The sequence below is a fragment of the Gemmatimonadota bacterium genome, assembly GCA_016713785.1.
Taxonomy (GTDB): domain Bacteria; phylum Gemmatimonadota; class Gemmatimonadetes; order Gemmatimonadales; family GWC2-71-9; genus JADJOM01.
In genome coordinates this window covers 114393-170666 of sequence record JADJOM010000003.1, presented here as the reverse complement: position 1 = coordinate 170666, position 56274 = coordinate 114393, and the positions used below count along the sequence as shown (strand labels likewise).

53 protein-coding genes (1 of these 53 cut by a window edge) are annotated in these 56274 nt (G+C 71.4%); 19 read left to right on the top strand and 34 right to left on the bottom strand.

Features of this window, described 5'->3' with window-relative positions; all coding sequences use genetic code 11:
- Positions 1-1023: 1023 nt before the first annotated feature.
- Positions 1024-1947: a diguanylate cyclase gene (locus IPJ95_08385; GenBank protein MBK7923636.1), complete on the bottom strand. Its 924-nt coding sequence runs from the start codon at positions 1945-1947 to the stop codon at positions 1024-1026.
- Between the two features lie 161 nt (positions 1948-2108).
- Between IPJ95_08385 and IPJ95_08380 the strand changes: the two genes are divergently transcribed.
- Positions 2109-3845, top strand: coding sequence for a sulfurtransferase (locus IPJ95_08380; protein ID MBK7923635.1), 1737 nt, complete (start codon positions 2109-2111; stop codon positions 3843-3845).
- A gap of 71 nt (positions 3846-3916) precedes the next feature.
- Here IPJ95_08380 and IPJ95_08375 read toward each other — a convergent pair whose 3' ends face one another.
- Positions 3917-4375, bottom strand: coding sequence for a group 1 truncated hemoglobin (locus tag IPJ95_08375; protein ID MBK7923634.1), 459 nt, complete (start codon positions 4373-4375; stop codon positions 3917-3919).
- Positions 4376-4581: 206 nt separating this feature from the next.
- On the opposite strand from IPJ95_08375, the gene IPJ95_08370 reads away from it, so the two are divergent.
- A complete protein-coding gene (locus tag IPJ95_08370; GenBank protein ID MBK7923633.1) occupies positions 4582-6072 on the top strand; it encodes an aldehyde dehydrogenase in 1491 nt (496 codons plus the stop codon).
- A 52-nt stretch (positions 6073-6124) separates the two neighbouring features.
- Here IPJ95_08370 and IPJ95_08365 read toward each other — a convergent pair whose 3' ends face one another.
- Entirely contained in the window at positions 6125-7513 is a 1389-nt protein-coding gene (locus IPJ95_08365) for an aspartate aminotransferase family protein (GenBank protein ID MBK7923632.1), read from the bottom strand.
- 186 nt (positions 7514-7699) lie between these two features.
- Between IPJ95_08365 and IPJ95_08360 the strand changes: the two genes are divergently transcribed.
- From IPJ95_08360 to IPJ95_08345, 4 genes are read left to right on the top strand one after another with little or no spacing between them, the layout of a single operon-like run.
- Entirely contained in the window at positions 7700-8830 is a 1131-nt protein-coding gene (locus IPJ95_08360; protein MBK7923631.1) for an ABC transporter ATP-binding protein, read from the top strand.
- A gap of 30 nt (positions 8831-8860) precedes the next feature.
- A complete protein-coding gene (locus tag IPJ95_08355) occupies positions 8861-10030 on the top strand; it encodes a spermidine/putrescine ABC transporter substrate-binding protein (GenBank protein ID MBK7923630.1) in 1170 nt (389 codons plus the stop codon).
- A gap of 9 nt (positions 10031-10039) precedes the next feature.
- Entirely contained in the window at positions 10040-10885 is an 846-nt protein-coding gene (locus IPJ95_08350; GenBank protein MBK7923629.1) for an ABC transporter permease, read from the top strand.
- Positions 10885-11703: an ABC transporter permease gene (locus IPJ95_08345; GenBank protein ID MBK7923628.1), complete on the top strand. Its 819-nt coding sequence runs from the start codon at positions 10885-10887 to the stop codon at positions 11701-11703. Before IPJ95_08350 ends, IPJ95_08345 begins: the two co-directional genes overlap by 1 nt.
- A 95-nt stretch (positions 11704-11798) precedes the next feature.
- Here IPJ95_08345 and IPJ95_08340 read toward each other — a convergent pair whose 3' ends face one another.
- Both IPJ95_08340 and IPJ95_08335 read right to left on the bottom strand, forming a co-directional pair.
- A complete protein-coding gene (locus tag IPJ95_08340) occupies positions 11799-13952 on the bottom strand; it encodes a xanthine dehydrogenase family protein molybdopterin-binding subunit (GenBank protein ID MBK7923627.1) in 2154 nt (717 codons plus the stop codon).
- Between the two features lie 3 nt (positions 13953-13955).
- On the bottom strand, positions 13956-14405 hold the full coding sequence (locus IPJ95_08335) for a (2Fe-2S)-binding protein (GenBank protein MBK7923626.1): 450 nt from the start codon (positions 14403-14405) through the stop codon (positions 13956-13958).
- Positions 14406-14590: 185 nt separating this feature from the next.
- Here IPJ95_08335 and IPJ95_08330 point away from each other — a divergent pair, with 185 nt between their 5' ends.
- Positions 14591-15988 carry an amidohydrolase family protein gene (locus tag IPJ95_08330; protein MBK7923625.1) on the top strand — a complete coding sequence of 466 codons (1398 nt, stop codon included), beginning with the start codon at positions 14591-14593 and terminating at the stop codon, positions 15986-15988.
- Between the two features lie 28 nt (positions 15989-16016).
- On the opposite strand, the gene IPJ95_08325 is transcribed toward IPJ95_08330, so the two are convergent.
- The 12 genes from IPJ95_08325 to IPJ95_08270 form a co-directional block, all read right to left on the bottom strand.
- Positions 16017-16967 carry a sulfurtransferase gene (locus IPJ95_08325; GenBank protein MBK7923624.1) on the bottom strand — a complete coding sequence of 317 codons (951 nt, stop codon included), beginning with the start codon at positions 16965-16967 and terminating at the stop codon, positions 16017-16019.
- The gene (locus IPJ95_08320) at positions 16964-17878 is read right to left on the bottom strand and encodes an MBL fold metallo-hydrolase (GenBank protein ID MBK7923623.1); all 915 of its coding nucleotides are present in this window, start codon (positions 17876-17878) and stop codon (positions 16964-16966) included. The genes IPJ95_08325 and IPJ95_08320 overlap by 4 nt, the downstream gene beginning before the upstream one ends.
- 125 nt (positions 17879-18003) lie before the next feature.
- Positions 18004-18339 carry a thiosulfate oxidation carrier complex protein SoxZ gene (gene soxZ / locus IPJ95_08315; GenBank protein MBK7923622.1) on the bottom strand — a complete coding sequence of 112 codons (336 nt, stop codon included), beginning with the start codon at positions 18337-18339 and terminating at the stop codon, positions 18004-18006.
- A gap of 1 nt (position 18340) precedes the next feature.
- Positions 18341-18856: a thiosulfate oxidation carrier protein SoxY gene (locus IPJ95_08310; protein ID MBK7923621.1), complete on the bottom strand. Its 516-nt coding sequence runs from the start codon at positions 18854-18856 to the stop codon at positions 18341-18343.
- Between the two features lie 93 nt (positions 18857-18949).
- Positions 18950-19531: a TetR/AcrR family transcriptional regulator gene (locus IPJ95_08305; protein MBK7923620.1), complete on the bottom strand. Its 582-nt coding sequence runs from the start codon at positions 19529-19531 to the stop codon at positions 18950-18952.
- Positions 19532-19578: 47 nt separating this feature from the next.
- A complete protein-coding gene (locus IPJ95_08300) occupies positions 19579-20067 on the bottom strand; it encodes an arsenate reductase ArsC (GenBank protein MBK7923619.1) in 489 nt (162 codons plus the stop codon).
- Positions 20064-21152 carry an ACR3 family arsenite efflux transporter gene (gene arsB / locus IPJ95_08295; GenBank protein ID MBK7923618.1) on the bottom strand — a complete coding sequence of 363 codons (1089 nt, stop codon included), beginning with the start codon at positions 21150-21152 and terminating at the stop codon, positions 20064-20066. Before arsB ends, IPJ95_08300 begins: the two co-directional genes overlap by 4 nt.
- Positions 21149-21625 (bottom strand): GNAT family N-acetyltransferase, encoded by a 477-nt coding sequence (locus tag IPJ95_08290; protein MBK7923617.1) that lies wholly within the window; start codon positions 21623-21625, stop codon positions 21149-21151. The genes arsB and IPJ95_08290 overlap by 4 nt, the downstream gene beginning before the upstream one ends.
- Positions 21586-22452: an arsenite methyltransferase gene (locus IPJ95_08285; protein MBK7923616.1), complete on the bottom strand. Its 867-nt coding sequence runs from the start codon at positions 22450-22452 to the stop codon at positions 21586-21588. Before IPJ95_08285 ends, IPJ95_08290 begins: the two co-directional genes overlap by 40 nt.
- 41 nt (positions 22453-22493) lie before the next feature.
- Entirely contained in the window at positions 22494-22817 is a 324-nt protein-coding gene (locus IPJ95_08280; GenBank protein MBK7923615.1) for a winged helix-turn-helix transcriptional regulator, read from the bottom strand.
- Positions 22818-22843: 26 nt separating this feature from the next.
- Positions 22844-23533, bottom strand: a complete 690-nt coding sequence (locus IPJ95_08275) for a DUF2064 domain-containing protein (protein ID MBK7923614.1) — start codon at positions 23531-23533, stop codon at positions 22844-22846.
- The gene (locus IPJ95_08270) at positions 23515-24207 is read right to left on the bottom strand and encodes a glycosyltransferase family 2 protein (GenBank protein MBK7923613.1); all 693 of its coding nucleotides are present in this window, start codon (positions 24205-24207) and stop codon (positions 23515-23517) included. The genes IPJ95_08275 and IPJ95_08270 overlap by 19 nt, the downstream gene beginning before the upstream one ends.
- A 172-nt stretch (positions 24208-24379) precedes the next feature.
- Between IPJ95_08270 and IPJ95_08265 the strand changes: the two genes are divergently transcribed.
- Positions 24380-24970: a hypothetical protein gene (locus IPJ95_08265; GenBank protein MBK7923612.1), complete on the top strand. Its 591-nt coding sequence runs from the start codon at positions 24380-24382 to the stop codon at positions 24968-24970.
- Between the two features lie 4 nt (positions 24971-24974).
- On the opposite strand, the gene IPJ95_08260 is transcribed toward IPJ95_08265, so the two are convergent.
- A complete protein-coding gene (locus IPJ95_08260; GenBank protein ID MBK7923611.1) occupies positions 24975-25346 on the bottom strand; it encodes a hypothetical protein in 372 nt (123 codons plus the stop codon).
- A 17-nt stretch (positions 25347-25363) separates the two neighbouring features.
- Positions 25364-27139: a M6 family metalloprotease domain-containing protein gene (locus IPJ95_08255; GenBank protein MBK7923610.1), complete on the bottom strand. Its 1776-nt coding sequence runs from the start codon at positions 27137-27139 to the stop codon at positions 25364-25366.
- Positions 27140-27288: 149 nt separating this feature from the next.
- Here IPJ95_08255 and IPJ95_08250 point away from each other — a divergent pair, with 149 nt between their 5' ends.
- The 4 genes from IPJ95_08250 to IPJ95_08235 are packed head-to-tail and all read left to right on the top strand — an operon-like array spanning position 27289 to position 31443.
- Positions 27289-28470: a pyridoxal phosphate-dependent aminotransferase family protein gene (locus IPJ95_08250; protein ID MBK7923609.1), complete on the top strand. Its 1182-nt coding sequence runs from the start codon at positions 27289-27291 to the stop codon at positions 28468-28470.
- Positions 28467-29606 carry an N-acetyltransferase gene (locus tag IPJ95_08245; protein ID MBK7923608.1) on the top strand — a complete coding sequence of 380 codons (1140 nt, stop codon included), beginning with the start codon at positions 28467-28469 and terminating at the stop codon, positions 29604-29606. Before IPJ95_08250 ends, IPJ95_08245 begins: the two co-directional genes overlap by 4 nt.
- The gene (locus tag IPJ95_08240) at positions 29603-30574 is read left to right on the top strand and encodes an NAD(P)-dependent oxidoreductase (GenBank protein MBK7923607.1); all 972 of its coding nucleotides are present in this window, start codon (positions 29603-29605) and stop codon (positions 30572-30574) included. Before IPJ95_08245 ends, IPJ95_08240 begins: the two co-directional genes overlap by 4 nt.
- Positions 30571-31443, top strand: a complete 873-nt coding sequence (locus IPJ95_08235; GenBank protein MBK7923606.1) for a phosphatase PAP2 family protein — start codon at positions 30571-30573, stop codon at positions 31441-31443. Before IPJ95_08240 ends, IPJ95_08235 begins: the two co-directional genes overlap by 4 nt.
- A gap of 46 nt (positions 31444-31489) precedes the next feature.
- Here IPJ95_08235 and IPJ95_08230 read toward each other — a convergent pair whose 3' ends face one another.
- On the bottom strand, positions 31490-31957 hold the full coding sequence (locus IPJ95_08230; GenBank protein MBK7923605.1) for a cupredoxin domain-containing protein: 468 nt from the start codon (positions 31955-31957) through the stop codon (positions 31490-31492).
- Positions 31958-32066: 109 nt separating this feature from the next.
- Here IPJ95_08230 and IPJ95_08225 point away from each other — a divergent pair, with 109 nt between their 5' ends.
- From IPJ95_08225 to IPJ95_08215, 3 genes are all read left to right on the top strand, one after another.
- Positions 32067-32855, top strand: a complete 789-nt coding sequence (locus IPJ95_08225) for a hypothetical protein (protein ID MBK7923604.1) — start codon at positions 32067-32069, stop codon at positions 32853-32855.
- A 117-nt stretch (positions 32856-32972) separates the two neighbouring features.
- Positions 32973-33488 carry a sigma-70 family RNA polymerase sigma factor gene (locus IPJ95_08220; GenBank protein ID MBK7923603.1) on the top strand — a complete coding sequence of 172 codons (516 nt, stop codon included), beginning with the start codon at positions 32973-32975 and terminating at the stop codon, positions 33486-33488.
- Positions 33463-34464, top strand: coding sequence for a zf-HC2 domain-containing protein (locus IPJ95_08215; protein ID MBK7923602.1), 1002 nt, complete (start codon positions 33463-33465; stop codon positions 34462-34464). The genes IPJ95_08220 and IPJ95_08215 overlap by 26 nt, the downstream gene beginning before the upstream one ends.
- Positions 34465-34553: 89 nt before the next feature.
- Here the strand turns inward: IPJ95_08215 and IPJ95_08210 are convergent, their stop codons facing one another.
- The 13 genes from IPJ95_08210 to IPJ95_08150 form a co-directional block, all read right to left on the bottom strand.
- On the bottom strand, positions 34554-35825 hold the full coding sequence (locus IPJ95_08210) for a hypothetical protein (GenBank protein ID MBK7923601.1): 1272 nt from the start codon (positions 35823-35825) through the stop codon (positions 34554-34556).
- Positions 35825-36424 carry a cytochrome c gene (locus IPJ95_08205; protein MBK7923600.1) on the bottom strand — a complete coding sequence of 200 codons (600 nt, stop codon included), beginning with the start codon at positions 36422-36424 and terminating at the stop codon, positions 35825-35827. Before IPJ95_08205 ends, IPJ95_08210 begins: the two co-directional genes overlap by 1 nt.
- Positions 36414-36923 carry a DUF3341 domain-containing protein gene (locus IPJ95_08200; protein ID MBK7923599.1) on the bottom strand — a complete coding sequence of 170 codons (510 nt, stop codon included), beginning with the start codon at positions 36921-36923 and terminating at the stop codon, positions 36414-36416. Before IPJ95_08200 ends, IPJ95_08205 begins: the two co-directional genes overlap by 11 nt.
- Positions 36923-38269 carry a polysulfide reductase NrfD gene (gene nrfD, locus IPJ95_08195; protein ID MBK7923598.1) on the bottom strand — a complete coding sequence of 449 codons (1347 nt, stop codon included), beginning with the start codon at positions 38267-38269 and terminating at the stop codon, positions 36923-36925. Before nrfD ends, IPJ95_08200 begins: the two co-directional genes overlap by 1 nt.
- A 3-nt stretch (positions 38270-38272) precedes the next feature.
- Positions 38273-41272 (bottom strand): molybdopterin-dependent oxidoreductase, encoded by a 3000-nt coding sequence (locus IPJ95_08190; GenBank protein ID MBK7923597.1) that lies wholly within the window; start codon positions 41270-41272, stop codon positions 38273-38275.
- Between the two features lie 121 nt (positions 41273-41393).
- Positions 41394-41984, bottom strand: coding sequence for a cytochrome c3 family protein (locus IPJ95_08185; GenBank protein MBK7923596.1), 591 nt, complete (start codon positions 41982-41984; stop codon positions 41394-41396).
- A 186-nt stretch (positions 41985-42170) separates the two neighbouring features.
- The gene (locus tag IPJ95_08180) at positions 42171-42659 is read right to left on the bottom strand and encodes a hypothetical protein (protein MBK7923595.1); all 489 of its coding nucleotides are present in this window, start codon (positions 42657-42659) and stop codon (positions 42171-42173) included.
- A gap of 76 nt (positions 42660-42735) precedes the next feature.
- The gene (locus tag IPJ95_08175; GenBank protein MBK7923594.1) at positions 42736-43551 is read right to left on the bottom strand and encodes a hypothetical protein; all 816 of its coding nucleotides are present in this window, start codon (positions 43549-43551) and stop codon (positions 42736-42738) included.
- Between the two features lie 61 nt (positions 43552-43612).
- On the bottom strand, positions 43613-47521 hold the full coding sequence (locus tag IPJ95_08170) for a GAF domain-containing protein (protein MBK7923593.1): 3909 nt from the start codon (positions 47519-47521) through the stop codon (positions 43613-43615).
- A gap of 104 nt (positions 47522-47625) precedes the next feature.
- Positions 47626-48702 (bottom strand): type IV pilus twitching motility protein PilT, encoded by a 1077-nt coding sequence (locus tag IPJ95_08165; GenBank protein MBK7923592.1) that lies wholly within the window; start codon positions 48700-48702, stop codon positions 47626-47628.
- Positions 48703-49100: 398 nt separating this feature from the next.
- Complete coding sequence (locus tag IPJ95_08160) at positions 49101-49562, bottom strand: hypothetical protein (GenBank protein MBK7923591.1); 462 nt, start codon at positions 49560-49562, stop codon at positions 49101-49103.
- Positions 49562-50458 carry an NAD(P)-dependent oxidoreductase gene (locus IPJ95_08155; protein ID MBK7923590.1) on the bottom strand — a complete coding sequence of 299 codons (897 nt, stop codon included), beginning with the start codon at positions 50456-50458 and terminating at the stop codon, positions 49562-49564. Before IPJ95_08155 ends, IPJ95_08160 begins: the two co-directional genes overlap by 1 nt.
- A complete protein-coding gene (locus tag IPJ95_08150; GenBank protein ID MBK7923589.1) occupies positions 50455-50970 on the bottom strand; it encodes a ferritin in 516 nt (171 codons plus the stop codon). Before IPJ95_08150 ends, IPJ95_08155 begins: the two co-directional genes overlap by 4 nt.
- 155 nt (positions 50971-51125) lie before the next feature.
- On the opposite strand from IPJ95_08150, the gene dinB reads away from it, so the two are divergent.
- The gene (dinB, locus tag IPJ95_08145; GenBank protein ID MBK7923588.1) at positions 51126-52337 is read left to right on the top strand and encodes a DNA polymerase IV; all 1212 of its coding nucleotides are present in this window, start codon (positions 51126-51128) and stop codon (positions 52335-52337) included.
- Positions 52334-53035: a sel1 repeat family protein gene (locus tag IPJ95_08140; protein MBK7923587.1), complete on the top strand. Its 702-nt coding sequence runs from the start codon at positions 52334-52336 to the stop codon at positions 53033-53035. The genes dinB and IPJ95_08140 overlap by 4 nt, the downstream gene beginning before the upstream one ends.
- Here IPJ95_08140 and IPJ95_08135 read toward each other — a convergent pair whose 3' ends face one another.
- Positions 53036-54778 (bottom strand): protein kinase, encoded by a 1743-nt coding sequence (locus tag IPJ95_08135; protein ID MBK7923586.1) that lies wholly within the window; start codon positions 54776-54778, stop codon positions 53036-53038.
- A gap of 131 nt (positions 54779-54909) precedes the next feature.
- On the opposite strand from IPJ95_08135, the gene IPJ95_08130 reads away from it, so the two are divergent.
- The gene (locus IPJ95_08130) at positions 54910-55530 is read left to right on the top strand and encodes a DJ-1/PfpI family protein (protein ID MBK7923585.1); all 621 of its coding nucleotides are present in this window, start codon (positions 54910-54912) and stop codon (positions 55528-55530) included.
- A gap of 314 nt (positions 55531-55844) precedes the next feature.
- A protein-coding gene (locus tag IPJ95_08125; protein MBK7923584.1) for an ammonium transporter crosses the window boundary here: on the top strand, positions 55845-56274 show its 5' end (the start). Its footprint extends 1157 nt past the window's final position; 430 of the gene's 1587 nt are visible here — the first part of the coding sequence; its start codon is at positions 55845-55847; the stop codon falls past the right edge of the window.

The following is a 56274-nucleotide window of genomic DNA, read 5'->3' as shown; positions in this document are numbered from 1 at the left end:
CGGCATGCATCGCCCGGCCCTCGCCACGCGCTTCCCGCCATGCCCGGCCCACGCCCCGGCGCCCGGGCCCGCCTCCCCATCAGTCGCGACGCCCTTCCCTCCCTTCGCGGCGCCGGACACGCCCCTCCGCCCCCTCGGAATGACAGGCGGGGGGGAGCCCCTCGCGCGTGGCGCGCCGCAGGAATGACAGCCGGGGGTAGCCTGCCGGCGCTTCAGCGCCCGAGGCCGAGCCGCGGCTTCAGCCGTGAGCTCGCGGTCGCGGCGCTCCTCCGGAATGACGGGTGATCAGGCGAGCAGGCGATGGGACCAATCTTCCGCCGTCATCCTCCGCGCACGGATCGGCCAGCGCCCCCGCGATTCCGGCCCTCGCGCCAACGGGGCGAGACCACATCAAATGCATATTTTCCTCGCCTGAACCGCCCCGCACCGCGCCCGAACGACGCCAGCGCTCGCCCGAACGACGCCAGAACTCGCCCGAACGGGGCACGCCGGCGCGGCGCACTGTCCGTGCCGCGCACCCGCGCCCTCACCCAGCCCCGATCGGGGGCCGGCGACCTGACCATCGGCATGGCAGGCGCGCCCGCCCCGCCAGCGCGCCTCCATGCGGCACGAGAGCCCCTCCGAACGACCGCTGGACCCGCACAATCCGGCCCCGGGCCGCCGCGAACCACCCGAGCATCCCGCCCTCCGCCTGGGCCACACTCCACGACGGTTACGGCAGGGGTCGTATGCATTGATACGTCCGCTCATGCATGTGCGCGCCGCCCGTGCCGATTGTGTGGCGCTTGGTTCGCATTTGCCGGCCGCCGGACCAGGGAGTGGCAGTCCACCGATGGTCCAAGGACACGACGCAACGGAGTCATGCGGACAGGCTGCCGGCTGGGAATCCCTCGATGGCAGGGAGGACTGGACAAACAGGATTCTGCGCAGAACCACCGTCACCCACACGAGCGCGCCCCTCTTCCTGGCGACGGCCCACGGCGTCCGGCAGGCGGTGAGCGATGTCCACCAGTCCGGCGCGCGTCAGCGGCAGGTCGCGCGGTGTTCCCCCGAGGGGCGCCCCGACCGCTTCCCCTGGTACATCCGCTGGTCGGCGAGGCCGACGGGTGCCTCGGCGGAGCCTCCCTCGTCGGGGAAGAGCGCAATCCCCACCGAGGCCTCGATCCGGCATTCCCCACCGGGCAGCGGGATCGGCCGGGCGATCTCCTCACGGAGCTTCTCGGAGCAGTGGTCGGCCTGCCGCGGTACCCGGAGGCCCTGCAGCATGACGATGAACTCGTCTCCCCCCAGGCGGGCCACGAGGTCGGAGGTCCGGAGCCAGCCGCGGATCCGTTCAGCCACGGTGCGCAGCACAACATCGCCTGCGGCGTGGCCGCGCTCGTCGTTGATGGCCTTGAAGCCGTTGAGGTCGAGGAACAGCAGGGCGAGACGGCTCCTGGAGCGGTGGTGGACGTGCAGGGCGTGGCGCAGGTGCTCCAGGAAGAGCGCACGGTTGGGCAGGTCGGTCAGCGGGTCGTGGGTGGCGCGGTGCGCCAGCGCCTCCTCCGCGCGCTTGCGGTCGGTGATGTCGCCGAACATGGCGAAGTAGTGGGTTGTCTGGCCGCCGCCGTCCCGCAGGGCGACGATGCTGAGCCACTCCGGGTAGACCTCCCCGCTCTTGCGCCGGTTCCAGATCTCGCCCTGCCACGCGCCGTCCTCGGTCAGGCAGCGCCACATTTCCTCGTAGTAGGCGCGCGAATGGCGGCCCGACTGGAGGATGCGCGGGTTCTTGCCGAGCGCCTCCGCCAGGGTGTATCCGGTGACGTCGGTGAAGGCCTGGTTGACGTACAGGATGGTGCCGTCGACATCGGTGATGCTGATCCCCACCAAGGCGTTCGCCACGACGGCGGAGGCGAGGTACGGCAGGTCGGGCCCCGGGGCCCGGGGCTGCGCGACGGCGACGGTCATGTACCGAATATCGGTCAGGGCATGGCGGGAGTTGATGCGCCCAACTGGCCGCGCGGCGGCGAAATCCCGATGCGCAGTCTCCCCGATGAGGCAGGCGATCCCACCTGACAGCCCGGCGGGTGCCACCTACCTTTTCTTCTGCCCCCCACCGGATCGCGGACATGCCCTCAGCAGGCCTCGCCCTGGGACTCACCCTGACGCTTGCCTTCGGCGCGGCCCCGCTCGCGGAAGGGCCGAAGGACCCGCTGCTGGTCTCGGCCAGCTGGCTCCGGCAACACCTGCAGGACCGGAACCTGGTCCTGCTCCACATCGGCGACCGTGCCGGCTACGCGGCGGAACACCTCCCGGGTGCCCGTCACCTCGAAGGCCATCGCTTCTCCTGGCGCTCGCCGGACAGCCTCTTCCTCGAACTGCCCCCCGCCGCCTGGCTCGACAGTTCGCTCGCGACCCTGGGCATTTCGAACGACAGCCGGATCGTCCTGTATTTCGGGCGGGACTGGGTCAGCCCGACCACCCGCGCCTGGTTCACCTTTGACTACCTGGGGCTGGGCGGGCGCACCTCGATCCTGAACGGTGGCCTGCCGGCCTGGAAGGCCGCCGGTGGGATGGTGACGAGCGAGGAACCCCCGGTCGCGGCGCCCGGCCGGCTCCGCTCCGTGCCGTCTCCCTCGCACCTGGTCACGGCCGAGGCGCTCCGGGCCGAACTGGGTCGCCCGAACCTCCGGATCATCGATGCCCGCAACCGCCAGTTCTTCCTCGGCTTCGACCCCGGGTCCGGCAGCCGCCCCGGGCACCTCCCCGGCGCACGCAACCTGGTCTACGAAACGGTGGTGGACAGCGCGCGCCAGTTCCTCCCGGACAGCGCATTGGCGCGGCTGTTCCGGGACGCCGGCGTTGCCCCGGGCGACCGGATCGTGGTCTACTGCCATATCGGCCAGCAGGCCACGGCGGTGTACTTCGCCGCGCGGCTCCTGGGATATGATGTCCGCCTCTACGATGGGTCATTCCAGGACTGGAGCCGGCGAAGCGAGTACCCGCTGGACGTGGCGATCCCCGCGACCCGTGGCGGCCTGATCACCCCCGCGGCGCTGGCCGAGCAGCTGAAGACCGGCGGGATGACGGTGATCGATGCCCGGAGCGATCGGGCCGCCTATCTCACGGACCACATCCCCGGGGCGCGGTACCTTGATGCCGGGGCGCTCGGCGTCGCTCCGGGCGGAGTGCTGGCCGCCCCGCTGGGGCAGGAGGCGTACGCCGCGCTGTGGGGCCGGCTCGGGATCCGCCGGGATCGCCCCGTCGTGATCTATGGCCACGGACGGGGAACCCAGGATGACGCGACGGTGCCGGCATGGCTCCTCGCGGGGTTCCGGCACCCGGAGGTGTACGTCCTCGACGGCGGCTACGCCCGGTGGGTCGCGGATGGGGGGACGCGCGCCCCGAGCTCCCCGGAACCCGCCCCCGGCTCCTATGAGGCCCAGGCCTTCTTCCCGGACGACATCGGCGCCGAGGAGGCCCGGCACGGGATCGGGGATCCTGAGGTCGCGATCGTGGATGTCCGCCCGGCTGACGCGTACCAGGGCACCGCCGGGGCGGGCCTCCGCCGGGGACACATCCCTGGCGCCATCCATCACTTCTGGCGGGACGACCTCGAGCCGTCAGCGGTGGCCCTGACGTGGAAGCCGGTGGAGGCGCTGCGGCGGTCCTACCTCGCCCAGGGTATCACCCCGGAGAAGTTCGTGGTGGTTTACGGCGAATCGGTGGCCGAGGCGACCCATACGTGGTTCGCCCTCAAGGTCCTGCTCGGCTATCCGCAGGTGGGCGTGTACGCGCCTGGCTGGGCCGACTGGGCTGGGCGGACAGAACTTCCGATCGAGGCGGCGACCGGAGATACCCGGTAGCCGCGCGGGACCGGGGCACGGGTGGCGGAGTCTCCCCGTGCCTCGATCCCGCGTGGATCCCCTGACAGGCACTACCGACCGACGATGTCACCTCGCATCGGCCCCAGGGCGCCCAGCAGCTCCTCCTGCTCATGGTGCCCGACCTTGAACTTCTCCAGGGCGCCGACCAGGTCCTCCACCAGCGCGTTGAAGTGCTCGCCGGTGATGCCCATGCCTGCGTGGGCGGTCTTCATGTCCTTGCCGGTGTAGGTGCAGGGGCCGCCGGCGGCGGCGCAGATCTGGTCCACCAGCTTCCCCTTGAAGGCGGCGAGGCGGGCCGGATCGGCCGCGGCCGCGGCGAAGAAACCGTTGATCCGCTGGTCGGCCGCGACCCGGCCCACGAACTCGTCCACCACCGCGGTGATGGCGGGCTTGCCGCCCAGCCGGTCGTACAGCGACTTCTCCTTCATGGTGTGCTGGGCCGTGAGGTGCCCCGGGAGCGCCGCCGCCAGCGCGAGCGCGACCGTCCCTGCCAGGAAGAGCTTCCGCATGCCTGCCTCCGGATGATCGTGGGTGTGATCCAGCCGGCAGGTCTACGCCGCGCGCCCGCGATCGGATTGGTGGAAGGGCGACCGGGGCGCCCGGGTACTCGGTACGACCCTCGGCAGAGTTCCCTCTTCCCGCTTCCCCTTTCCCTCGCCCCCTTTCCCGATCTCCCCTGCCCGATATCTTCTCCGGCTCACCTACCGGACTCCCCATGAGCTCCCCCGCCCCGATCCTTGTCGATGGCCAGTGGTTCACCCCGCGCTCCAAGGTGCTGCGCCCGATCCTCAACCCCGCCACCCTGGAGCAGGTGGGCCTGACGGTGGACTGCACCGTCGAGGACACCGCGCTGGCGGTGGAGGCGGCGGCGCGGGCGCAGCCGGCGTGGTGGCGCATTCCCGGGGTAGAGAAGGCGCGGCTGCTCCGGGAGGCGGCCGGGGTGATCCGGGCACGGGAGCGGGAGCTGGCCTCGCTGATGAGCCGGGAGACGGGGAAGCCACTGATCGAGGCGGTCGACGAGGTCGACTGGGTGGCCGCGGCCTTCGAGTACTACGCGGAGGTGGGGCGGCGGAGCTTCGGGAACTCGATCCCGCCGGTGGCGCCGCACCAGGTGAACTTCACCATCAAGGAGCCGTTCGGGGTGGTGGCGGCGATCGTGCCGTTCAACTTCCCCCTGCTGCTGCTGGCCTGGAAGCTGGCGCCGGCGCTGGTGGCGGGGAACACGGTGGTGTGCAAGCCGCCGCACCAGAACCCGCTCTCCACCCTGGCGCTGGCGCGCTGCCTGGAGGGGCTGCCGGCGGGGGTGGTGAACGTGCTGACCGGCGGGCCGGCCACCGGCGAGGCGCTGGTGCGGCACCCGCGGGTGGACCTGGTGGCGTTCACCGGCTCGGTGGCGGCGGGGCGCGCGATCGCGGCGACCTGCGGGCAGGAGCTCAAGAAGGTGAACCTGGAGCTGGGCAGCGTGGACCCATTCATCGTCTTCGCCGACGCCGACCTCGACGTGGCGGTTCCGGGCGTGGCGTGGGCCCGCCTGCTCAACGCCGGCCAGGTCTGCACCTCGGCCAAGCGGGTGTACCTGCTCGCGCCCATTGCCCAGGAGTTCACCCGCCGGCTGCACGCGTACCTCGACACCGTGCGCCTGGGCGACCCGCTGGATCCCGCCACCGACGTGGGGCCGCTCATCTCGGAAGCGGCGCTGGCCACGGTGGAGCGGCAGATCGCGGCGGCGGTGGCGGAGGGGGCCACCCTCGCCCGGGGCGGCCGGCGGGTGGCGCCCGGCGGGCTCAAGGGGCACTTCCTCGAGCCCACCCTCCTGACCAACGTGCCCCATGGCAGCCTCCCCACCCGGGAGGAGATCTTCGGGCCGGTGCTCTCGCTCACGGTGGCCGCGACGCCCGATGAGGCCATCGCCATGGCCAACGACTCGCGCTACGGGCTGGGCGCCAACATCTACACCAATGACCTGCAGCTGGCCATGCGGGCGATGCACGAGATCAAGGCGGGGACCTTCTGGATCAACGACCCGCTGACCGACAACGACGCGGGGCCGTTCGGCGGGATGCGGTGGAGCGGCGTCGGGCGGGAGCTGGGCGAGGAGGGCCTCGACGCCTTCCGGGAGCCGAAGCACGTGCACCTGGACTACGTGATGGAGCGGAAGGGGTACTGGTTCCCCAACGCGGCGCGGCCGGTGCCGGCAGGGCACTGAACGGAAGGTCGGCGCGCCCGGCCGGGCGCGCCGCCCCCTCCCCCCGACCGCCCTACTTCCGCAGCTCCGCGCAGAACGCGCCGAAGACCTCGACGTACCGATCCACGTCGGCCTCGGTGTGCTGCACCGACAGGGTCCACTGCTCCTCATCGCCGGGGGTCATGAAGATCCCGCGGTTCAGCAGCCAGGGATACGAGGCGGCGAAGAGCTCGGGCCGGGTCTCGAGGAAGTCGCGGTAGGAGCGCATGGGGGTGGGGCGATAGGAGACGCACCCCTTGGCGCCAAGGTCCACGGTGTGCCCGGGGATCTCGTAGGTCCGGATCGCGGCGTCGCAGCCCGCGCTGAGGCGGGCGCCGAGCCGGGCGAAGTGCTGGTACGCCGCGGGGGTGAGGATCTCACGCAGGGTGACGAGCCCGACGTGCGAGACCAGCGGATTGCCGTTGTACGTCCCCATCTGGGAGACGCCCTGCTCGATCAGCCGCATGAGGTCCGCCCGGCCGCCGAAGGCCGCGGCGGGGAGGCCACCCGAGATGGCCTTGGCCAGGCAGACCAGGTCCGGCTGCACCCCGAACCGCTCGGTGGCGCCGCCGGCGGCGATGGTGAAGCCGGTCTTGATCTCGTCATAGATGAAGATCACGCCGTACCGGGTGCACAGCTCCCGCACCCGCTGCAGGTACCCGGGCTGGGGCACCACGATGCCGATGTTCATCATGGCGGGCTCCATGATGAGGCAGGCGATCTCGCCCGCCTTCTCGGCGAAGAGCCGCTCCAGGTGGTCGGGGTCGTTGAAGGGGACGACTTCCACGTAGCGGTGCGCGTCCTTGACCAGGCCGCGGGACACCGGCGCCTTGGCCGGCCGTTCGCGCCCGCCCATGACGTCGGCGTTGGGCACGATCGAGAACATCACGGCGTCGTGGTGGCCGTGGTAGGAGCCCTCGATCTTGCAGACCGAGTCCCGCCCCGTGGCGGCGCGCGCCACCCGGATGGCGTCCATGGTGGCCTCGGTACCCGAGTTGGCGAACCGGAGCATCTCCAGGTTGAAGCGGCGGCAGATTTCCTCGCCGAAGGCCACGCCCTCCTCGGTGGTCACCGCGAAGTGGGTGCCCCGGCTGGCGGCCTCGTGGATGGCCTCGACGATCCGCGGATGGGCGTGGCCGGCCACCATGGCGCCGAAGCCGCCGTGGAAGTCGAGATACTCGGTGCCATCCTGGTCCCAGATGTGGCTGCCCTTCCCCCGGGTGACGTACACGGGGTAGGGCGCGCCCTTCTGGAACGAGCTGACGACCCCGAACGGCAGGGTCCGGTAGGCCCGCTGGTACAGCGCGGCGGAGGCGGGGGTGTGCTCGAGGAGGCGACGGGTCTCCTCCTCGCCGACCTGCTGCGCGCGGGCGAGCAGACGGTCGAGGCCCGCCTGCCCGGTCGACGGAACAGTCGCGGTCATGGTGCACCTGCATTTGTGGGGTGGGGGTCGCTGGGTGCTATCGCCTGCTGCGGGAGTACGACGGCGGTTGCCGAGGCCTGCCCCAAGGTGAGGTCCGGCGCACGGGTTGTCAACTCCCCGTTTGGAGCGCAGATTGGGCCCTTCCAACCGTATGGCTCCCGGTCAGCACCCCCGAGGTCCGGCCGCATGGAATCAGTCATCAAGCTCGAGCATGTCCAGAAGCGCTTCGGCGACTACATCGCCGTCCATGAGGCGCACTTCGACATCGGCAAGGGCGAGTTCTTCTCGATGCTCGGTCCCTCGGGCTGCGGCAAGACCACGACGCTCCGGATGATCGCCGGCTTCGAGCAGCCCGACTCGGGGCAGATCCTGCTCGAGGGGCAGGACGTCTCGCGGGTCCCGCCCTACCGGCGCAACGTGAACACCGTCTTCCAGCACTACGCGCTCTTCCCGCACATGACCGTCCGCGACAACGTCGCGTTCGGCCCCCGCTGCAAGAAGCTCCCGGAGCCTGAGGTCCAGAAGCGGGTGACGGAGCTGCTCACGGTGACGCGGCTGGCGCAGTTCGCCGAGCGGAAGCCGGCGCAGCTCTCGGGCGGGCAACAGCAGCGGGTGGCGCTGGCCCGGGCGCTGGTGAACTACCCCAGCGCCCTGCTGCTGGACGAGCCGCTCGGCGCCCTGGACCTCAAGCTGCGGCAGGCCATGCAGATCGAGCTCAAGCGGATCCAGCGCGAGGTGGGCATCACGTTCATCTACGTGACCCACGACCAGGAGGAGGCCCTCACCATGTCGGACCGCATCGCGGTCATGAACGAGGGCCGGGTGGAGCAGATCGGGACCCCGGAGGAGATCTACCACTGGCCCACCACGGTATTCGTGGCCGGGTTCATCGGCGTGGCCAACCTGCTCCCCGCCAAGGTGGTGGGCCTGATGAACGACCAGGCGGTGGTGACGCTCGCCGGCGACCAGCGCGCCGAGGCGGCCGCCCCCGCCTGGGCGGCCAAGCCGGGGAGCGACTGCACGCTGATGGTCCGGCCGGAGCGGCTGCACCTCAGTGACAATGGCCACGGGGTCAGCGCCACCCTGACGGCCGCCGTCTTCCAGGGCCCGGTGGTGCGCTGTGTGCTCACGACCGCCGACGGGGTCGAGGTCATCGCCCACGTGGGCTCGGAGGGCCCCCGCCCCGTCCTCGAGACCGGCCGCAGCTACCGGCTGGCCTGGGAGGCCGCGGCGGCGCGGCTCCTCCCCCGCTCCCGTGCCAACATCCCGCTCGATCCCGACAACCGCACCACGCTCGACCTTGCCGGCAGCCGGTAGCACCGACCTCTCCACGCCCGGGGATTCACCATGACGAAGCGCGACACGTACAGCGAGCAGGAACTCACGGCGATGGTCCACCGCGCCCTCTCCCGGCGCCAGTTCCTGGGCCGGACGGCCCTGGCGGCGGGCGGCCTTACCCTGGGCAGCGCGTTCCTGAACGCGTGCCAGGGCAAGGACGCCGGCCAGGCCGCGGCGGCGGCCAAGACGGTGCGGATCTCCAACTGGCCGCTCTACATCGACCAGAAGACGGTGGCGGACTTCGAGGCGGCGACCGGGATCACGACGGTCTACACCGAGGACGTCAACGACAACAACGAGTTCTTCGCCAAGATCGACGAGCCGCTCAAGCGCGGGCAGAGCATCGACCGCGACATCATCGTGCTCACCGACTGGATGGCTGGCCGGCTGATCAAGCTGGGCTACACCCAGCCGATCCCGGCCGACAAGTTCCCCAACAAGGCCAACCTGGTGGACGGGCTCACCAACGTCGGCTTCGACCCGGGGCGCCTGCACAGCGTGCCGTGGATGTCGGGCATGGCGGGCATCGGGTACAACCCGAAGGTCACCGGCCGGGAGCTGTCCAGCGTGGCCGACCTGTTCGACCCGAAGTTCAAGGGCAAGATCACGATGCTGACCGAGATGCGGGACACCCTCGGCCTCGTGATGATGGGCGAGGGCAAGGACCCCGCGGCCTGCACCGTCGAGGACGCCCGGCTGGCCTGCGCCAAGATCAAGCAGTACCGGGAGAACGGCCACATCCGCGGGTTCACGGGCAACGACTACGCCGAGGACCTGGCGGCCGGGAACATCGCGGTGGCGGTGGCGTGGTCGGGCGACATCCAGGGCCTGGCCGCGGACAACCCGGACCTGCGGTGGATCGCGCCCACGGAAGGCGCGATGCTCTACTCCGACAACATGCTGATTCCCAAGACCTCCGACCGGCCGGAGCTGGCGGCGGCGTTCATGGACTACTGCTACACCCCGGCCCACTCGGCCCAGATCATCGCCGCCGCGCCGTACCTCTCGCCGGTCAAGGGCACGGCCGAGGAACTGGCCAAGATCGCGCCCGCCCTCGCCAGCAGCCCGCTGGTCAACGTCCCCGCCGACGTGACCGCCCGGCTCAAGGTCTTCAAGTGGCTGGACGATGCCGAGGACCAGGAGTTCAACCGGCTCTTCCAGGACGCGATCGGGGCATAGGCACTCCTCATGGCCGGCACCGCCGCCGGGGGCAATCGGCGCAACCCGATCGCCCCCTACCTGCTCGTGGCGCCAGGGATCCTCTGGCTCATCGCGTTCTACGTCATCCCCACGCTGACCCTCGCCCGGACGTCGGTCGGTCCGGAGGGGGCGGCGTGGTACGACGGTTACCAGCGCGCCTTCACCGACTACGGGGTGCACCTGGGACGGTCGTTCGGGTACGCCTTCGCGGCCACGGTGGTCTGCGTGCTGCTGGGCTACCCGCTGGCCTACGTGATCGCCTTCCGCTCGGGCCGGTACAAGAACTTCCTGCTCGGGCTCGTCATCCTGCCGTTCTTCACCACCTTCCTGGTGCGCACCTTTGCCTGGAAGACGATCCTCAACGACGGCGGGATCGTGGTGCAGACCCTGGCCACGCTGCACCTCCTCCCCGAGGAGGGACGGCTGCTCAACACCGTCTGGGCGGTGATCGGCGGGCTCAGCTACAACTTCCTGCCCTTCACCATCCTGCCGATCTACGTCAGCCTGGAGAAGATCGACCGGCGGCTGACCGAGGCCGCCAACGACCTCTACTGCAACGCCGGCCAGGCCTTCCGCAAGGTGGTGCTGCCCCTCTCCATGCCCGGGGTGCTGGCGGGGAGCATGCTGACGTTCATCCCCGCCACCGGCGACTTCATCAACGCCGAGCTGCTGGGCAGCCCCAACCAGAAGATGCTGGGCTCCGTGATCCAGGGGCAGTTCCTGCAGGTGCGTGACTACCCGCTGGCGGCGGCGCTCAGCTTCGTGCTGATGGTGATCATCACGATCATGGTGCTGGCGTATGCCCGGGCCCTTGGCACCGAGGACCTGGCCTGATGGCGCGCCGCGGACCGGTGGGCTCGCGCTGGACCGGGCGGCTGCTCGACCTCTACGCCGCCCTGGTGCTGCTGTACCTGTTCCTGCCGATCTTCGTGATCGTCTCGTACAGCTTCAACAAGCCGGACGGGAAGTTCAACTTCGTCTGGAAGTCGTTCTCCCTCGACGCCTGGCGCGACCCGTTCCTGTATCCCGCGCTGGTCGACGCGATGCAGCTCTCCCTCAAGGTGGCGGCGGCCTCGACCAGCGTGTCGCTGCTGTTCGGCTCGCTCATCGCGCTGGCGCTGTGCCGGTACACCTGGAAGGGCGCCGGGCCGATCAACCTCCTGCTGGTGCTGCCGCTGACCACCCCCGAGGTGGTGCTTGGCTCCTCGCTGCTGTCGCTGTTCCTGACCAGCAACGTGCAGACCGGCTTCTGGACGGTGGTCATCGCCCACATCATGTTCTCGGTGAGCTACGTGGCGCTCACGGTCAAGGCGCGGATCCGTGGCTTCGACTGGACCCTCGAGGAGGCCGCCATGGACCTCGGCGCCAGCCCGTTCCGCACCGTGATGAAGGTGACCCTGCCGCTGATCGCGCCCGGCATCGCCGCCGCCGGCATGCTCTCGTTCGCCCTCTCCCTGGACGACTTCATCATCACGCTGTTCAACGCCGGCAACCAGGTCACCTACCCGCTCTACGTGTACGGCGCCCGCCGCGCGGCCTTCCCGCCGCAGATCAACGTGCTGGCCACGAGCATCCTGCTGGGCAGCCTCATCCTGCTCGGCATCACGGTCCTGTGGCAGAACCGGACCATGAAAGAGGCGCTGACGAAGTAGGCGGTGGGGTGGTACGATGGACGCACACGACCCTCCGGGAAGATCCCCGGAGGGTCGGTGTGTTTGCCGCCCTACCGCCCTACCGCCCGACCGCTCTACGCCACCGGCAGCGTCCGCACCCGGGTGCCCGTGAGCTGGAACATGGCGTTCGCCACCGCCGGTGCGAGCGGCGGGGTGCCGGGCTCGCCGACCCCGCTCGGGGGCTCGGCCGACGGCACGATGTGCACCTCCACCTCCGGCATCTCCGGGAGGCGCAGCACCTTGTAGGTGTCGAAGTTGGCCTGCTCCACCACCCCGTCCTTGAGCGTCACGGCGCCGTGCAGCAGGGCCGAGAGCGCGTAGGCGATGCTGCTCTGCATCTGCATGGTGATCACGTCCGGATTGACCGCGACCCCGCAGTCCACCGCGCAGACCACCCGGTGGACCCGCGGCGCCCCGTTCTCGAGGGAGACCTCCGCCACCTCCGCGACGTAGCTGCCGAACGACTGGTGCACCGCCACCCCGCGGGCCCGGCCGGCCGGCAGCGGCGTGCCCCACCCCGCCTTCTCGGCGGCCAGGCGGAGCACCCCCAGGTGCCTGGGCGCGGCGCCGAGATGCGCCTCCCGGAACGCCACCGGGTCCTGGCCGGCGAGCACGGCGAGCTCGTCCATCATGGTCTCCATCACGAACGCGGTGTGGGTGTGACCCACCGACCGCCACCACTGGATCGGGACCCCGAGCGTGGTGGTGTGCAGCTCCACCTGGAAGTGGGGGATGCCATACCCCGTGTCCGTGATGCCTTCGACCGAGGTCGGGTCGATGCCCTTCTGGATAAAGCCCTCGAAGGCGCTGCCCTTCATGATGGACTGGCCCACTACGCGATGGTGCCAGGCCGCCGCGCGCCCGTCGGGGCCCAGCGCGGCCTTCACGGCGTGCACGTACATCGGCCGGTAGTAGCCAGCCCGGGTGTCGTCCTCCCGGGTCCAGACCATCTTGACCGGCGCGCGGCCCTCGATGGCCCGGGCGATCGTGACCGCTTCCACGACGTAGTCCGCCTGCGGGTTGGCCCGCCGCCCGAAGCTGCCGCCGGCGTACAGCATGTGAATGGTGACCTGTTCCGGCCTGAGCCCCGTCACCGCGGCGACCGCCATCTGGTCTGGGGTGTGGAACTGCTCGCCGTTCCAGATCTCGCATCCGTCGGCGGAGAGCCGCACCACGCAGTTGAGCGGCTCCATGCAGGCGTGGGCCAGGAAGGGCAGCTCATAGACGGCCGCCGCCTGCCGCTCGCCGCGCACCGCCGCCGCGCCCTGGCCGTCCTTCCGGGCGATGGTGCCCGGCTTCGCGGCCAGCGCGCGGTACTCCGCGAACAGCGCCGGCGTGCTGCCACGGAAGGCCTTGCTCTCGTCCCAGTCGATGACCAGCGCGTCACGCCCCTGGCGGGCCGCCCAGAAGCCGTCGGCGAGGACGGCGACGCCGGTGGGGATCTGCACCACCTCCCGCACCCCCGGGACCGCCTTCGCGGCCGAGGCATCGAAGCTCCGGACGGTGGCCCCGAACCGCGGCGGGTGCGCCACCACGGCCGTGAGCATGCCCGGGAGGGAGACATCCTGGGTGAACGGCGCCGAGCCGGTGACCTTGGCCCGCGCATCCACCCGCGGGGCACGCTTGCCGATCAGGCGGAAGCTGGCGGGGTCCTTGAGCGGCACCTGCTCCGGCACCGGGAGGGCCGCCGCCGCCCGGGCCACCTGGCCATAGCCCAAGCGCTTGCCGTTGGCGGGATTGGTGATGACGCCGCGCTCCGTGGTGAGCGTCGCGGCGTCCACCTTCCACTCGGCGGCGGCCGCCGCCACCAGCATGGCCCGCGCGGTGGCGCCGGCGGCACGCAGCTGCGGCCACGAATTGGCAATCGAGGTGCTGCCCCCCGTGCCCTGTACCCCGAAGGCGAGGTTGGCGTACTTCGCCGCGTCGGCGGGGGCACCCTCCACGCGCACCTTGTCCCAGTCGGCGTCCAGCTCCTCGGCCACGATGGTGGCGAGCCCGGTGTAAGTCCCCTGGCCCATCTCGACGTGCTTGGAGATCACCGTCACCCATCCCTGCTCGTCCACCCGGACGAAGGCGTTGGGCAGAAACACCGGCTCCCCCGGCCCCGCCGCCGCCGGCTCGCCGCCCGGCCCGCAGCCGTCGAGCGACACCGCAAGGGTCAGCCCCGCGCCGGCCACGGCGCTGACCCGGAGAAACTGGCGCCGGGACACCTGAGGCATGCTGATCATGGGTTACGCCTCCGCCGCGCGGTGGATCGCCGCGCGGATTCGCTGGTAGGTGCCGCAGCGGCAGATGTTGCCCGCCATGGCCGCATCGATGTCCGCGTCGGAGGGCTTCGGCGTCTGGCTGAGCAGCGCGGCCGCCTGCATGATCTGCCCCGACTGGCAGTAGCCGCACTGCGGCACCTGCTCCGCCACCCAGGCCTGCTGCAGCGGATGGCTGCCGTCGGCCGAGAGGCCCTCGATGGTGGTGATCTTCTTCCCGGCGGCGGCACTCACCGGGGTGGAGCAGCTGCGGATGGCCTGGCCGTCGAGGTGGACGGTACAGGCGCCACACTGCGCCATGCCGCAGCCGTATTTGGTACCGGTGAGGGCGAGCGTATCACGCAGCACCCAGAGCAGGGGCGTGTCGGGCGCCACATCCACCCGATGCGGCTTCCCGTTGACGAGCAGTTGGATCACGGCGCAGGGTCCCGGATGAGGGTCGGGGAGGAGGAGGGTGACGTTGCAGGATGGGCCCGACCGGCGGGCCGGTCAAGTCCGGCGGCTGGACTGTGACCCCGGGGCACGGGAAGGGGTGACCTTTCGGCGCCCCCGTCCTATTGTAGGGGAGGTCGTCCCCTCCGACCCCAACCTTGGACACGGCCATGGTCTCCTCCCGCATCGCCGGCCTGCTTGCCCTCGCCCTGCCACTCGCGGGAGCGCCGCTGGGAGCACAGGAGGCCGGGGTGGCCGCCATCGTCGGCGCCACGCTGTGGGACGGCACCGGCGCGCCGCCGGTGCCGGACGCGGTGGTGGTGGTGGCCGGTGGCACGGTGCGCTGCGCCGGGCCGCGCGCCGAATGCCCCGTCCCACCAGGCGCGCGGGTGCTCGACGCCGCCGGTGGCTACCTGCTCCCGGGCCTGATCGATACCCACGTGCACCTGCTGTTCCGGCCCCGCGGCGTGACCGACACCTCGATCCGCTCCGACCTGCACGACCTCCTGGCGCGCGGCGTCACCGCCGTCCGCGACATGGGCAACAACCCGGCCCGCCTGCTCGAGGCCGCGACCGCGGCCGGTCCCGCCCCGCGGGTGTTCCCCATGCAGCTCGTGGCCGGCATCCACTTCTTCTCGCCCGAGACCGAGCGCCGCCCCGATGGCAACGTGGTGCGCCACGCGCCCGCCTCCGGCGGCATGCGGCAGCTCGGATGGTACCCGATCATGTTCCCCCCCGCCGGCAACGCCGATGGTGTGGTGCGTTCCGCCGTGGAGGCCGGCGCGATCGGGCTCAAGCTCTACCAGGATCTCGACTCCGCCCAGGTGGCGCGGCTGGTGACCGCGGCCCACGCGCGTGGCCTGCCGGTGTGGGGCCACGGCTGGGTGCAGCCCGCGAATGTCCGCGAGCAGTCCCAGGCGGGGCAGGACGGCGTGGTGCACGCCGCCGGGCTCGCGGGCGAGCTCATCGCGCACGATACCCGTGACACGCTGCGGACCAGCACCTCGCTGCTCCAGGTCACCGCCGACTCGGCCCAGACCGCCGAGGCGGCCCGCCGCCCGGCGGTGCTCGCCACCCTCGACACCCTGGCGGTGCGCGGCACCTTCCTCGAGCCCACCCTCCACGCCACCCTGCTCTCCGCCGAGCGCGCGGGCCGGAGCCGGCGCCGGACCCAGGCGCTGCCCGACCGGTATGCCATCGCGGCCAGCGTCTTCGGCATGGAAGTCACCCGGCAGGCGGCCCTCCGCGGCGTGCGTCTGACCGCCGGCACCGACCACGTGGCCTACGGCCCCATGGGGGAGCGGGCACAGCTCGAGGTCGAGCTGCGGTTGTTCGTGGATTCCGTGGGAATGACGCCGGCCCGGGCGCTGCTCGCCGCCACGCGGGACGCGGCGCTGGCCATCGGTCCGGCGGCGGCCCAGCTGGGCACCATTCAAACGGGCAAGCTGGCCGACCTGGTGCTCCTCGCGGCCGATCCCCTGGCCGATATCCGCAACGTGGGCGCGGTGCGCTGGGTGATGCGTGGTGGGGTGCAGTACGATCCGGCAGAGCTGCGGGCAATGCCCTGACCCGCGGCCGACACGGCGGTGAGCGGGCCTAGCGGGCCACCGGCAGCTCGTCCCGCTCCGCCCACTGGGTCCACGAGCCGGTGAAGATCCGGACCCGCGGGTACCCGAGCAGGAAGCGGAGCGCAAAGAAGACGTGGCTCGCCTCGGTGCCGCTGTTGCAGTAGAGGATGATGTCGCGATCCGGGGTGATGCCCTGCGCCGCGTAGGCGGCCCGGAGCGCCGTCGTGTCCTTCCAGACCAGCGCCAGGTCCACCTTCTCGAGGTCGTCCTTCCAGGGGTGATTGATGGCGCCCGGGATGTGCCCCCGCCGCAGCTGCGCCCCAGCGGACCCGGCGAACTGCTCGGGCGGCCGCGCATCCACCAGCAGCGCTCCACCCCCCTGGCTAGCCGCGATCACCTCCGCCAGGCTCGCCACCGAGGGCCGGAACGCCCTGGCGCGGAACCCGTCCCGGCCGATGGCCGTGCGCGGATACCGCTGGGTCACCGGGCGGGCCTCGAGTTCCCACTTGGCGTAGCCGCCGTCGAGCACCGTCACCTCCCGCGCCCCCGCCGAGGCGAGCAGCCACGCCGTGAAGGTGGCATCGATGTCGAGCTGCTCCCCCGCGCTGTAGATCACGATCCTCCGCGTGGGCGTGGCCCCCAGGCGCCGGAACAGCTCGGCGTACTGGGCGCCCGACAGCAGCTGGAACGGCAGCTCATCGCGCTGGGCCCGGAGCGTCTCCACGTTGAGCCACACCGCCCCGGTCAGGTGGTTCTGCAGGTAGCTGGTCCAGGACTGGCGCACGTCGATGACGAGCACCGGCGTCCTGCGCGCCTGGCCTTCCGCCGGCTCGACTGCCACATCCGCCGCGAGGAGCCGCGCCAGTTCTGCCGTCCCGACCAGGCGGGGCGCCGGCGGCTGCTGCGCCAGGATTGGGTCACCGAGCGTCAGCGCGAGCAGCGCCGCCGTGACGCCGGATGCACGCCTCCACCGGTTCATTCGCTCTCCTCGAGTCCCAGGGCCTCCGCCTCGACCTCCCGGAAGATGCGGGCGGCGTTGCGGCGAATGCGTGATTCCAGCGCCACCGGGCGCCGCCCATTGGCCTGCGGGAAGCGTTCCAGCGCGCGCCGCATGGAGGTTCCCCGCTTCACCTCGGCGGCCATCGAGTCACGCACCGTCCGGAGGTAGCGACGGGTCGAGTCCGTGAGCGCCCGCGGGCTGGCCGGGATGCGGCCATGCCCGGGTACCAGCACCCGTGGCGCCAGCGAATCGATGAGGTCGAGGGCGGCGAGCAGGGCCCGCGCGCTGCCGTCGACCACCATGCTGACGCCGTCCTCGAGCAGGAGGTCCCCGACAAAGAGCACCCGCTCCCGCGGGAGCCACAGCATGAGGTCGCCCCGGGAGTGCGCGGGCCCGGGGTGGATCAGGATCATCTCCCTCCCCCCCAGCCGGAGCGTGTCGCGGCCGGTGACGGGCCGGTCCGGCGTGTTGGCGAACTCGAAGCCGAGCAGCTCCTGCAGCCCCACCACCCGGTCCCAGTCGGCCACCATCTGGTCTGGGCCGGCCTCGGCGGCCAGCACCCGGGTGTCCGGGTGGGCCACGATCGCGGCCCCCGCGCGCTTGAACTCGATCGCGCCGAACATCATGTCGGGGTGATGGGCGTACAGGACGAGGTAGCGCAACGGGCCCCGGGTCCGCGACCGCAGGGTGCGCAACACCGCCCGGGCCTGGGCGGGGCTGGCCAGCCCGCCCACGGCCACGACCCCGTCGCGCGTGTCCACGAACCCGGCGTTGGGTCGGCCCTCGGCCCCCTGCCCCGAATCACCAAGCACCGCGAAGACACCCGGGGCCAGGCGCCGGACCGGATAGCGGGTGCGCTCGGTCGTGGGCGAGAAGGCCCGGAAGGGCACGGAGTCCTGGGCCACGAGGGGGGCGGCAACGACAAGGGCGAAGGCGCATGTCCACGCCCCCGCCCCTCCCCGCCACCGAGCCGCCGGACGACCGAGCCGCCGAGCCAGCGGCGCCCCGGGCGCGCTCACGTGGTCGCGAACTTGATCTCGGCCTGCCCGCTGAAGGCGCTGCCCCGGCTGTCGCGACTGTCCACGGTCAGCAGGCCCTCGCGGTCGGCCTTGAGCTGGAAGGCCACCATCGGGTCCTTGCTGATGCCCGAGGTCCACTCGAAGCGCGCCACCTCGGCGTCGCCGTAGCGCACCCGCACCTCGCTGATGAACCAGGCGGGGATGATGTTGGCGTTCGCGTCCCGGAAGAAGCCCGTGTCCATCGGGTGCTGCATCACCACCTGCACCCGGATGACGTCGCCGCGCTGGATGCGCTCGGGCAGGACGACCCTGGTCTTGCCGGTCTCAGGCATGTCAGCCGCACCCGTTCAAAGTGGTTTCGACCTTGAGGTAGTCCGCCCACAGCTCGCCGCCGCTGGTCTCGACGATCGCCCGGATGACACTCGTGCGCTTCATCTTGATGCGGGTCTGGATGGCGACCGGCCCGACCAGCGGAGAGAGGTGGAAGGCGGTCACCAGCGGATCGGGGTTGTGGTCCACGATCAGGAACACGCTCTTCACGTGCTGCTCGGCGGTCATCGGCAGGTCGGACTCGATGATCACGGGGACGTAGCGCCCATCCTCGGCCATGGCCGGCATGTCGAGCGTCACGTGCCCGCGGGTGATCGGCCGGCCCTGGAAGCGCTCATCGAAGATGCGCTGCACGATCTCGTTGGGGATCGGCGGATCATCCGGTCCCGGCCGGCTCACCCGGACCGCGGCGGCGAGTTCACGGGACGCCCCCGTCAGCCCTTCGGCCGCCACGGCCAGCCCGATCAGGCCGCAGGCCTGCAGAAACATCCGCCGCTCCTGAATCACCTCATCAGCCATCACACCCTCCCGATGGAATCGTCCCGGAACCTGAGCCCGGGGGCGGGCGCCGTCAAGCGCAGCCCCCCCAGGCCACCGCCCGCCACTGCGCCACTACCCCTCGCTCGTGAGGGCACCGACCAGCCGGAGCGCCACCGACGCGAAATGCGCCACGTCGCGCCGGGAGCGGGCCAGCAGCATCGCGCCTTCAAGGCCGGCAAGCAGCGCGCTCGCCGCCGCCTCCGGCTTGCCATCGAACCGGAACTCGCCGGCGGAGCGCCCCTGGGCCAGCAGCCGGCCCAGCCACTGCTCCTGCTCCTCGAAGAACGCGAGCACCTCGGCACGGACCGGCTCGGGCAGCGTGGCGACATCGGAGGCCAGCATGCCGTACAGGCACATGTGGTCCCCCTCGCGCAGCGCCTCCTGGAAGAGCCGCACATAGCGCATCAGCCGCCGGGTGGCGTCGGGGAACTCCCGGTCGAGCTGCGCCAGGCGCGCCGCGAAGGCCTGACGGTACCGCGCCGCCACGGCGCGGGTCAGCTCCGCCTTGCTCGGGTAGTGGTAGTGGATGCTCGCCTTGCGGATGCTGAGCGCGTCCGCGATGTCGGCGTAGCTGAATGCCTCGTAGCCGCGCGTCTGGACCAGCTGCTCGGCGATATCGAGGATGCGGTCGGCGGTCGGAGCAGGCGCGGTCATGCGGTCAATCTACTAGTAGGTAGTCCTGCGTCAACCGGTCTCGCGGCTCACCGAGTGCCGATCCCCCGTACCTCGCGCTCCAGGGCCAGCCGCTCGAGCTTGGCGATCGGCAGGGCCAGGAGCAGGTCGATCCGTCGGCCGAGGGTCACCATCGTGTCCTGGAAGGCACGGCGCTTCACCTCTTCGGTTCCCTCGACCTCCGCGGGATCCGGCATGCCCCAGTGCGCCAGGATCGGGGTGCCCGGAAAGATCGGGCAGGCCTCCCTGGCGCGATCGCACACCGTGATCACGAAGTCCCACCGCTGGGTCTCGAGCCCGTCGAGGCCTTTCGGCACCTTGCCTTCCCACCGGATGCCCGCCTCCCCGAGGACCTGGACGGCGAAGGGGTTCACCCGGCCGGCGGGGCGTGACCCGGCGCTGACCACCTCGAACCGGCCGGCGCCCTTGTGGGCGAGCAGCGCCTCGGCGATCTGGCTGCGGGCGGAGTTGCCGGTACAGAGGATGAGCACGCGGAAGGGAGCGGGGGCGGAGGTCATGGCGTGGTCGGGGTGAGGGATGGGGCGGGCGCGTCGGGGAAGAAGCGACGGGCCCAGAGCGAGACGTACACGAGACCGACGAGGGCGGGCACCTCGATGAGCGGCCCGACCACCGCCGCGAGCGCCTCGGCGGAGCTGATGCCGAAGGTGCCGATGGCCACCGCGATCGCCAGTTCGAAGTTGTTGCCCGCCGCGGTGAAGGAAAGCGCCGCCGCCTCGGGGTACCCGAAGCGGAGCCAGCGGGAGAGCAGGAACCCGAGGCCGAACATGATCAGGAAGTAGATCAGGAGCGGCAGCGCGATCCGCAGCACGTCGAGCGGGCGGTCCAGGATGCGGTCGCCCTGCATCGCGAACATCAGGACGATCGTGTAGAGCAGGCCCAGGAGCGCGGTCGGGCCGATGCGCGGCAGGAAGGTCTCCTCGTACCAGGCGGCGCCCCGCCGGCGGACCAGGATGCGGCGGGTGAAGTAGCCGGCGAGCAATGGGATGCCGAGGAAGATGAGGACGCTCTTTGCGATCTCCAGCATGGACACGTCGAGCCCCGCGCCCGCCGCCCCGAGCCATCCCGGCACGACGGCCAGGAAGAAGTAACCCAGCACCGAGTACGACAGGATCTGGAAGACCGAGTTGAGCGCCACCAGGACCGCGGCCAGCTCCCCCGAGCCGCAGGCGAGGTTGTTCCAGATGAGCACCATCGCGATGCAGCGGGCCAGCCCCACGATGATGAGCCCGTTCCGGTACGCGGGCAGGTCGGGCAGCAGCAGCCAGGCCACCGCGAACATCACCACCGGGCCCACCACCCAGTTGAGCACGAGCGAGGTGCCAAGCAGCCGGCGGTTGGCCACGTGGTCGCCGATCGCCTCGTACCGCACCTTGGCCAGGACCGGGTACATCATCCACAGGAGGCCGATCCCGATCGGCACCGAGACGCCCGCCAGCTTGACGCGGTCGAGCGCCGCGCCAAGCCCCGGGAACGCCCGCCCCAGCACCAGGCCGAGCGCCATGGCCACGAAGATCCAGACCGGGAGGTAGCGGTCGACCGTCGAGAGCCGCCCGAGGACGGGGGCCGCCGGCGCGCCGGTCATTCGGTGCCCCGGTCGACGGCCTTGCGCATCACGCTCGCACTCGTGGGGCAGACGCTGGCAAACTCGCTGCTCGCCCGGATGGCGGGCGCCACGGCGTCGCGGGGAATCGGGGCGTAGCCACGGTGCGCAAAGAACGGCTCCGCGGTGGTCGTGAGGAGGTAGAGCGAGGCGAGCCCCTCGGAGCGGGCCAGCCGCTCGACCTCGAGCACCAGCGCGGAGCCGAGCCCGCTCCCGCGGCGGTCGGGCCGGACCGCCAGCGAACGGAGCAGTCCGTCCGTTCCATGCCGCTCCAGGCCGACGATGCCCTCGAGCCCGCGGTCATCCCGGACGCCCAGGAAGTGGATCGCAGGGGAGAGGTCGGCCACCGGGAGTCCGTTGGCCACGAGCAGGGCCGACACCTCGGGCAGTTCGTCAGCCCCGAGTGGCGTGATGTTCACCGTGCCCCGCCGCAGCAGCTCGGCCCGCACCCGCATCCGGCCTCCGGCTTGGTGGCGCGGATGAACGCCCCCATCACCTTGCCGTCGAGCTCGGCGGCGAGCGCGTCGGCATCGAGCCCGGCGTCGCCCAGGAACTCCCGCGCATCGGCGGCGGCGTACACACGGGTCGGCTCCACCGAGGCCTGGGTGAACCCGGCCCGGACCAGCTTGCCGATGTACTCGTCGTCGCCCAGGGCCCCGGCCACGCACCCGGTCCACAGCGCCAGGCTCTGGCGCACGGTGGCCGGCAGGGTGCCGCGAGTGACCACGTCCGACACAGCAAAGCGCCCCCCCGGCTTGAGCACCCGGAACGCCTCGGCGATCACCCGGTCCTTGTCGCCGGAGAGATTGATGACGCAGTTGGAGATGATCACGTCCACCGAGTTGTCGGGCAGCGGGATCGCCTCGATCTGGCCCTTCAGGAACTCCACGTTGGTGGCCCCGGCGCGCGCCTGGTTGGCGCGGGCGAGGGCAAGCATTTCATCCGTCATGTCGAGGCCGTAGGCCTTGCCCGTCGGTCCCACCCGCCGGGCCGAGAGCAGCACGTCGATGCCGCCACCGGAACCCAGGTCGAGCACCGTCTCGCCCGGCCGGAGCTCGGCGAGGGCGGTAGGATTGCCGCAGCCGAGCGACGCGAGCAGCGCCTGGGCCGGCAGGCCCTCGGTCTCGACGGCGGCGTAAAGGTCGCGGGTGATCGGATCCGCGGAGCCACAGGAGCTACCGGTCCCGCAGCAGCCCGACTTCTGCCCGCTGGCCGCCTGTACCGCCGCCTGGCCATAGCGCTCGCGCACGATCTGGGTGATGTCGCTCATGCCGAACTCCATCAAGAATTGTTGATACGACAATGAAAAAAAGAGCGGCGACTTCAGCAGCACCGCCGCTTCATGGTGAGCACCGCCAGCCCGGGCGAGAGCGAGCCCAGGGCCTCCTCGAGCCCGTCCAGCGCGCCCGGCACCAGGGAGTAGTACGACCAGCGCCCCTCCCGCCGATCCTGCACCAGGCCCGCTTCCTTCAGGGCCTTGAGGTGGAATGACAGCCGCGACTGCCCCGAACCGAGGGCGGCGGTCAGGTCGCAGACGCACCGCTCCCCGTCCCGCAGCATCCCCACCAGGCAGAGGCGGGTCTCGTCGCTGAGGGCGTGGAACACCCGCGCGAGGCGGGTCAGGTCGGCACGGGCAACGGTCGTCACGGCTTCAATGTATCAAGAAATGTTGATCAGTCAAGACCGGAGGCGGCCAGCCACTGCAGCAACTCATGCTGGGCGGGCAGCAGCCCCCGACCGGCGGCGCGCGGGTGGCGGGCCGCCGCGGCCAGGTCGGCCGCCACGTCGACGTCCGGCAGCTCCGGAAGCTCCGCCACCCGGCCACCCAGCAGCGCCATGAATCGCTCCGCGGTGTCGGAGGCGCTGTACGGTACCGCCAGCCAGGTGTCGCGGGGAACCGATGAGCGCCCGCCGAACAGGTAGTAGCCCCCATCCGCGGCCCGCCCGATCACGAACGGCTCGCCCCGCCGCAGGGCTCCCGCCGCGGCAAGGAGGTCCTCGGGGGACAGCAGGGGACAGTCGGCGCCGAGGAGCACCGCGGCGCCATGGCGCTCGAGCAGGTCGAGATAGACACGGTCGAGGCGATGCCCGAGGGAGCCATCGCCCTGCCCCACCAGCGCGAAGGCGCCCCAGCGCGGGTCGGTCAGCCCCTCGGACTCGGCCACGGCCCAATACGGGACCATCCCCGGCAGCCGCGCCGTCGCCGTCGCCACCACCTCCTCGACCACCGCGAGGCACCGCTCATAGCACCCGGCGGCGGCCACGGCCCCGATCTCGGCGGCCAGCCGGGTCTTGGCCGGCGAGCGTCCGGGGGTCTTCACGAAGATGGCCACCGCGACTTCGGCTAGGGGCGCGTGAGCCATCGCAGGCCCTCCGGGATGGCCTGGCGCGCGGTGAGCCAGAGGTGGGTGGCGGTGGTGCGCAGCCAGCCGCCCCGACGGTACTTCCGGGCACTGGTGTAGATCGGCCGGCCGACCGACCGGACGGGCAGCCCCCCGCGCCGCGCGGCCCAGACCAGCAGGTGATCCTCGCCGTACGCCGCGGACTCCGGAAACCCGCCCAGCGCGTCGAAGGCGTCGCGGGCAAGGGCCAGTCCCTGGTCGCCGAACGGAAGGCCCAGCAGGCGTGAGCGGAGGAGGGTCCCCACGGCGGTCAGGCGCATGAGGGCAGGGCCGTCATCCCGGAACCGCAGGTCGAAGTACCAGAGGGCGGGCGCGCCGCTGGCCAGGCGCTCCCGCAGTGTCGGGAGGGCGTCGGGCGGCAGCAGGGTGTCGGCGTGGAGAAACCAGAGCCATCGTCCCAGCGCGCCGTGGGCACCGGCATTGAGCTGGCGGGCCCGCCCCGGGGGGCCGCGGAGCCAGGCCGCCGCGGCGGGCACGCCGGTCGGGGGCCGCGGCTCGGTGGCGCTCAGCACCAGCTCCTCGCCGGGCAGGAGCTGGGGTGCAAGGGTGGCGACCAGGTCGCGCCAGGATTCGTCGCCCGGGCCCACCGGGACCACGATCGAGAGCGAAGGGGCATCGGCCCGGGAATCCGTCATCCGGTGATCCGGCGCACACGCAAGCCGCCGGGCGGACCGGCATTCTCGGCCGGCGCCTGGGCCCCTCGACGCACCACCCCCGCGCAACCCCGTGCCGGGCTGGCACTTGAGACCGGCTCCCGGCGGGCTCGAAGCTTGCCAATATCGCTCATGCATCCTCAAGGAGTGGCTCATGCGGCGACCCGCCCTGCCCGTCCAGCTCATGCTCGTGATCCTCTGCCACGCCGGTGCCGCGTCGGCCCAGACGCTTCCCGCGCGCCCGGTCCCGCTGGGCGAGCCGGTGCGTGGAGGATCGTGGAAGGACGGCGAGCTGGTGCTGGGCCGTACCACACTGCCGGGCGCGCGGCGCATGCTGAGCGGCACGGATTCGATGGTGGTCAGCCGCGTGGCGGATGGCAACCCGCGCCGCCTTCCCGCGGAGTTCGCCTGGGAGGTGGGCGGGGTCACGCTGCGGCCGCGCTGGCAGTTCGATCCCGGACGCGGGTTCTTCCAGCTCTACTTCGACGACAACGAGCGACTGATCTTCGCCCTCGACCGCACCGAACGCCCCGAGCTCAAGCGCACCGACCTCCTGGCCCGCTATCCCCGGGCGCTGCGGGTGCAGCTGTCCGACAGCTTCGACCAGTTCCAGGTGGATGTGCAGCCGTGCGTGACGCTGACCGCGCTGATCGACCGGGAGAAGGACCACGTGCTGCAGTTCGGCTATGCCTGGACCTGCCGCACCCGCGCCCCCGCCGAGTCGGGTCCGCCGCCGGGCCGCTGAGGCGTCAGGGAACGCTGGCCACGAGAAAGAGCCGCGGGCCGGCCACGTCGAGCAGGGCGTACGACGAGTCGTCGGCCACCTCCTGGAGCACCACCGCGTAACGCACCCGCAGGTCCGGCACCCGCACGCGGGCGATGACGCCGTGCAGGCGGTTCCCCGCCACCAGCACCTGGTGGGCCACTCCCGAGTACGGCGCGGCATCGAGGTAGGTCCCCACCGCTTCCACCGAATCCACCGCGCCGCCTTCGACCAGGAACAGCACCGCCCCGACCGGGCGTGGCGCATCGGCCAGCACCACGTCGAGGGTGCCCGGCACGGGCCCGAGCGAGTCCTCGCCACAGCCCAGGCCCAGCGCCAGCAGGAGCGCTGCGGCCACGGCCCGCCACCCGCGGTTCATGGCGCCCTCCCCTGCTGCGCGGCGGTGAAGAGCTGCTGGCGGTACCAGGCAAGGAAGTCGCCGCTGTCATAGCGGCCGTTCCCGTTCCCGAGGGAGTCGAGCAGCGCCACCTGCACCGGGGTCAGGGTGCCCCGCCGCACCAGGGCATCGCTCGCCTGGGCCAGGGTGAGCAGGACGGTCCCGGGGGTGGTCCGCGTGAGCCGGAAGGCGATGGTCCCGCCAGCGGCGAGCTGGCGGATGGAATCCAGCGCGAAGCCTGCGGATCGCCCCTGGTTGTCGACGGCCGCCGGCGAGGTCAGCTCGTCGAACCGGGTCGCGCCACTGCTGCCCGGCCAGGGGTCACCGCCGTCCCCGCGATTCCGGGAACCCGGCTGGCGCAGCTGGTTGAGGCCATCGGCCTGCACCAGGGCCACGCCGTGCACCGCGCCGACGTTCACCGCGTTGCCCTGCCGGAATCCGTGGGCGGCCACCTGGCCGGCATCCACGTGCCAGAGGAGCAGCCCCGGCGCCTTGGCACAGGACCGGGTCCGGAAGGTGCACGCAGGATTGAGCTGGGCGGTATCGCTCCCGATCGGCTGGCGGTTCTCGAAGAGGAAGTACTCGTCCGTTCCGGTCACCATCAGGGCCAGGACCGTGTCGCCGCTGGCGAGTGGCGGCACGGTGACCGTGCCGCCCGTGGGCACGGTATCCACCGCGACCCACCCCAGCTCGGCCAGCGACCAGGCGTCGAACCCCGCGGGGCTGTACGGCTGGGTGTAGTTCCCGCTCCCCATGATGCCCCACTCGCCGATTCCCTGCGTCACCGCCGGGCTGCGGAGGTTCGTGTCATAGAGGTCGGGCAACCCGAAGGCGTGCCCCGTCTCGTGTGACACGGTGCCGACCGGCATCAGCTGGCCCGCGGTGCAGGCGTCCGGCCCGCCCACCGCGCTCTGCAGGGTATAGTCGCGCACCCGGACGAATTGCCCGGGGATGGCCAGGCCCTGGGCGTCGCGCCGCGGGCTGCGGGTGACGTACCCGCCACTCGACCAGGCGCCGACGTCGTAGCGGTGCGCCCACAGATTGGTGGTCCCGCACGCCCCGTCGACCTCTGGCTGCAGGAATGTCACAAAATCCACGACGCCGTCGTCATCACCGGAGTTGGGCTGGCCGTCGGCCCCATCGTTGTCGAACAGGCCCCAGTCCGTGCTCCCGGTGTCGGACCTGGCCAGGGCACCGAGCAGCAGCTCGCCAAGCGGCCGGGCCCCGTGGGGGCAGGCCGCGAGGACACCGATGCCGTTGCAGCCGTCCTCGTAGTACTGGTCACTGCTGTCGGCGGTGACCCAGCCGAAGACCACGCCGTCGATCGTCACCGCGCCCCGCGAGGCCTCGGCATAGTAGGTCCGGACGCTGTAGGGGAGCGGCGCGGGTGTCGTCGCGAACAGGACCTGATGGTAGGACGCGGCGGGAAAGGGAGCGGCCACATTGGCGAACGCGATCGGGATGACCGGCACGGTGAAGGCGCCGGCGACCCGGCTGGCTGACAGCCCGGGACTGTTCAGCCGGGCCAGCTGGCCGCGGCCCAGGAGGGCGCGACGCCGCGTGCGGACACGATCCGTTCCGGGGCGCCACGCGCCATCCGGCCGGAAGTCGAGGCCGTCCACCTCGAATCGCCCCACCTGGGAGCGGGGGTAGTCCGGGCCGGTCGGTGCGGGCGCGAGGGTGCCCAGCGCAAGGAAGGCCGGGACCGACCACCGGCGCAGGAGTCGCCGGCCGGTCCCACGAATCAGCGGCATGCTGCAATCTAGCGCGGGGCGGGAGCGGTCCGGGCCGGTTGCTTGTGTCTCGCGAGACAAGCCGTTAGCTTGTAACGGGTTAGTATCATGACCGGATGTTTCCCCAAGGTCGGAGAAGAGGCGCCGTGGATACCCAGATCATTCAGAACATCCAGCTCTTCGACAAGTGCCGGCAGTTCACCAAGGCACGCGAAGTCCAGGCGGCGGGGCTGTACCCCTACTTCAAGCCGATTTCCGATTCCGAAGACACCGCGGTGGTCATCGAAGGCCAGAAGCGGATCATGCTCGGATCGAACAACTACCTGGGCCTGACCCACCACCCCAAGGTGCTCGAGGCGGCCTCCCGTGCGCTGCATCGCTACGGCTCGGGGTGCACCGGCAGCCGGTTCCTGAATGGCACCCTCGACCTCCACGGCCAGCTCGAGGCCGCGCTGGCGGAGTTCCTGGGGAAGGAAGACTGCCTCGTCTTCTCCACCGGTTACCAGGCCAACCTCGGGCTCATCTCCGGCCTGATCGGCCGCGGCGACCTCGTCTACCTCGACAAGCTCGACCACGCCTCGATCGTCGATGGCGCCAAGATGTCGTACGGCGACACCCTGCGCTTCAGCCACGGCGACCTGGCGGGCCTCGACCGCATGATTGAGCGCACCCGGAACAACCGCGGCGCGATGATCGTGGTCGACGGCGTGTACTCCATGGAAGGGGACATCGCAAACGTCCCGGAGCTGGTGCGCATCGCCCGCAAGCACGGGGTGGCGCTGGCGCTCGACGACGCGCACTCCCTGGGCGTCCTCGGCCCCAACGGCGACGGCACCGCGGCGCACTTCGGCATGACCGACGAGGTGGACCTGATCGCGGGGACCTTCTCGAAGTCGCTGGCCTCCATCGGCGGCTTCGTGGCGGGCTCCGAGAACGTCATCCACTTCCTCAAGCACCACAGCCGCCCGCTGATCTTCACCGCGTCGCTGCCGCCGGCCAACACCGCCGGCGTGCTGGCGGCGCTCGAGGTGCTGCGAAGCGAGCCGGAGCGGCGCACCCTGCTGTGGGCCAACACGCACCGCTTCATCAACGGCATGCGCGACCTCGGGTACAACATCGGCGAGACCGAGACCCCGATCATCCCGGTGCTGATCGGCCCGATGGAGACCACGTTCGTGTTCTGGCGGAAGCTCTACGATGCCGGCGTCTTCACCAACCCGGTCATGCCGCCGGCGGTGCCACCGTCCCAATGCCGGCTGCGCACCAGCCTCATGGCCACCCACACCTTCGACCAGATCGACTACTGCCTGGAGCAGTTCGCGTCGATCGGCAAGGCCCTGGGGGTCATCTGACCGCACCCGTCACGGTCCGGCCGGTGCGCGACGGCGCCGGCCTGGACCGGTTCATCGCCCTGCCCTACGAACTCCACGCGCGGGACCCACTCTGGGTCCCGCCGTTGCGTATGGACGTCCGCAAGCTGCTCGACCGCGCCGCCAACCCGTTCTTCGAGCACGGGGAGGCCGAGTACTTCCTGGCCGAGCGGGGGGGGGGCGTGGTGGGCCGCATCGCGGCGATCACCAACCGGCTGCACAACGAGTTCCACGCCGACCGGGTCGGGTTCTTCGGCTTCTTCGAGTCGGTGTACGACCAGGACGTGGCCACCGCGCTCTTCGAGGCGGCCGCGGCCTGGCTGCGCGAACGCCAGCACGACGTCATGCGCGGGCCGGCCTCCTTCTCCACCAATGATGAGTGCGGACTGCTGATCCGGGGATTCGACACGCCGCCCACGCTCATGATGCCTCACAACCCGCCGTACTACGAGCGGTTGCTCGACGCGGCCCGGTTCACCAAGGCCAAGGACCTGCTGGTGTACCGGGGTGGCTACCAGGGCTACTACCTCCCGGTGCCAGAGCGCCTGGCGCGCGGCACGGAGCTGCTGCGCCAGCGCCTCGGCATCACCATCCGCCCGATGAACATGCAGGACTTCCGGGGCGAGGTGGAACGGATCAAGGTGCTGTACAACAAGTGCTGGGAGAAGAACTGGGGCTTCATCCCCATGACCGACCGGGAGATCGACCACCTCGCGGAGCAGTTCAAGCCGGTGGCGATCGCGGACCTGGTGCCCTTCGCCGAGAAGGACGGTGAGGTCATCGGCTTTGGGCTGGCCCTACCGGACCTGAACGCGATCTTCCAGCGGCACCGCTCCGGCCGCCTCACGCCCGCGCTGCTCGCCGACCTGCTGCTCACCCTCAAGCTGCGCCGGCTGCGCCGGGCGCGGATCCTCCTCCTCGGCGTCATCCCGGAGCTGCGCGGCAAGGGCATCGACGCGATGCTCTACCACTGGATCTGGACCAAGGCGGCCGAGCACGGCATCTACTGGGGCGAGGCAGGCTGGATCCTCGAGGACAATCCCGCGATGAACGCGGGGCTCGAGAAGATGGAATTCTCGGTCTACAAAACCTACCGGCTGTACGACCGGCCGCTATGAGGGCGCTGGTCACCGGCGCCACGGGGTTCGTCGGCAGCCACCTGGCCGAGACCCTGCGGCGCCAGGGAATCGAGGTCACCGCATTGGTCCGCTCGCCCGCCAGGGCTGCCGGGCTGGTGGCCCAGGGCGTCCGGACCGTCACCGGCGACCTGCATCAGCTGCCCGCCCTCCGCGAGGCGGTCCGGGACGCGGACCTGATCTTCCATGTGGCGGGCCTGGTCGCCGCCCGTGACGAAACCGAGTTTCTCGCCGGCAATCGCGACGGCACCCGGAACCTGCTCGAGGCCGTGCCCGCCGGGGCGCGGCCTCGCGTCGTGCTGGTCTCGAGCATGGCCGCGGGCGGACCCGCTCCACGCGGCCACCCGCTCCTGGGCAACGAGCCCCCGCGCCCCGTCACCGCGTACGGCCGCTCGAAGCTCGCGGGCGAGGACGTGGTGCGGGCCGGCCCGTTGCCGTGGACGATCGTACGACCGCCGATGGTCTACGGCCCCCGGGATACCGAGGTGCTGAAGGTGTTCCGGCTCGCCCGGACCGGGATCGCGCCGGTGTTCGGGGACGGCACCCAGGAGCTTTCCGCCGTCTACGGCCCCGACCTGGCCGCCGCCCTCCTCGCGGCGGGGACCAGTGAACGGACCGTGGGCGGGACGTACTACGCCTGCCACGCCGGGGTGTTCACCAGCGCCGAGTTCGTACGCGCCGTGGGAGCCGCGCTCACCGGTCGGCCGCCGCGGGTGGTGCCGCTGCCCGCGGTGCTGGCCCGTGTGGCGCTCGGGATCACCGGCGCGGCGGCCCGGCTGGCCGGGCGGGCCACCATCCTGACCCCTGACAAGGCCAACGAGTTCTTCCAGCCCGCGTGGACGGGTGATCCCGCGCCGCTGCTTCGCGACAGCGGCTGGCAGGCAGGGCATGACCTGCCCGCAGGCCTGCAGGCTACCGCCCAGTGGTATCGCGAGCAGCGCTGGTTGTGAACCCGCCGGCTCCGCTGCGCCCCGTGGACTGGCTGGTCCTCGGGTACGCCCTCTTCACGGCCCTCCTCGCGCTGCTGCGCCTGCCGGGGTACCCTGCGGTGGGCGGGGTGCTGGTGGCCAATGCGCTGATTGTCCTGCTGGTGGCGCTCGCGCGGCACGCCAGCCCGGGGCCAGCCGGGCAGGTCCTGCGCACCGTGTATCCGCTGCTCACCCTGGGCGCCTTCTACCCGGCGATCGACCTCCTCAACCACTTCGGCGCCATCGCCGTGCACGACGCCGCGGTCCGGGGGTGGGAGCTGGCGCTCTTCGGATCGGAGCTGAGCCGGACCTGGTGGGAAGCCTATCCGAGCCCGTTCTGGTCGGCGCTGCTCCACGCGGTCTATTTCGCGTACTATCCGATCGTGCTCGGCCCGCCGCTGCTCTTCCTGGCGATGGGCCGGGCCGAGGCGGCCGAACGCAGCGTGCTCTGGCTGATGGCGACGTTCCTCACCTGCTATGCCGTCTTCCTGCTCTACCCGGTCGCCGGCCCGTATTACGAGTTCCCCCGGCCGTCGCCCGCCTTCCTCGACAACGGCCCCGCCCGCCTCGTCTACCGGACCCTGGCCCGTGGCAGCGCCTACGGCGCGGCGTTTCCGTCGTCCCACGTGGCGGCCACGCTGGTCGCGGCCGCCGCCGCCTGGCGGGGCTGGCGCCCGCTCGGCGCGATGCTGATCCCACCGGCGGTGCTGCTCACCGTCGGCGTCGTCTACTGCCAGATGCACTATGCGGTGGACGCCCTGGCCGGCACCGGGCTGGCGCTGGTCCTGGTCCTGGCCCTGGGGCCCATCTCCCGGGCCCACGGCCCGGAGCGCCGTGACGAGCGGACATGACAGAGGGCCCGGGGCAGTGCCCCGGGCCCTCTGAACAGTGGCGGGCCTACTGGACGATCAGCTTGGCCTTCATCCCGAACGCCACGTGCGGCGTGCAGTGATAATCGTACGTACCCGCGGGGACACCGGCGAAGTTGATCTCGTAGCTCTCGCCCATCCCGACCTTCATCGGACCGGTCAACGGCCCCATCGTCTCGGCCATGGCCTTGCCCAGGACGTCGGCGGCACCCGCCGGCAGGGTCGCGGGATCGAACGCCACGTTGTGGGGCGGTCCGCTCTTCACCACGAACTTCACCACGTCGCCCGCCTTGATGGTCAGCTCAGCCGGGGAGTAGGTGCCCACCTTCCCGTCAAAGTCCATCGCGACCTCGTGGGTCGTGCCCGTCGCCACCGGAGCCGGGGCCTGCTCCGCCGGAGCCGGCGTCGCCGGCTGGTCGGCTGGTTGTTCGCCGCTCTTGCCGCCACAGGCCGCGAGGGCCAGGGCGAGTCCCGCCACCATCGTCATCGCGCGCATCGAAGACTCCCTCCACTTGCAGGGGAAAATGTGCCTTGTGAAAAGGTTCACAAAGATACAAGCCCTGCCCGGAATCGGGGAGATGGGGCGGCGGCGTTAGATTTCCCGCGTGCATCCTCCTCCGTCGTGCCGCACTCTCGGCCCCCAGTGCCTCGGCATCCCCGTTACCCTGCGCATCGGAACCCTGGACAAGGGCCCGGCCTCCTGCGACCATGAGGCGACCTGGCTCCTGGGGCACACGGAGCACATCACCTTTCGTGACCTGCGCGCCCGGGACCGGGACCTCCTGGTCGACGCCGTGCTCCACGTCCGGTGCCGCTTCCTCCAGCGTCAGGGAGACCTTGGCGCCTGCCGGGCGCATGGCTTCACCGGGCCGGCGCCCTCCCCGCCCGCCTCACCGGTCCAGCCGCGGCGGCTGGGTGGAGATGCCTTCCTGGCGGTCTCGGAGGGCGCCCAGCGCACGCTGACGCTCCCCTTCCCTCCCCGGAGCCTTCCGGTGCTCGAGGTGGATCCGCTCGACAGCGAAAACCCCTGTTCGATCGCGCCCTGCACCACGGCCGATCACCGACGCGGCTCCGCCTGCTGCCGCGACCTTCAGGTGGAGATCCTGTGCGACCAGGGGGATACGCACCTGGAGGCGCTGGTCCGCTCCCGCCAGTCACCGTACCTGTGCAAGATCAGCCGGGAATCGCCCCAGGCACTGGAAGCCGAGATGATCTCCGCCTGCGACTACCTCGATGATCCCCGGGAGAACTGCACCCTGCACGGCCGGCAGCGGGCCGACGGTCGCACCGCCAAGCCGGACCTGTGCAGCGAATGGCCTGATGATGGAAAGGGACTCCACCCCGGGTGCCTCTGGTACACCCCGCCGGCCAGGAAGGCCGCCAAGAGGCAGTGACGCAACACCATGGCGACTGTTGTGTTGATCGGGGTGGGCTCCGGCGTCGTAAGATTATCTGTCAACGCCATCTAGCCGATCAGGCCCGCCCCAGACCGTTACGCTCGAGGGACGCCAATGGGCGATGAACTCGAAGAGCTGTATCGAACCACCTACGCGACCGTGGTGCGTTTCCTGTACCGGAAGGTCTGGGACGCCGACCGCGCCCACGACCTCGCGCAGGAGGTGTTCATCCGGGCGATGGCCCACCGGCCCGAGAAGCCCCGGGCGTGGCTCTTCGCGGTGGCCGCGAACCTGGCGCGGGACGAGGCGCGCGCGGCCATGCGCCGCAAGCGGCACCTGACCCTGCTCAAGGATGACCCGATCACCCACCCCTCGAGCCACATGCCCGCGGACGAGATGGTGGAAGAAGACGAGCGGCGCGCCCGGGTGGACGGCGCGCTCAACACCCTGACGGCCCGGGACCGCGAGGTCCTGCTCCTGTGGGACGCGGGGCTCAGCTATCCTGAAATTGCCCAGCAGACCGGTCTCGCCGTGGGTGCCGTCGGCACCACACTCGCGCGGGCCCGGAAGCGACTGATCGACGCCTACGACCGGATGGAACATCGTGACGACCGCGCGGCACACTCCTGACGAAGAGCTCCACGCCTACCTCGACCAGGCGCTGAGCCGGTCGCAGGCGGCGGAGATCGAGCGCCATCTCGCCCGCTGTCCCCGTTGCCAGATGGCGCGGGACGAGATCGCGCGGCTGCGGGACCGGACCACGGAGCTGCTGGCCGAATTCAGCCCGCCGTCGGTGATCCCGCCGGCCTACGCCACCCTGCAGGCACGGGCGGCCGAGCGGGCGGGCGGCCGCTCGCGCTGGCTGGTGATCGGGGCATGGGCCGCGAGCATCGCGGTGGCGGTGCTGGCCGGCTGGACGCTCCGGTCGCCGGGGGCCCCTCGCCCCGCGCCCACTGCCGCCGTGGCGAGCACCGATCCGCGACCCCCAGCGCCGACGGTGGACCTGCCGGCCCCCGAAGCCACACGGCAGGACCGGCCGGTGTCGCGGCGCCAGCCGGGGAGCCCGGCGCGGGCCGACGCCTCGGCCCGGGAGCAGCCGGGCCCGGTCCAGTTTGCCTCCGCCGTGGAGACGGCGCCGCCGGCGCACTTCCCCACGACGGCCCGGCAGTTGAATCCCAACGCCCCTGACAGCGACCTGACGGACTTCACCTCACAGCCGATGGGCGATGAGCCGGGACTCAAGGGGCTGTGGCGAACGGTCTCCCCCGACAGTGCGGGCCAGCTCCGCTCGGTGGATGTCCCGCTGGTTCCGGGGCTCCCGGTGGTGCAGGTCCGGGTGCAGCCCGGTGAGACCGGTCCCGACGTCACGGCCGTGGACCAGATGCTCGAGTCGGGGGAACTGGTGCGGACCCTGGCCGGCCCGGCGCCGCGCGTCGCGGCGCTGGTGGCGGCCGAGGGAGGCCAGCCGCCCGCCAGCACGCCGGTCGACGGCAGCAGCCGGGTGACGGTCACCATCCAGCAGGGCGACCGGATGGTCGCGGTCACCGGGCCGTCACAGGCGCTCGGTTCGCTGCTCAACCGCGTGACACCCCGCCGGCGGTACTAGCCAGAGCCGGGCGAGGGTGGCGACGGGCAAAGGGCGGGGACCGGTGCACCGGTCCCCGCCCTTTCGCGTTCCACCGCGGATGAGCGGGCTTAGTGGTGGCCCGCTTCCTTTTCCAGGGTGATCAGCGCAAGCCGGGGCGAGACCATCGGGAAGGTCCGGGCAAAGAACCCGTAGGACAGCAGGAACAACCCGAGGAATCCCAGCGTCGGGCCAAGCTCGGCGACCCCGAAGACCGGCCCCGCCTCGTGGGTCACCGACGGGAGCACCAGCAGGTACCGCTCCAGCCAGAGGGTGCAGAGGCTGATCGCGGTGAACAGCCCGAGGGTTGCCGGGGTCTTCTTCGGCGCCACGCCCAGCAGGCCGATGAAGGGAATCACGAACATCCCGAGGAACACCATGGTCCCGATGGGCCGCCACTCGCCCCACAGCCGGGCGAAGACGAACCCGGTCTCTTCCGGGAGGTTGCCGTACCAGATCACGAGGAACTGGGACCACATCAGGTAGGTCCAGAAGACCGTGAACCCGAAGCACAGCTTGCCGAGGTCATGCCGCTGCTTCGGGCTGATGAACTCGCTGATCCCCACCTCGTTCCGCCCGTAGAGCATCATCAGCGCGAGGAGGGTGTGGGCGCCCAGGAAGGAGCCCATGAAGTACCAGCCGCCGAAGAGGTTGGAGAACCAGTGCGGCTGCAGCGCCATCATGGTGTCGAACGCCACCATGGTGAAGACGATGGCGTAGGTGATCACGTACATGGGGGCGAGCCGCGCGATGCGGACCTCGTGCCGGCTGCGCCCCTCCGGGGAGGCGTCGAAGCCCGCGGTCCACCGGTCATACAGGCCGCGCCGCTCGGCCGGGACCGCGCCCTTCACGTCGTGCATGTCGGGGATGAGGTCGGCCTTGATCAGCTGGAAGCCGAGGTAGTAGAGCAGCGCCAGGCCCACGGCCAGGCGGCCGAACATGAAGCCGTGGGAGAGCCACACTTCCTTGCCGTGCCCGAGCCCGTGCATCTCGGGGAAGATGTGGTGGTACCCCACGGTGAAGATGAGCAGGAAGCCCACCACCGACACCGGCCAGAAGAAGAACGGCGCCGCCTCGGCGAACCGGATGATCACCCCGGACCACTTGGCCTTGGTGACCTTCTGCACCGCGACAAAGGCAAAGCTGCCGCCGGTCAGGCCGGTGAAGTACACCCAGTTGACGTGGAAGAGGTGCCAGGCGCGGTCGGCCTGCTCCCCGCGGGCGTAGAGGATGAAGAGCGCCGCCCCGACGAGGGCGAGGGCGGTGCCCAGGCCCACGAAGAGGTTGTAGCGGGCCGAGACGGACCGGGCGACGAGCTGATCGCGCACCATCGAGCTGGCCATCAGTTCGCCCCTCCCGCCTGCGCCGCCTGGGCCGCCGCCTGCGCCTTGGCGTCGGCCTGGAGCTTCCGGACGTAGTTCACGATTTCCCAGCGATTCCGGCCGCGCACGCGGTCCCCGTAGCGGGGCATGACGCCGCGACCATAGCGGATGATGCTGTAGATGTAGCCGTCACTCCAGGCGATGGCCCGGTCGGTGATGAGCGGCAGCGTGGCGACCCGGGGCCCGACGGGCCCGTCGGCGTAGCCGGCGATGCCGTGACAGACGGCGCAGTAGGTGTTGTACAGCGTGTCGCCGAGCGCCGAGGCGGGCTGGCCGGCCAGCGGGTTGACCAGCTTGTCGGCGGTGGTGCTGTTCCCCACGCTCCACTCGGCCGACCAGTCGGCCTCGCCGCCGGTGATCGGCACGGTGCCCGCGGGGGTGTTGCGGGGCACGGTGGCGGAGGCGTAGGGGTGCACCGCCGGGCTCGTGATCATGGCGTCGAACCAGGGCACGACGTGCATGAGGTCATCCGGCGAGGGCACGTCGTTGTAGTAGTAGTCGCAGCCGCCCGTGCCGAGGGCCAGCAGCAGCGCGCCGAGGGTCGCGAGCCTACGCCGCATGACGCACCTCCACGCTGCCGGCGTCCTTGAGCATGCGCTCGACCCCGGCGGCATCGCCGCCCGGGCAGGGGACGAAGATCCCGATCCGGTCATCGCTGAACTTGGGGTCGTAGGCCAGGCCGGTCGTGGGCTTGCGCAGGGAGAGGATGATCACCCCCGCGACGGTGGAGAGCGCGCCGATCAGCACCATGAGCTCGAACATGAACACCACGTAGGGGGGCACGGTGGCGATGGGCTTGCCGCCGACCATGAGCGGCCAGTCCAGGGACATCCAGTAGGTCATCCCCAGGCCGGCGCAGACGCCGGTGATGCCGCCGATCAGGGTGAACAGCCGCACCGGCGAGCTGGTGATGCCGAGGGCATCCTCCAGCTCGTGACTGGGGGCGGCAGAGTACACCGTGAAGTTCTGGCGGCCCTGGGCGCGCAGCGCCTGGATCGCGTCGCAGGCCGCGTCGATGTGCTCGAAGCTGGCGAGCACGCCGGAGACGGTCCGGGCCATCAGTGGCCTCCCTTGCGGAGCCGGGGCATCGGGATCTGCTCCTTGATTTCCTGGATCGCGACCACCGGGAAGGTGCGCGCGAACAGCAGGAACCACATGCCGAACCAGCCGAACGAGCCGGCGAGGATCCCCCAGTCCGCCCAGGTGGGCCGCATCTGGCTCCAGGCGTAGGGGAGGAAGTCGTTGGTCAGGCTGTTGATGATCACGTAGCGCTCGAACCACATCCCGATGTTGATGAAGATCGAGATCACGAACAGCGCCGTGAGGTTGGTGCGCACCTTCCGGAACCACAGCAGCTGCGACACGAAGGCATTGCAGATAACCATGGTCCAGCCACCCCACCACATGGGGCCGAAGAGCCGGCGCCAGAAGGTCTCCTGCTCGAACACGTTGCCGCTGTACCAGCCGATGAAGTACTCCATCCCGTAGGCGTAGAACAGGATGGACCCGGTCAGCAGGGTGAGCTTGGCCAGGTTGTCGAAGTGGTAGTCGGTGATCATGTGCTCGAGCTTCAGCGCCTTGCGGAGCGGGATCAGGAGCGTGAACACCATCCCGACGCCGGAGTAGATGGCGCCGGCCACGAAGTACGGGGCGAAGATCGTCCCGTGCCAGCCGGGGATGATCGACATGGCGAAGTCCCAGGACACCACCGAGTGCACCGAGAGCACCAGGGGGGTGGCCAGGGCGGCCAGGTACAGGTAGGCGCGGCTGTAGTGCTGCCACTGGTGCTGGGTGCCCTTCCAGCCCAGCGAGAAGAAGCCGTACACCTTGGAGCGCCACCCCGTCATCATGTCACGCGCGGCGGCGATGTCTGGCACCAGCCCCACGCAGAGGAAGGTGGTGGACACCGTCAGGTAGGTGGAGATGGCGAAGACGTCCCAGACCAGGGGCGACTTGAAGTTGGGCCACAGCCAGCGCTGGTTCGGGTAGGGCAGCAGCCAGTAGAAGAACCACTGGCGGCCGATGTGGATGATCGGGAAGAGCCCCGCCGTCATGACGGCGAACACGGTCATGGCTTCCGTGGCCCGGTAGACCGCGGTCCGCCAGGGCGAGCGGAAGAGGAAGAGGATCGCCGAGATCAGGGTGCCGGCGTGGCCGATGCCGACCCAGAAGACGAACGTGGTGATGTACACCGACCAGAAGACCGGCGGGTTGTAGCCCGCGAGCCCCAGCCCTTCCTTGAGCAGCGCCACGAAGGTGACGGCGCCCACCAGGAAGAGGCCCACGGCGCCGGCCAGCAGGAGCATGTAGCCCCGGCCCGCGGTCCCCAGGGTGTTGACGACGTCCCGGGTGACCTCGTGGTGGGTCTGCGTCGGGTGATTCGAGTCGTGCGCGATCGCGGCCATCCGTTACGCCTCCGCCCGGTGCAGGACCTTCGCCAGGTAGGTCACGGCCGGGCGCACGTTCAGGTCCTCGAGAATATGGTAGCCGCGGTGGTGGCCCTGCAGCTGGCTCACCCGGCTGTTCGGATCCTTCAGGTTGCCGAAGACGATGGCGTTGGAGGGGCAGGCCTGGGCGCAGGCCGTCACCACCTCGCCATCGCGCACGGTGCGGTCCTCGAGCCGCGCGACGTGCTGCGCCGCCCGGATCCGCTGCACGCAGAAGGTGCACTTCTCCATGATGCCGCGCGCCCGCACCGTGACCTCGGGGTTGAGCTGGAGGTTGAGCGGCTCGGGGAAGGCCTTCTGGGTGTACGCGTACCAGTTGTAGTAGCGCACCTTGTAGGGGCAGTTGTTGGCGCAGTAGCGGGTGCCCACGCAGCGGTTGTACACCTGGCCGTTGAGGCCGTCGAAGGTGTGGTAGGCCGCGTACACCGGGCAGACCGGCTCGCAGGGGGCGTTGTCGCAGTGCTGGCACAGCATCGGCACCACCCGGGCCTCCAGCGGCTCGCCGTCCTCGCCGCCCTCCCAGTAGCGCTCGATCCGCATCCAGGTCATCTCCCGGCCGCGGAGAATGTCGTCCTCGCCCACGAAGGGGATGTTGTTCTCGGCGTAGCAGGCGGTGATGCAGGACGAGCAGCCGGTGCAGCGCGCCAGGTCGATGACCATCCCCCACATCGGGTTGTCGAGGGCGTAGGCGCCGTGCTTGCGCTGCTCGCGCTGGGCCTCGTCGAAGCCCTCGATCGCCTCGACCTCGCGCTCGGTATTGATCTCGTGCGCGGCGTGTCCCTCCGCCGCCGCGGCGAGGGCCGGGGTCATGCCCTGGCGGGCCTGCGCGAAGGTCATGGCATCGGCGATGCCCCGGCCGAGCTGCCGGGTGGTGCCTTCGGTCTTGGCGACCTGCTTGAAGCCGCGGGTCTTGGTCAGCGTGACCCGGGTGGCGAGGTAGGGCAGGAAGCCCTGGCCGTCCCTGGCGTCGAGGAGGTCGAGCGGGTTCACCCCCCGCCCGGTGGCAAAGTCGCCGAAGCTGGTGTGGCCCAGCCCCAGCGGCACCGCCACCACGTCGGGGTGCAGGCCGGGGTGGATGTAAACCGGCACCTCGACCGCCCCGTAGGGCGAGGCGAGGCGGACGATCTCGCCCTCGCGGAGGTCGAGGCGGCGCGCCGTCTCGACGCTCAGCTCCGCCCACGAGTGCCAGGTGATGCGGGTGACCGGGTCGGAGAGCTCGAGCATCCAGGGCCGGTTGGCGAAGCGCCCATCGCCGTAGACCGAGGGCGTGGGGAGGAGGTAGAAGCTCTCCGCCCCGGCCTCGCCGTCGAAGGCGGGCGCCGCGTACCCCGCGCCGGCCGCGCCGGGCGCAAGCCGGACCGGCGTGGCAGGGACCTCAGTGTACAGGCCGCCGCGCGCCAGCGCCTGGCGCCAGCCATCGTCCGAGCCGACCTGCTTGAGCCACTGCGCCTTGAGGTGCGCCTCGAAGCTCGGCGCCGTGAACGGGGCCAGCGCCCCGCCGAGCTTCTGGGCCACCTTGAGCAGCAGGTCGCCGGTGGCCATGGTCTGGAACACCGGCTCGAGCACCGGCTGCATGAGTCCCTGCACCCCGCGGCGCGGCCGGGCGTCGTCCCAGCGCTCGAGGGCGTGGTGATTGGGGAGCAGCAGGTCGCACTGCCGGGCGGTCTCATCGAGGAAGAGCGAAGTCGAGACCCGGAAGCCGGCCTTGGCGAACCGGGCATCGAAGCCGGCGGCCTTGGGGAGGCTGTAGGCGGGGTTGGTGTCGTGCACCAGGACCACCGCCGCCTCGCCACGATCGATGCCGTCGAGCAGCGCCAGCAACGCGCCATAGCCGTCGCCGCCGTCGAGGTCGGCCCCGAAGCGGACCGTCTGGCCCACGTTGCCGGCCACGTAGTTGAGCAGGTGTACCGCCGCCGCGGCCTGGATGGCGCCGCGATGCTGTCCGGAGAGGCCGCCGGCCACCGCCAGCCCCGGCGCCGCCGAGGCGAACTCGCGGGCCACGCGCCGGATGATCTCCGCCCCGACGCCGCTCTCCTCCTGCGCCTTCTCCGGGGTGTAGGCCGCGAGCACGCCGCGGAGGGCGTTGGCGTCGGCCGGGTTGCCGGCGCGCTCGGCCAGGAGGACGTTGGCCATCGCGAGCGCGATGACGGCCTCCGACCCCGGCCGCGGCGCATGCCACTCGTCGGCGTTCATGCCGGTGAGCGACATGCGGGGCGCGAACATGACGTGCTTGGCCATCTGGCCGTCGGCGAAGCCGTGGCTGGCCGCGAAGCCGCGCTGGGCCTCGACCGGCGAGAGCCAGGAGCCGTCGAGGAAGTCGGCGCCGAAGGAGAGGATGTAGCGCGCCTTCGCGAAATCGTGCACCGGGAGCTCGGCGGCGCCGAAGACCTGCTGCCCGGCGAGGCGGAGCGGTTCGAAGTCGAGCGCCTGGTAGCGCACGACCTTGCCGCCCTGGGCCTGGGTCCACGCGGCCAGGAGGTCGGAGAAGGTGCCACGCCCCGCGCCGGAGATCACCGCCAGCTTGCCCCCCGCCGACTGCAGCTTGCCCGCGAGGGTGGCGATCGCCTCGTCCCAGGTCACGGCCTTGAACGTCCCATCGGCCTGCCGGGCCATCGGGCCGGTGATCCGGCCGGGATTGTAGAGGCCCTGCAGCGCCGACTGGCCGTGCGCGCACAGCGCACCCGCGTTCACCGGGTGGTCGGGATTGCCCTCGAGCTTGATCGGCCGCCCTTCCCGGGTCTTCACGTGCAGGCCGCAGCCCGCGGCGCATTCGGTGCAGGTGCTGGCATACCAGGTCGGGATCCCCGGCACCTGGTCCTCGGACTGCACCAGGTAGGGAACCAGCTTCTCGACGTTGGCGGTCGAGCAGCCGGAGACGGCCGCCGCGCCGACGCCGGTGACACCGACGACCTTGAGGAAGCGCCTGCGATCGAGACCTTCGCGGGGTGTTTCGTTCGACATTGACGGAGCCTTTGGCCGTTAGCCGTGAGCCGGAAGCCCGGAACCCTTCACCGCCACCCGTCGCGCCCCGCGCCCGGACCCGCCACCGGCGGATCGACGTGCGCCGGCGCGGCCGGCGGCGCTAGAAGTGACAGACGGTGCAGTCACGATTCACCTGCCGCTGGTTATGGCAGGTGATGCAGAAACCCATGTTGTTGATGTTGTTCACCTTGAAGACCTGCGGCATGCGGGCGACGTCGCCGTGGCAGGTCTGACAGGCATTGGCGCCCAGCACCTTGACGTGACGCATGTGCGGGAAATGCACGTGCCGCGCGACGCTGTGCACCCGGACCCACTCGATCGGCTTCTGGGTGTTGAAGGCCTCACGCACCTTGGCGATCTCCACCTGGTGGCTCGAGTCGGAGCCGCCGATGATCAGGTGGCACCCCATGCAGGTGGCCATGCTCGGGATCCCCGGCTCGCTCGACTCGCCCACCGACGAGTGGCAGTACTGGCACGGGGTCTTGTTGACGCCGACGTGGATGTCGTGGCGGAAGAACACCGGCTGCCGCGGCCCCTTGAGCGCCGCGGTGTCGCTGGCGCTCAGCGTCCAGGCCGGGAGGGTGTCCGTGGGCGAGGGGCCCTGGGAGGCCACCGAAGTGCCCTGCCCGGCCGCGATGGCGAGGACCGCCACCAGCAGCGAACCAGTTCCGAGGAGTGCCAGCTTTCGCATGATCGCTCACGACCACCGGCATGGAAGGAGGCCGGCGGGAAACGGGGGTTCCGCGCTATTGTGAATTCTTTCACGAGACGGCAACGCGTTGGGGGACCAACGATTGCCGCGACAAGTATAGTCACGAGGTTCGGCGCGGCCAAACCTCGAACAACACCTATTCCGAGTGAACTATTCCGCTATCCGTCAGCTGGCCAGGGACCGCCGGCCGGATCCCGGCGTCTCCGCCACGACCCACGCCAGCTTCCGCCGGACGAAGCTCAGAAAAGCATCGGCAGCCTTCTGGTCGCCCACCTCCAGCGCACACCAGCGTACCGGTCCGGTGCGCTGCGCGCCGCGGATGGCGCTGCCGATCGCGGCCGGGAGCCGCGGGACCGCCAGCGCCTTCGATTCCTCCGAGTCCGCGATGGTGAACGTCAGGGCCGGCCCGTTCTGCATCACGTGCACCCAGCAGAGCTTCCGGTGGCCGACGGCGTATTCCCAGGTCCAGTGCCAGGAGGTGCCCATGTACTTCACGTGCTCGGCTACGCCCGGCAGCTTGAGCAGGCCCTCGCGCAGCCGGCGGAACCGTGCCGCCGCGGGCGCGGGCAGGTCCTTGTACGGCGCCGCTGGCTTGGGTTCCTGACGGGGGTTGGGGTACAGGTTGGTGGCCCAGTACGCGGCGGATCGCCCCACGGGTCAGGCTCCGGGAAGTGTTGGGAAGAAGTGCGCCGAAAACTAAATGGGGAGGGGGCCGACTCCAAGCGGTGGCTTATTCCGCGTTCGTCTCGTCGGCCGGGCCCGCCCCCTCGTCCGGGGGAGGGGTCCCGACCCCCTCCGCCTCCGGGGGCAGCGGCAGGCCGTTCCGGACCAGGAATCGGACGATCTCGATACCCATGGCCCGGACCAGCGAGGCCTCGCGGCCGTCCAGCTCGGCGCGGTAGAGGATCTCCCGCCACGAGCGCAGGACGTGATCCGGCTGCCGGGTCTTGAAGAACTCGATGGCCCACAGCGCGCGGCGCCAGTCGGCGAACAGCCGCTCCTGCAGGGCCATGGGGGCCGGCTCGGCCGGCTTGCGGGGCGGCTTGATCGGCCGGCGCTCCCCACCCCGGGCCAGCCAGGTCTCATAACACATGATGGCCACGGCCTGGGCCAGGTTGAGCGACTTGTACTCCGGGTTGGTGGGAATGGTCACCAGCGCGGTGCAGGCGTCAAGTTCCTCGTTCGACAGCCCCTTGTCCTCGCGGCCGGCCACGAAGGCCACCGGTCCAGTGGTGGCCCGCGCCACCAGCTCCGCGGCGCCGGGACCCGGCCGGTAGACGGTGCGCTTGGCGGTGCGGTCCCGGGCGGTGAGCCCGAGCGTCCAGACGCAGTCGGCCGTCGCCTCGGCCAGGGTCTCGTGGATGGTGATCCGCTCGATCAGGTCGGCGGTGTTGTGGGCGATGCCCTCGATGCGCCAGGCGTCGAAGATCTCGGGCTGCACCAGGCGGACCTGGCCCAGGCCGAAGTTCTTGGCGATGCGCACGGCGCTGCCGATGTTGACGATGTCCTGCGGCGCGACCAGGACGAGGATGGGAGCGGGGGTCATGGCCCCGAAAGTACCGTGGCGGCCGGGCCGGACGAAGGGGTTACCGCCTCGCCGACCCGCCCTACCCCGGGACCACGAGGGCCAGGACTTCCATCAGGTCCCGCAGGGCGAAGGGCTTGGAGAGCACCGGCCGCCGGGCCTCGGCCAGGAAGCGCGAGGCCTCGGGGGAGAGCACGTCACCGGTCATGAAGATCAGGCGCTGCACCGCGGGCGCCTCATCGGCCTGCAGGTGGCGATAGAACTCATGCCCGCTCATCCCCGGCATGCGGAGGTCGCACAGCACCACATCGTACTCCCCCTCCTCGAGCAGGCGGAGCCCCTCCTCGCCGGAGTCGGCGAGGTCCACCTGCCAGCCGGTGCGGGTCAGGAACTTGGAGATGCTGCGCCGGATGTCGGGCTCGTCGTCCACCAGCAGGATCCGGCCCCGGCGGGCCCCGGCGGGGGCGGCCGGGAGGGGCGGACGCGGCCGGTCCTGCACCGCCGCCACCGCGGGCCGCGCCTGGGAGAGGGGCAGCTCCACCAGGAACCGGGCCCCACCGCCGGTCCGTTCGGAGGCGGCGATCTTGCCGTTGTGGTCAGCGATGATCCCGGCGCTCACGGAGAGGCCGAGGCCGGTCCCCTCCCCCTCCGGCTTGGTGGTATAGAACGGGTCGAAGATCCGGCTGATGAACTCCGCCGGGATGCCCGGCCCGTCGTCGTCCACCGTGATGGTGGCGAGCTGCTCCCTGGCGGCCAGCCGCACCCAGACGTGGCCGCGACCCCGGCTGCCGCGGATGGCCTGTTCCGCATTCACCAGCAGGTTCATCAGCACCTGCTGGAGGTTGATGGTGTTGCCCCAGACCAGCACGGCCTCCTCCGGGAGCTCGGCGCTCACCTCGATCTGCTGGCTCAGCAGCTGGTTGCGCCGGAGCGCGAGGGCACCGCGCACCGCCTCCCGGAGGTCCACCACCGCCCGCTCGGAGCCCTGTCCGCGGACGTAGGTCAGGAGGTTGCGGACGATCTGGGCGGCGCGATCCGCCTCGACCTTGATGGCCTGCAGCGACTCCAGCTGGGCGGGGTCCTTCGCCTCACCCACCAGCAGCTCCATGTTCACCAGGATGCTGGCGAGCGGGTTGTTGATCTCGTGCGCCATGCCGCCCACCAGCTGGCCGATGGCCGACATCTTCTCCGCCTGGAGCAGCTGCGCCTGCACCCGGCGCTGGTCGGTCACGTCGCGGACGATGCCGAGGACCGTGGTGACCTGGCCCTCCTCGACCAGGGGTGAGACGGTGATCGCCACCACGCCACGCTCCCCGCTGGGACGGCGCACCGCGGTCTCGAAGACGCTCGATTCCCCCGCGAGGGTGCGACGGAACTGCTCCCCGACGGTGGTCAGGTCCTCGAAGGCGAGCACCTCGTCCCACGGCCGGCCGACCGCCGCGCGGCTGCGGACGTTCCACAGCCGCTCGGCCGACTGGTTGAACGAGAGGATGGTGCCGGCCCGGTCCAGCGTGAAGATGGCGTCGGTGGCCGCCGAGAAGAGGCGCCGGTAGCGCTCCTCCGACTTGCGGAGCGCCTGGCCGGCGGCGGCGGTCTGGTAGCCCGCCCCGGCGTGGTCCGCGATCTGCGCCAGGCGCTCCACCTCGGCGACGGCAAAGGCGGCCCCGGCCGGCCGCGCCAGCTGGAGCACCGCGATGAGCCGGCCCTCGCACCAGATGGGCACCGCGGCCAGCGCCACCGCGCCGGCGGCGGCCTGCGCCTCCGCGGCGAGCCGCGGGTCCTGCGACAGGTTGGCCGAGATGAACACCGCCCCCTGCTCCTCCCGCATCCAGCCATCCACCGACCCGGCCAGCGGGAGGGGGTCGGCCAGCCCCGGCGTGAGCGGCCCGCGGCTTGCCACCACCACGCGGGTGGCGTCGCCGGCGAGGCTGCTCACCAGCGCGGCGACCCCGCTGATGCCCTGGAACGCGGCGTCGGCGGCCAGTTCGAGGACCCGGCCCGGCCGGGCCTCCTCGTCGGTGGCGGCGCGGGCCATCTGCCGCAGCCACTCGGCGGTGATGCGCTGCCGGCGTTCCTCCTCCAGGCTGTCGAGGTTCTCGAGGGTGACCCCGAGCTGCTGCGCCACGATCTCGAGGATGCGGACATCCTCGGCCTCGAAGGCGTGGTCGCGGTCCTCTTCCTCAATGGTGATGACGCCCGTGATGGTGCCCCGGGTCCGGAGCGGCACGGCGGCCAGGCAGCGCGGCCGGGTGTCCACGGAGAGTCCCCGCGCGGCGAGTTCCTCGAGCGCGTTCGCCGGGTAATAGAAGGTGTGCCCGGTGCGCCAGACCTCTTCCAGCAGCCCCCGCGCCAGGGGACGCATCCCGCCATCCCGGATCTCCTCGCCCCGCCGGTCGACGGGGAAGCGGATCTCCTGCCACACCTCGTCGACCTGGGCCACCCGCACGGTGCCGATCCCGAGCGCGCGCCGGAGCATCTCCGCGGCCTGGAGCATGGCGTCGCCGGGCCGCAGCGACTGGTGCAGGCTGGCCGACACCTCCGCGACCGACCGGATGCGGTCGGCGTACTGGCTCACGCGGACGTTCGAGAGCCGCGAGAGCAGCGCCAGCTCGGCGATCTCCGCCACGCGGTGCAGCAGTTCCTGGTCGAGGGCGGTGAAGGCGGCCCCGCGGCGCAGCAGCATCAGCATGCCGGCGCAGCCGGTGACCTGGCCCAGGCGGGTGACCAGGAGGTGACCCTGGCCCGCGGGCAGGCTGCAGCGGTGCGCCACCTCGTGCGGGGGGAACTCGTGGCCGCAGCGCAGGCGCCCGCCGCTGAGCGGCGGGGTCTCCAGCGCCACGTGATCGCCGTCGGCGGCGGTGAGCGCCAGGTGCTGCTGCACCACCTCGAGCAGCTCGGCGCCATCCGCCGCCAGGGCGCGGGCCGCCTCCCGGACGATGGTCCGCCGGAGCGCCGGCGTGTCCTCCGCGGTGGCGAGGGCCGCGGCCACCTGGCTGGCGGCGCGACCGTCGGTCAGCTGCCGCTCGCCGGTGAGGGAGAGGCGGATCTCGCTCAGGGTGGCGGTGGCGTGGATCGCGAAGCGAAGCAGGCTCTCCCGATCCACCTCCTGGAAATGCCCCGGCTCGGCGTGGGCGAGCGTAAGGACGCCAAGCACCTGGTCCACCCGGCGGAGCGGGACGGCGAGCACCGACCGCATCCAGCCCCCGCTGCCCCCACCTTCGGGGGTCCACTCGCTGGCCAGGACGCCGTCGATGGCCTCGAGGGCCATCCCCTCGATCCCGAAGCTGCGGGGCCGGCGGCGGCCGATGTCGCCCGAGAGCCGCCCGGCGCACGCCTGGCAGACCAGCTCCTCCCCCTCGAGGGTGGAGAGCCGGACCGCGGCGCCGTCGAAGAGCGCGGCGGCGGTCCGGACCAGCTCGCCCGCGGCTTCCTCCTCCGACAGGCGCGCGGAGCCGATGAGCGCGGCCCGGGCGGCGGCCCGGATCTCCTGGCGGGCGCGGCCATCGGCCACGGGCTGGAGCCCGGCGCCCCCGCCCCACAGGCCACCGGCCAGCACGGCGAGCCGGCTCAGGGTGGTGGCGTCGCCGCGGCGGAAGTGGCCGAGGTGGCGGTGATAGAGGACGAACGCCGCCACGGGGCGGTCCGCCACCAGCACCGGCACGGCCATGACGTCGATGGTCCGGTCGTCCTGCCACAGCGCCACCTGGCGGCCGCGCGGCGGGGGCTCGGCGCCGATCACCAAGCGTCCCCGGTACCACGCCTCCCCCGCCACGCTGCCCTCGAGAGGCAGCACGAGGTCCGGGGCGGGCGCGTTGGCGCCACGCGCGGTCATCACGCGCAGCTCGTCGCCCTCGGGCAGGAAGAGGGCGGCACCGGTGGCCGCGGTCGCCTCGAGGGCGAGGTCGAGCAGCACACCAAGACCATCAGATGGGGATGGAACGGACGGGAGCAGCGGCGAGGCGGTGGAGATGTCGGCTGATGCCGTAGACATGCACGCTCCCGATGGGAGCCCCCGGAGGGCCGGAGGCTCGCGTCGGTCCACCAGGGGGAGCGGACCAGCGACAGACGCAATCTAGGGGAGGGACGTCCCCGGGTTCAAGAGTCCGCCAGGAACGACGTATCGAAGCGTCGGGCCTTGAGCGCGGCGGCAAAGGCGCTCTTCTCTACCGCCTTCACGTAGGCGTCCCTCGCCTCGACCACCTTCTGCTCCACCAGCTCGAGCAGGGCGTCGTTGAGGGTGACCATCCCGGCCTTGCGGTTGGTCTGCATGATCGACGGGATCTGGAACGTCTTCCCCTCGCGGATCAGGTTGGAGACCGCCGGGATCGAGAGCAGCACCTCCTTGGCCGCCACCCGCCCGCCACCCACCTTGCGGCACAGCACCTGGGCGATGACGCCCTTGAGCGACTCGGCGAGCATCACCCGGACCTGGGACTGCCGGTCCACCGGGAACTGGTCGATGATCCGGTCGATGGTCGAGGCCGCCGTGGTGGTGTGCAGGGTCCCGAAGACGAGGTGCCCCGTCTCGGCGGTCTCGATGGCGATGGAGACGGTCTCGAGGTCGCGCATCTCGCCCACCATGATCACGTCCGGGTCCTCGCGCAGCGCCGCCCGGAGCGCCGCCTTGAAGGACTGGCTATGCATCCCCACCTGCCGCTGGGTCACCACGCACTTCTTCGGCGGGTGCACGAACTCGATCGGATCCTCGATGGTGAGGATGTGGTCGGTGCGGCTCCGGTTCACCAGGTCGATCATGGCCGCCAGCGTGGTGGACTTGCCCGAGCCGGTGGGACCCGTCACCAGCACCAGGCCCTTGCTCAGCTGGCAGAGCCGCTGGATCTCCGGCGCCAGGCCCAGGGCCTCCGCCGAGAGGATCGTCCCCGGAATCACCCGGAAGACGCCCATCGGGCCGCGCCGCTCCTGGGCCGCGTTGCAGCGGAAGCGGGTCCCCGGAAGCTCGAAGGCCCAGTCGGCGTCGCCGGTCTCCCGGAACTGGGTCTGGTCCCGGGGGGGCATGAGGCTCACCAGCATGGCGTCGAGCAGCTCGGCCTCGAGCGCCGCGCCTTCCTGCCGGACCAGCTCGCCGTCGCGGCGGAGGATGGGCTGCTCCCCGACCCGCAGGTGCAGGTCGGAGGCGCCAAGCTCCACGGTGAGGCGCAGCAGCTGCTCCATGCGGGCGCGGCTGTTCTCGACCTGGGCCGTCATCGCAGGAGCCACGGGCGGCGCGGGTGGCATGGCCGCGGCCGGCGCGGTCGCGACGTCCGGGCGGACCAGGACCCGCGGTCCGTCCGGCTCGGGGATGACCTCGATGGTGACCAGCCCGGCCGGCGAGGCGTAGCGGAATTCGATCGGCGTGGCGCCGTCGAGCCGGGCCTGGTCGGAGAGCCCGGCCACCTCGCGGAGCAGCGGGAGGTACTGGGCCGGCGTCAGTGGGTCACGGGTCGCGGACTGGGGACCGGTGTCGGTGAGCAGCGCGGCAGGCTTGCCGGGCGCCAGGACCAGGCCCTGGGCGCGGCGGTCGAACATGGCCTGGAGGAAGCGATCGATGCGGGCCAAGGGGCGTCGTGGGTTCAGGCGAGGGGGCGAACCGCGCGGACGAACCGGCGGTTGAGGCAGACGATGCCGTCATCGGTGTGCAGGGCGAAAAACCGCTCGGGCGCGTTGAGGAAGTCCAGGGCCCGGGCGCGCGTGGGGGGCAGTTCGCTCGCGGCGATGCCACGGAGCTCGATGCCGCCGACCATCATCACCTCGAGCGGGATCATCCGGGCCACCGTGGCTCGCTCCGGATCGTCCGGGGCCGCCGCCTCGCCGTAGAACAGCGCGGCCACCTGCTCCTTGGCCACGAAGACGATCTCCGCGTGCGGCAGGGCCATCGGGAAGAAGGCGTCGGGCCGGTTGAGCATCTCCACCGGCGTCTCCGGGCCATCCCGCCAGGCCACCCGGGGCTGCAGGTGCACTTCGCCCTGGATGACGAGGCCTTCGGCCAGCGTCACCCGGGCGGCAATGCGGCAGGTCGAGGCCCAGTCGGTCATCAGCCCCTGATCTCGACGCCGGACTCCCGTTCCTGAAGCCGGATGGCCTCCAGGTAGTCCGCGTCCTCGCCCAGCGTGGCCCGGCAGCGGGCCATGAGCTCGCCGGCCAGGTGGAGCAGCGGGGAGCGGATCCCCTGGGCCTCCAGGAACCCGACCGCGATCCGCACGTCCTTCTCCAGCAGCGCCAGCCGGAAGGTGTTGGGCCAGGCGCCGGTCAGCACCCGGTCCGGCACCAGTCCTTCCGTCACGAACGACCGGCCCGACGAGGCGTTGAGCACCTCGACCGCCCTCCGGGCGGGCACGCCGGCGCGCGCGAGGGCACTGAAGCCCTCGCCGAAGGCGAGGATATTCACCGCCAGCAGGGCGTTGTTGATGGCCTTCATGGCGTGCCCCGAGCCGACCGGGCCCAGGTGCTCGATCCGCTTGCCGAAGCAGGCCAGCACCGGACGGGCCCGCTCGAAGGTCGCCGGGTCCCCGCCCACCATCACGGTGAGCGCCGCGGCCTCGGCGCCGTTGGTGCCACCGCTGACCGGGCAGTCGGCGAAGGCGATGCCGCGCGCCGCCAGGCGGGCGGCGATGCGGACCGAGTTCTCCGGGTCGCCGGAGGTGCAGTCCAGGAACAGGGCGTCGCGTTCCAGGCCGGCCAGCAGGCCGTCCGGGCCGTCGAGCAGCCCCAGCACCTCGTGACTGGTGGGGAGGCAGGTGACGACGATCGCCGCCCCGGTCACGGCCTCCCGCGGGGTGGCGGCCACCCGGACCCCGGCATGCGCCGCCGCGAACACGGCGGCGCGTGACGGGGTGCGGTTCCAGACCGTGAGGGCGAACTGGCGGGCGAGGTGACCGGCCATGGGGCGCCCGATCGCCCCGAGGCCGAGAAAGGCGAGCCGAACGGTCACTCCTCGCCGTCCTCGTCCGCCGAGGTCCGCGAGCCCAGCTCGCGGTCGAGCATCACCAGCGCCGCCTGGTTGTCGCCCACCCGGCGCACGCTCTCCAGCACCTGGCTCGAGTTCTTCTCTTCCTCGACCTGCTCGGTGATGAACCACTGGATGAAGACCTGGCTGGCGTAGTCCCGGTCGTCCAGGGCCAAGCCGTAGAGGTCGTTGATGCTCTTGGTGACCTTCTCCTCGTGCTTCTTCACTTCCTGGAAGATGTGCAGCGACGACTTGAAGTCGGTGGGCGGCCCGGCGAGCGGCTGCAACTCCACCCGGCACCCCCGGTCGATCAGGTGGTCGAAGATCTTCATCGCGTGGGTGCTCTCCTCGCGGGCCTGCAGCCGCAGCCAGGCGGCAAAGCCGGGGAGGTTCTGGTCCTCCATCCACGCGGCCATGGAGAGATAGATGTAGGCGGACTCGAATTCCTTGCGGATCTGGTCGTTCATGGCCTGCTGCAGGCCCTTGCTTGGCGTCATGGGATCGGCTCCGGACAGTCGTGGGACAGGTGGCTGAACGGTAAGCGACCCCGTGGCGGGGGGCCAGTCGGCCGCGGACAGGGAGGACGGCCGGCCGTCCGGCTAGATTCCGGGCTGGTGGGACCTCGCTCGTGTCCCCGCCCTGGAGCCGCCCGGTGCCCCCACGCATCATGCACGTGGACCTCGATGCCTTCTTCGTCGAGGTCTGCCGCCAGCGCCACCCCGAACTGCGCGACGTCGACCTGCTGGTGGTCGGCGGCCGGCGCGAGTCGCGCGGCGTGGTGCAGTCGGCGTCGTACGGGGCGCGCCGGTTCGGCGTCCGCTCCGGCATGCCCATCGCCCAGGCGGCGCGGCTCTGCCCCGGCGCCACCTTCTTCCAAGGGAGCTTCGCCCACTACCGCGAGGCCTCGCGGGCGGTGCGCACAGTGCTCGGCCGGCATTCGCCGGTGGTGGCCATGGCCTCCCTGGATGAGGGGTACCTCGACTTCACCGGCACCGAGGCGCTCTACCCGGTGTCCCTGATGCCCGTGGCGGAGCGCCTCCGCGCCGAGGTCAGCGCAGAGACCGGGCTCGACTCGAGCATCGGCATCGGGCCCAACCGCATGGTCGCCAAGCTCGCCTCCGACTACGCCAAGCCGCGCGGCATCTGCGAGGTCCGCGCCGGCTGGGAGGAGGGCTTCGTGGCCGGCCTCGAACTGCGCGCCCTGCCCGGCATCGGGCCGCGGACCGGGGAACGGCTGCGGCAGCTGGGGCTCACCCAGGTGGCCCAGGTGCAGGCGCTGTCCGAACCCGACCTGGCGCGCCTGGTGGGCGACTACGCCCGCGAGCTCAAGTGGCGGGCCCATGGCCACGGCACCGCCGCGCTGCACGCCGGGCGCCCGGCGCGATCGGTCAGCCGCGAGACCACCCTGGCCCGCGACGCCACCGACCCCGACCACCTCGATGGGCTGCTGGTGCGGTTCGCGGGGCTGGTCGGGGCCGACCTCCGGGAATCCGGGCTGGTGGCCCGGACCGTGACGCTCAAGCTCCGCCACGGCGACTTCCACACCGTCACCCGCCGGCGCACGCTGCCGCAACCCACCGACCTCGATGCCGAGCTGCTCGCCCCGGCGCGGGCGCTGTTCCTGCCGGCCTTCGAGGAGGCCCGCCGGCGGCGGCAGGGCATCCGCCTGATCGGGCTCGCCGCCACCAACCTCACGGAAGCCACCCCGGCGGACCTGTTCGAGTCGCCCGAGCGCACCCGGCTCCGCGAGCTGACCCAGGCCGTGGACAAGGTGCGGGAGCGGTTCGGATTCGATGCGGTGACACCGGCGCGGACGCTGGCGCTCCGTGGGCGTCGCGGTCCCGGCCCCAAGGGGGAATCGTGAGGCGCGCCCTCGGGCTCGTGCTGCTGCTCGGCGCGGCGCCCCTGGCGGCACAGGCCGACGAGGTGGCCGCCCGCACCGCCGGCTGCAACGCCGCGGTAGGTCCCGAGTGCGTCCGACTGGCCGAGCTGCTCATGGGCGGGATCGGCACCCGCGCCGACGCCGCACGCGCCGAGCGGCTGGCCCTCTACGCCTGCGACCTCCGTACCCCCGCCGGCTGCACCCTGCTCGGCCGCTGGCTGACCGGCGGGCTCTACCTCAACAGCGACCCCGGCCGCGCGCTGGCGCTGTTCCGGCGCGCCTGCAATGACGGCGACGCCGCCGGCTGCGATGAGGCCTCGCGCGCGGCGGAGGAGGGGCGCGGGATGATCGCGAACCAGGGGCAGGCCGACCAGCTGGCCGAGCAGGCCTGCCGGCTCGGCTTTGCCCGTGCCTGCCTCCGCCTGGGCGACCGCTTCGAGCGCGGGGTCGGCACCTTCACCGACCCGGCGCGCTCCGCGGCCTTCTACCAGCTGGGCTGTGACCGGAACGAGGCGAACAGCTGCGTCCGCCTGGGGAAGCAGTACGAGGAGGGACGCGGCGTGCCGCGGGACGAGGACCGGGCGATCGCGCTGTACGGGAAGGCCTGCCGGGTGGGGAACAACGCCGCCTGCCACCTGCCGCTCCTGCTCCGGAGCGGCACGGTGGTCATCCCGCAGTGATCAAGGGAGGAAGTCCTTCGCCTCGAACCGCAGCCCCACGGTGCCGTCGGTCCGGTCCACGGCCTTGCCAAGATCCCGGAACCGGGCGGGCTGGCCCCCAGGCCCGTTGGCCTCGACCGCGCTGTTGAGGTAGAGCGGGTAGTAGCCGATATGGGCGCGGGTGGCGCCCGGCGGCACGCTGCAGCGGCACGGCTGCGCGTTCACGGTGCCCGCGTTCACCACCAGGCTGAGGGGAGTGGTGGTGGCGTTGGTGATGAGCGGCGCGAAGGCGGGGGTCTCGGTGTCCGCCGCGTCCACGGTGTAGAGCAGCCGGCCCTTGGGCTCGGGCCGGGTGACACTGCCCTGCAGTTCCATGCCGAGCGGCTGGCCGTCCGGACCCACCGGCCGCACCAGGAACCACTGCGCCACCAGCGGCTGCCCGGTCCGCACCGTCAGCTCGATGCTCGCTCCCGGCGTCACCTCGCGGGTCTCGCTCCCCACCGTCACCTTGATCGGGTCGACCAGCCGGTTCTCGACGACCAGCGTCGCGTTCCGGGTGAGCAGGAACCACCCCCCCGCCCCGCCGCCCAGCAGCAGCACCAGGAGGAGCAGCGGCCAGCGCCGGCCGCCCGTCGCCGCGGGGGGCGCGGCCGGCGCCTCGCGGACCACCCCGGCGCCGGAGACGCTCCGGGACGGCCGGACCGGCGGCGGCGTGGCGCGGCGCTGCTCCGCGCTCGGCATGATCGCGGTGGCATCCTCCTGCAGCTTCCGGGCAACCCGCTCAGCGCTCACCCCCTCCTGCGGACCCGAAAGGCGGCCCGCCTCCACCGCCTCGAGCAGCATCGCGGCGGACTGGTACCGCTCGGCCGGCCGCTTGGCCAGGCAGCGGACGATCACGTCCGAGAGCCACCCCGGAATGCGGGCGTTCTTGGCGCTGGCGATGGGGGCCGGCTCGCTCAGGTGCTTGCCCACGATCTCCTGGCTGGTGTCCCCCTCGAACGGCGGGGCGCCGGTCACCATCTGGTAGAGCACCGCGCCCACCGCGTAGAGGTCGGAACGCGCGTCGACGTCGCCCTGGCCGAGCGCCTGCTCGGGGCTCATGTACTGCGGCGTGCCCACCACGAAGCCGGTCTGGGTGCGATGCCCCTCGCCATCGAGGCGCTTGGCGATCCCGAAGTCCACCAGCAGCGGCCGCCCGGTGCTGGCTTCGAGCATGATGTTGTCGGGCTTGATGTCGCGGTGGATCAGCCCCTGCCCGTGGGCATGGGAGAGCGCGTCGAGGAGGGGGCGCAGGATGCCGAGGGCCCGCTCGGGCGTCAGGGCCCCGCCGCGCCGGAGCAGGCTGGCCAGGGCCTCGCCTTCCACGAAGGGCATGGCGTAGTAGACCAGCCCCTGCCCCTCGCCCACGAAGTGGATGGCCAGGATGTTCGGATGGGAGAGCCGCGCGATGGACCGGCACTCCTGCCGGAAGCGCTCCAGCATGCCCGCCGACCACGCGATGTCCGGCTTGAGCACCTTGACCGCCAGGCGCCGCTGCAGGTCGGTGTCGAACACCTCGTAGACCTGCGCGAAGCCCCCCTCGCCGAGCATCCGGCGCACCTCGTACTTGGTGCCGAGCGCCAGCGCGAGCAGCGTGGGAACGTCCAGCGCGGGCTGCGGTTCGACCTTGGAGTCGCCGCTGCCCGTGCGGCTGCCGCAGTTCGGGCAGTACAGGGCGGCGGACGGGACGGGGGTCTTGCAGGTCGGACAGGGGGCCTCGGCCATGGGACGAATCTAGGGAAGGCGGGGGGAGGGGAGTAGGGGACCGGCGTCACGTCCGAGCCCCCGGGCCGTCCGCACCCGGTTACCCGAATCCCCATCCTGCCCTACCTTTGCTGCACCCCAACCCCACCGCCATGGCTCCCACTCGCACGGTGTCCCTCCTCGTCTTCGACGATGCCGAGGTCCTGGATGTGGCCGGCCCCTTCGAGGTCTTCTCGGTGGCCGGCCGCCGCCACGGGCTCGAGCCGTTCCGCGTCGTGCTGGTCGCGGAACGCCCCGGCCCGGTCCACCTGCGTGGGGGCCTGACACTGCTGCCCCATCACACCCTCGCCGATGCGCCCGCCGCCGAGATCCTGCTCGTGCCGGGCGGGCTCGGCACCCGACGCGAGGTGGGCAACGCGGCGCTGATCGCGTGGATCCGCCAGGCCGCGGCGCAGGCGGAACTGGTCCTGTCCGTGTGCACGGGCTCCCTGCTGCTCGGCAAGGCGGGGTTGCTCGATGGCCTGGAGACCGCGACCCACCATGCAGCCGTGGGGCTGCTCCGGGACGTCGCCCCCCTGGCGGTGGTCCGGGAGGGGGAGCGCTTCCTCGACACTGGGCGGGTGATCAGTTCGGCCGGGGTCTCGGCCGGTCTGGACATGTCGTTGCACGTCGTGGAGCGGCTGCTGGGGTCGGAGCTGGCCGAGGAGACCGCGAGTTACATGGAGTACCACTGGGATCGGAACGAAGAGGGGCTGCGGGACGAGGGGGTATAGCAAGTCGTTGGCGGGGCGGGTGTTGAGGGTTGTGACCTGAGAATCCACTGAAATGACGAGATTGCATGCCGCGCGGAATTTCGTGCGGCTTTTTCATTTTTCATGATCATTTCCACGCTCTATCAGTCGCTTTGCTGCAACTTGTCGGCAATTTCTTGCATATTCTGCACGTGCCACTTGACACTTATGCAGTACTCGGCTAGTTTCACCCGGGTAGCCACCAGCCCACGGCGATTCCGGTCCCTCTGGTGGGACCGCACGAGGCTCCCGGTCTGCCGGACCGGGAGGATGCCACCCTGAACCCGGACCCTGCGATGTCACGATCCCGACTCCTCCTTGTGCTGGCCGTCCTGGCCGCGCCGGCGGCCCTGGCCGCCCAGGCCGCGCCAGTCGATTCGGCCGCCGCGCTGGCTGCCCCGGCAGTCACCGCGGTGGCCTCCACCGCCGATTCCGTCGCGCAGGCGGCGAATACCGCGGCGGTCGCCAGTGGGGTCGCGGTCAACTTCGTGTGGACGCTGGTGGCGGGCTTCCTGGTGATGCTGATGCAGCTCGGCTTCGCGATGGTCGAGACCGGCTTCACCCGTGCCAAGAACGCGGCCCACACCGCCACCATGAACTTCATGGTGTACGGCGTGGCGATGATGGCCTACTGGGCCTGCGGGTTCGCGATCCAGGCCGGCGGCCTTGGTCCCATCCTGCCCCTGGGGCAGACGGCCGAGACCGCCACGCTCACCAAGGCCCTGA

Excerpts from the sequence above, each read along its gene's own strand:
- IPJ95_08220 (MBK7923603.1), top strand. The coding sequence starts at position 32,973 with ATGGGCGATGAACTCGAAGAGCTGTATCGAACCACCTACGCGACCGTG.
- IPJ95_08300 (MBK7923619.1), bottom strand. The coding sequence starts at position 20,067 with ATGACCTCCGCCCCCGCTCCCTTCCGCGTGCTCATCCTCTGTACCGGC.
- soxZ (MBK7923622.1), bottom strand. The coding sequence starts at position 18,339 with ATGCCTGAGACCGGCAAGACCAGGGTCGTCCTGCCCGAGCGCATCCAG.
- IPJ95_08165 (MBK7923592.1), bottom strand. The coding sequence starts at position 48,702 with ATGGAGCAGCTGCTGCGCCTCACCGTGGAGCTTGGCGCCTCCGACCTG.
- IPJ95_08265 (MBK7923612.1), top strand. The coding sequence starts at position 24,380 with ATGCGGCGACCCGCCCTGCCCGTCCAGCTCATGCTCGTGATCCTCTGC.
- IPJ95_08370 (MBK7923633.1), top strand. The coding sequence starts at position 4,582 with ATGAGCTCCCCCGCCCCGATCCTTGTCGATGGCCAGTGGTTCACCCCG.
- IPJ95_08345 (MBK7923628.1), top strand. The coding sequence starts at position 10,885 with ATGGCGCGCCGCGGACCGGTGGGCTCGCGCTGGACCGGGCGGCTGCTC.
- IPJ95_08330 (MBK7923625.1), top strand. The coding sequence starts at position 14,591 with ATGGTCTCCTCCCGCATCGCCGGCCTGCTTGCCCTCGCCCTGCCACTC.
- IPJ95_08375 (MBK7923634.1), bottom strand. The coding sequence starts at position 4,375 with ATGCGGAAGCTCTTCCTGGCAGGGACGGTCGCGCTCGCGCTGGCGGCG.
- IPJ95_08310 (MBK7923621.1), bottom strand. The coding sequence starts at position 18,856 with ATGGCTGATGAGGTGATTCAGGAGCGGCGGATGTTTCTGCAGGCCTGC.
- IPJ95_08270 (MBK7923613.1), bottom strand. The coding sequence starts at position 24,207 with ATGACGGATTCCCGGGCCGATGCCCCTTCGCTCTCGATCGTGGTCCCG.
- IPJ95_08175 (MBK7923594.1), bottom strand. The coding sequence starts at position 43,551 with ATGACCCCCGCTCCCATCCTCGTCCTGGTCGCGCCGCAGGACATCGTC.
- IPJ95_08130 (MBK7923585.1), top strand. The coding sequence starts at position 54,910 with ATGGCTCCCACTCGCACGGTGTCCCTCCTCGTCTTCGACGATGCCGAG.
- IPJ95_08170 (MBK7923593.1), bottom strand. The coding sequence starts at position 47,521 with ATGTCTACGGCATCAGCCGACATCTCCACCGCCTCGCCGCTGCTCCCG.
- nrfD (MBK7923598.1), bottom strand. The coding sequence starts at position 38,269 with ATGGCCGCGATCGCGCACGACTCGAATCACCCGACGCAGACCCACCAC.
- IPJ95_08255 (MBK7923610.1), bottom strand. The coding sequence starts at position 27,139 with ATGCCGCTGATTCGTGGGACCGGCCGGCGACTCCTGCGCCGGTGGTCG.
- IPJ95_08355 (MBK7923630.1), top strand. The coding sequence starts at position 8,861 with ATGACGAAGCGCGACACGTACAGCGAGCAGGAACTCACGGCGATGGTC.
- IPJ95_08185 (MBK7923596.1), bottom strand. The coding sequence starts at position 41,984 with ATGCGAAAGCTGGCACTCCTCGGAACTGGTTCGCTGCTGGTGGCGGTC.
- IPJ95_08380 (MBK7923635.1), top strand. The coding sequence starts at position 2,109 with ATGCCCTCAGCAGGCCTCGCCCTGGGACTCACCCTGACGCTTGCCTTC.
- IPJ95_08285 (MBK7923616.1), bottom strand. The coding sequence starts at position 22,452 with ATGGAGTTCGGCATGAGCGACATCACCCAGATCGTGCGCGAGCGCTAT.
- IPJ95_08385 (MBK7923636.1), bottom strand. The coding sequence starts at position 1,947 with ATGACCGTCGCCGTCGCGCAGCCCCGGGCCCCGGGGCCCGACCTGCCG.
- IPJ95_08135 (MBK7923586.1), bottom strand. The coding sequence starts at position 54,778 with ATGGCCGAGGCCCCCTGTCCGACCTGCAAGACCCCCGTCCCGTCCGCC.
- IPJ95_08160 (MBK7923591.1), bottom strand. The coding sequence starts at position 49,562 with ATGACCGACTGGGCCTCGACCTGCCGCATTGCCGCCCGGGTGACGCTG.
- arsB (MBK7923618.1), bottom strand. The coding sequence starts at position 21,152 with ATGACCGGCGCGCCGGCGGCCCCCGTCCTCGGGCGGCTCTCGACGGTC.
- IPJ95_08340 (MBK7923627.1), bottom strand. The coding sequence starts at position 13,952 with ATGATCAGCATGCCTCAGGTGTCCCGGCGCCAGTTTCTCCGGGTCAGC.
- IPJ95_08150 (MBK7923589.1), bottom strand. The coding sequence starts at position 50,970 with ATGACGCCAAGCAAGGGCCTGCAGCAGGCCATGAACGACCAGATCCGC.
- IPJ95_08350 (MBK7923629.1), top strand. The coding sequence starts at position 10,040 with ATGGCCGGCACCGCCGCCGGGGGCAATCGGCGCAACCCGATCGCCCCC.
- IPJ95_08325 (MBK7923624.1), bottom strand. The coding sequence starts at position 16,967 with ATGAACCGGTGGAGGCGTGCATCCGGCGTCACGGCGGCGCTGCTCGCG.
- IPJ95_08200 (MBK7923599.1), bottom strand. The coding sequence starts at position 36,923 with ATGGCCCGGACCGTCTCCGGCGTGCTCGCCAGCTTCGAGCACATCGAC.
- IPJ95_08190 (MBK7923597.1), bottom strand. The coding sequence starts at position 41,272 with ATGTCGAACGAAACACCCCGCGAAGGTCTCGATCGCAGGCGCTTCCTC.
- IPJ95_08275 (MBK7923614.1), bottom strand. The coding sequence starts at position 23,533 with ATGGCTCACGCGCCCCTAGCCGAAGTCGCGGTGGCCATCTTCGTGAAG.
- IPJ95_08360 (MBK7923631.1), top strand. The coding sequence starts at position 7,700 with ATGGAATCAGTCATCAAGCTCGAGCATGTCCAGAAGCGCTTCGGCGAC.
- IPJ95_08365 (MBK7923632.1), bottom strand. The coding sequence starts at position 7,513 with ATGACCGCGACTGTTCCGTCGACCGGGCAGGCGGGCCTCGACCGTCTG.
- IPJ95_08305 (MBK7923620.1), bottom strand. The coding sequence starts at position 19,531 with ATGACCGCGCCTGCTCCGACCGCCGACCGCATCCTCGATATCGCCGAG.
- IPJ95_08210 (MBK7923601.1), bottom strand. The coding sequence starts at position 35,825 with ATGGCCAGCTCGATGGTGCGCGATCAGCTCGTCGCCCGGTCCGTCTCG.
- IPJ95_08230 (MBK7923605.1), bottom strand. The coding sequence starts at position 31,957 with ATGCGCGCGATGACGATGGTGGCGGGACTCGCCCTGGCCCTCGCGGCC.
- IPJ95_08205 (MBK7923600.1), bottom strand. The coding sequence starts at position 36,424 with ATGCGGCGTAGGCTCGCGACCCTCGGCGCGCTGCTGCTGGCCCTCGGC.
- IPJ95_08240 (MBK7923607.1), top strand. The coding sequence starts at position 29,603 with ATGAGGGCGCTGGTCACCGGCGCCACGGGGTTCGTCGGCAGCCACCTG.
- IPJ95_08290 (MBK7923617.1), bottom strand. The coding sequence starts at position 21,625 with ATGCGGGTGCGGGCCGAGCTGCTGCGGCGGGGCACGGTGAACATCACG.